This window comes from Coriobacteriaceae bacterium (assembly GCA_025992855.1).
Classification (GTDB): Bacteria; Actinomycetota; Coriobacteriia; order Coriobacteriales; family Coriobacteriaceae; genus Collinsella.
The window spans coordinates 749,728-807,398 of the sequence record DAJPGB010000001.1; the positions used below are offsets into that span (position 1 = coordinate 749,728).

46 protein-coding genes and 6 tRNA genes (2 of these 52 only partly in view) are annotated in these 57,671 nt (G+C 60.2%); 44 read left to right on the forward strand and 8 right to left on the reverse strand.

Going from position 1 to position 57,671, the window contains the following annotated elements:
• The 8 genes from OIL88_03105 to OIL88_03140 all read left to right on the forward strand — a co-directional run.
• Positions 1–189 carry the 3' portion of a ribbon-helix-helix domain-containing protein gene (locus tag OIL88_03105; protein HJI71363.1) on the forward strand. It extends 96 nt beyond the left edge of the window, so the window shows 189 of its 285 coding nt (coding positions 97–285); the start codon falls outside the window, past its left edge; the stop codon is at positions 187–189.
• Positions 190–312: 123 nt separating this feature from the next.
• A tRNA-Phe gene (locus OIL88_03110) sits at positions 313–385 on the forward strand.
• A 482-nt stretch (positions 386–867) separates the two neighbouring features.
• Positions 868–1,929, forward strand: a complete 1,062-nt coding sequence (locus OIL88_03115; protein ID HJI71364.1) for a cellulase family glycosylhydrolase — start codon at positions 868–870, stop codon at positions 1,927–1,929.
• A 6-nt stretch (positions 1,930–1,935) separates the two neighbouring features.
• Positions 1,936–2,814, forward strand: a complete 879-nt coding sequence (rsmI, locus tag OIL88_03120; GenBank protein HJI71365.1) for a 16S rRNA (cytidine(1402)-2'-O)-methyltransferase — start codon at positions 1,936–1,938, stop codon at positions 2,812–2,814.
• 69 nt (positions 2,815–2,883) lie between these two features.
• Complete coding sequence (gene metG / locus OIL88_03125) at positions 2,884–4,485, forward strand: methionine--tRNA ligase (GenBank protein HJI71366.1); 1,602 nt, start codon at positions 2,884–2,886, stop codon at positions 4,483–4,485.
• A 107-nt stretch (positions 4,486–4,592) separates the two neighbouring features.
• Positions 4,593–5,453, forward strand: coding sequence for a 16S rRNA (adenine(1518)-N(6)/adenine(1519)-N(6))-dimethyltransferase RsmA (gene rsmA / locus OIL88_03130; protein ID HJI71367.1), 861 nt, complete (start codon positions 4,593–4,595; stop codon positions 5,451–5,453).
• Positions 5,443–6,360 (forward strand): TatD family hydrolase, encoded by a 918-nt coding sequence (locus OIL88_03135; protein HJI71368.1) that lies wholly within the window; start codon positions 5,443–5,445, stop codon positions 6,358–6,360. The genes rsmA and OIL88_03135 overlap by 11 nt, the downstream gene beginning before the upstream one ends.
• Positions 6,361–6,403: 43 nt before the next feature.
• Positions 6,404–6,490, forward strand: a tRNA-Leu gene (locus OIL88_03140).
• 429 nt (positions 6,491–6,919) lie between these two features.
• On the opposite strand, the gene OIL88_03145 is transcribed toward OIL88_03140, so the two are convergent.
• On the reverse strand, positions 6,920–8,212 hold the full coding sequence (locus OIL88_03145) for an IS30 family transposase (GenBank protein HJI71369.1): 1,293 nt from the start codon (positions 8,210–8,212) through the stop codon (positions 6,920–6,922).
• Between the two features lie 216 nt (positions 8,213–8,428).
• On the opposite strand from OIL88_03145, the gene OIL88_03150 reads away from it, so the two are divergent.
• The 3 genes from OIL88_03150 (at position 8,429) to proC (ending at position 10,688) form a co-directional block, all read left to right on the forward strand.
• The gene (locus OIL88_03150; GenBank protein HJI71370.1) at positions 8,429–9,367 is read left to right on the forward strand and encodes an SPFH domain-containing protein; all 939 of its coding nucleotides are present in this window, start codon (positions 8,429–8,431) and stop codon (positions 9,365–9,367) included.
• A 6-nt stretch (positions 9,368–9,373) separates the two neighbouring features.
• Positions 9,374–9,844, forward strand: a complete 471-nt coding sequence (gene rlmH / locus OIL88_03155) for a 23S rRNA (pseudouridine(1915)-N(3))-methyltransferase RlmH (protein ID HJI71371.1) — start codon at positions 9,374–9,376, stop codon at positions 9,842–9,844.
• A gap of 73 nt (positions 9,845–9,917) precedes the next feature.
• Positions 9,918–10,688, forward strand: a complete 771-nt coding sequence (proC, locus tag OIL88_03160; protein ID HJI71372.1) for a pyrroline-5-carboxylate reductase — start codon at positions 9,918–9,920, stop codon at positions 10,686–10,688.
• Positions 10,689–10,846: 158 nt separating this feature from the next.
• On the opposite strand, the gene OIL88_03165 is transcribed toward proC, so the two are convergent.
• Positions 10,847–11,020, reverse strand: a complete 174-nt coding sequence (locus OIL88_03165) for a hypothetical protein (GenBank protein HJI71373.1) — start codon at positions 11,018–11,020, stop codon at positions 10,847–10,849.
• A gap of 111 nt (positions 11,021–11,131) precedes the next feature.
• On the opposite strand from OIL88_03165, the gene serS reads away from it, so the two are divergent.
• The 10 genes from serS (at position 11,132) to tnpA (OIL88_03215) (ending at position 19,435) form a co-directional block, all read left to right on the forward strand.
• Complete coding sequence (gene serS, locus OIL88_03170; GenBank protein HJI71374.1) at positions 11,132–12,415, forward strand: serine--tRNA ligase; 1,284 nt, start codon at positions 11,132–11,134, stop codon at positions 12,413–12,415.
• 174 nt (positions 12,416–12,589) lie between these two features.
• Positions 12,590–12,967, forward strand: a complete 378-nt coding sequence (locus OIL88_03175; protein ID HJI71375.1) for a hypothetical protein — start codon at positions 12,590–12,592, stop codon at positions 12,965–12,967.
• Positions 12,968–13,045: 78 nt separating this feature from the next.
• Positions 13,046–13,122 (forward strand) — tRNA-Arg (locus tag OIL88_03180).
• Between the two features lie 248 nt (positions 13,123–13,370).
• Positions 13,371–14,489, forward strand: coding sequence for an IS1249 family transposase (locus OIL88_03185; GenBank protein HJI71376.1), 1,119 nt, complete (start codon positions 13,371–13,373; stop codon positions 14,487–14,489).
• A 350-nt stretch (positions 14,490–14,839) separates the two neighbouring features.
• Positions 14,840–14,916 (forward strand) — tRNA-Arg (locus tag OIL88_03190).
• A gap of 189 nt (positions 14,917–15,105) precedes the next feature.
• A tRNA-Arg gene (locus OIL88_03195) sits at positions 15,106–15,182 on the forward strand.
• Between the two features lie 163 nt (positions 15,183–15,345).
• Positions 15,346–17,787, forward strand: a complete 2,442-nt coding sequence (locus tag OIL88_03200; protein HJI71377.1) for a hypothetical protein — start codon at positions 15,346–15,348, stop codon at positions 17,785–17,787.
• 92 nt (positions 17,788–17,879) lie between these two features.
• A tRNA-Ser gene (locus tag OIL88_03205) sits at positions 17,880–17,970 on the forward strand.
• 258 nt (positions 17,971–18,228) lie between these two features.
• Positions 18,229–18,687, forward strand: coding sequence for an IS200/IS605 family transposase (gene tnpA, locus OIL88_03210; GenBank protein ID HJI71378.1), 459 nt, complete (start codon positions 18,229–18,231; stop codon positions 18,685–18,687).
• 289 nt (positions 18,688–18,976) lie between these two features.
• Positions 18,977–19,435, forward strand: coding sequence for an IS200/IS605 family transposase (tnpA, locus tag OIL88_03215; protein ID HJI71379.1), 459 nt, complete (start codon positions 18,977–18,979; stop codon positions 19,433–19,435).
• 161 nt (positions 19,436–19,596) lie between these two features.
• Here the strand turns inward: tnpA (OIL88_03215) and OIL88_03220 are convergent, their stop codons facing one another.
• Positions 19,597–20,937 carry a D-alanyl-D-alanine carboxypeptidase gene (locus tag OIL88_03220; GenBank protein HJI71380.1) on the reverse strand — a complete coding sequence of 447 codons (1,341 nt, stop codon included), beginning with the start codon at positions 20,935–20,937 and terminating at the stop codon, positions 19,597–19,599.
• Between the two features lie 197 nt (positions 20,938–21,134).
• Here OIL88_03220 and OIL88_03225 point away from each other — a divergent pair, with 197 nt between their 5' ends.
• The 19 genes from OIL88_03225 (at position 21,135) to OIL88_03315 (ending at position 46,792) form a co-directional block, all read left to right on the forward strand.
• Positions 21,135–21,830, forward strand: coding sequence for a response regulator transcription factor (locus OIL88_03225; protein HJI71381.1), 696 nt, complete (start codon positions 21,135–21,137; stop codon positions 21,828–21,830).
• A 25-nt stretch (positions 21,831–21,855) separates the two neighbouring features.
• Positions 21,856–23,094 carry an ATP-binding protein gene (locus OIL88_03230; GenBank protein ID HJI71382.1) on the forward strand — a complete coding sequence of 413 codons (1,239 nt, stop codon included), beginning with the start codon at positions 21,856–21,858 and terminating at the stop codon, positions 23,092–23,094.
• A gap of 103 nt (positions 23,095–23,197) precedes the next feature.
• Positions 23,198–24,073 carry a phosphate ABC transporter ATP-binding protein PstB gene (pstB, locus tag OIL88_03235; protein ID HJI71383.1) on the forward strand — a complete coding sequence of 292 codons (876 nt, stop codon included), beginning with the start codon at positions 23,198–23,200 and terminating at the stop codon, positions 24,071–24,073.
• 64 nt (positions 24,074–24,137) lie between these two features.
• The gene (locus OIL88_03240; GenBank protein HJI71384.1) at positions 24,138–24,866 is read left to right on the forward strand and encodes a response regulator transcription factor; all 729 of its coding nucleotides are present in this window, start codon (positions 24,138–24,140) and stop codon (positions 24,864–24,866) included.
• A gap of 3 nt (positions 24,867–24,869) precedes the next feature.
• A complete protein-coding gene (locus OIL88_03245) occupies positions 24,870–26,294 on the forward strand; it encodes an ATP-binding protein (GenBank protein HJI71385.1) in 1,425 nt (474 codons plus the stop codon).
• Between the two features lie 195 nt (positions 26,295–26,489).
• A complete protein-coding gene (locus OIL88_03250; protein HJI71386.1) occupies positions 26,490–27,146 on the forward strand; it encodes a Wzz/FepE/Etk N-terminal domain-containing protein in 657 nt (218 codons plus the stop codon).
• 2 nt (positions 27,147–27,148) lie between these two features.
• Complete coding sequence (locus tag OIL88_03255) at positions 27,149–27,886, forward strand: CpsD/CapB family tyrosine-protein kinase (protein ID HJI71387.1); 738 nt, start codon at positions 27,149–27,151, stop codon at positions 27,884–27,886.
• A gap of 17 nt (positions 27,887–27,903) precedes the next feature.
• Positions 27,904–28,554, forward strand: a complete 651-nt coding sequence (locus tag OIL88_03260; protein ID HJI71388.1) for a phosphoesterase — start codon at positions 27,904–27,906, stop codon at positions 28,552–28,554.
• Positions 28,555–28,593: 39 nt separating this feature from the next.
• The gene (locus tag OIL88_03265; protein HJI71389.1) at positions 28,594–29,094 is read left to right on the forward strand and encodes a GNAT family N-acetyltransferase; all 501 of its coding nucleotides are present in this window, start codon (positions 28,594–28,596) and stop codon (positions 29,092–29,094) included.
• Between the two features lie 203 nt (positions 29,095–29,297).
• A complete protein-coding gene (htpG, locus tag OIL88_03270) occupies positions 29,298–31,322 on the forward strand; it encodes a molecular chaperone HtpG (protein ID HJI71390.1) in 2,025 nt (674 codons plus the stop codon).
• A 275-nt stretch (positions 31,323–31,597) separates the two neighbouring features.
• Entirely contained in the window at positions 31,598–34,414 is a 2,817-nt protein-coding gene (locus OIL88_03275; protein HJI71391.1) for a YhgE/Pip domain-containing protein, read from the forward strand.
• Positions 34,415–36,604, forward strand: a complete 2,190-nt coding sequence (locus tag OIL88_03280; protein HJI71392.1) for a YhgE/Pip domain-containing protein — start codon at positions 34,415–34,417, stop codon at positions 36,602–36,604. It begins immediately after the preceding gene.
• A gap of 333 nt (positions 36,605–36,937) precedes the next feature.
• Complete coding sequence (locus OIL88_03285; protein HJI71393.1) at positions 36,938–37,921, forward strand: DMT family transporter; 984 nt, start codon at positions 36,938–36,940, stop codon at positions 37,919–37,921.
• 116 nt (positions 37,922–38,037) lie between these two features.
• The gene (locus OIL88_03290) at positions 38,038–39,333 is read left to right on the forward strand and encodes a M20 family metallopeptidase (protein ID HJI71394.1); all 1,296 of its coding nucleotides are present in this window, start codon (positions 38,038–38,040) and stop codon (positions 39,331–39,333) included.
• A gap of 51 nt (positions 39,334–39,384) precedes the next feature.
• Positions 39,385–39,567: a hypothetical protein gene (locus OIL88_03295; protein HJI71395.1), complete on the forward strand. Its 183-nt coding sequence runs from the start codon at positions 39,385–39,387 to the stop codon at positions 39,565–39,567.
• A 303-nt stretch (positions 39,568–39,870) separates the two neighbouring features.
• Positions 39,871–41,184 (forward strand): histidine--tRNA ligase, encoded by a 1,314-nt coding sequence (hisS, locus tag OIL88_03300; protein HJI71396.1) that lies wholly within the window; start codon positions 39,871–39,873, stop codon positions 41,182–41,184.
• Positions 41,185–41,522: 338 nt separating this feature from the next.
• Positions 41,523–44,255, forward strand: coding sequence for a phosphoenolpyruvate carboxylase (locus OIL88_03305; GenBank protein ID HJI71397.1), 2,733 nt, complete (start codon positions 41,523–41,525; stop codon positions 44,253–44,255).
• A gap of 478 nt (positions 44,256–44,733) precedes the next feature.
• On the forward strand, positions 44,734–46,011 hold the full coding sequence (larA, locus tag OIL88_03310; GenBank protein ID HJI71398.1) for a nickel-dependent lactate racemase: 1,278 nt from the start codon (positions 44,734–44,736) through the stop codon (positions 46,009–46,011).
• 49 nt (positions 46,012–46,060) lie between these two features.
• Positions 46,061–46,792: an aquaporin family protein gene (locus OIL88_03315; GenBank protein HJI71399.1), complete on the forward strand. Its 732-nt coding sequence runs from the start codon at positions 46,061–46,063 to the stop codon at positions 46,790–46,792.
• A gap of 306 nt (positions 46,793–47,098) precedes the next feature.
• Here OIL88_03315 and OIL88_03320 read toward each other — a convergent pair whose 3' ends face one another.
• From OIL88_03320 to serB, 4 genes are all read right to left on the reverse strand, one after another.
• The gene (locus OIL88_03320; protein ID HJI71400.1) at positions 47,099–47,638 is read right to left on the reverse strand and encodes a TetR/AcrR family transcriptional regulator; all 540 of its coding nucleotides are present in this window, start codon (positions 47,636–47,638) and stop codon (positions 47,099–47,101) included.
• A gap of 2 nt (positions 47,639–47,640) precedes the next feature.
• Complete coding sequence (locus OIL88_03325) at positions 47,641–48,579, reverse strand: LarC family nickel insertion protein (GenBank protein ID HJI71401.1); 939 nt, start codon at positions 48,577–48,579, stop codon at positions 47,641–47,643.
• A 10-nt stretch (positions 48,580–48,589) separates the two neighbouring features.
• Positions 48,590–49,372, reverse strand: coding sequence for a nickel pincer cofactor biosynthesis protein LarB (gene larB, locus OIL88_03330; GenBank protein HJI71402.1), 783 nt, complete (start codon positions 49,370–49,372; stop codon positions 48,590–48,592).
• Between the two features lie 116 nt (positions 49,373–49,488).
• Positions 49,489–50,124: a phosphoserine phosphatase SerB gene (gene serB, locus OIL88_03335; protein HJI71403.1), complete on the reverse strand. Its 636-nt coding sequence runs from the start codon at positions 50,122–50,124 to the stop codon at positions 49,489–49,491.
• Positions 50,125–50,380: 256 nt separating this feature from the next.
• Here serB and aspS point away from each other — a divergent pair, with 256 nt between their 5' ends.
• Entirely contained in the window at positions 50,381–52,168 is a 1,788-nt protein-coding gene (gene aspS / locus OIL88_03340; GenBank protein ID HJI71404.1) for an aspartate--tRNA ligase, read from the forward strand.
• 304 nt (positions 52,169–52,472) lie between these two features.
• Here the strand turns inward: aspS and OIL88_03345 are convergent, their stop codons facing one another.
• Positions 52,473–53,489 (reverse strand): LacI family transcriptional regulator, encoded by a 1,017-nt coding sequence (locus OIL88_03345; protein HJI71405.1) that lies wholly within the window; start codon positions 53,487–53,489, stop codon positions 52,473–52,475.
• 376 nt (positions 53,490–53,865) lie between these two features.
• On the opposite strand from OIL88_03345, the gene OIL88_03350 reads away from it, so the two are divergent.
• The 3 genes from OIL88_03350 to OIL88_03360 form a co-directional block, all read left to right on the forward strand.
• Positions 53,866–56,874: a DUF4981 domain-containing protein gene (locus tag OIL88_03350; protein ID HJI71406.1), complete on the forward strand. Its 3,009-nt coding sequence runs from the start codon at positions 53,866–53,868 to the stop codon at positions 56,872–56,874.
• Between the two features lie 3 nt (positions 56,875–56,877).
• Positions 56,878–57,333 (forward strand): hypothetical protein, encoded by a 456-nt coding sequence (locus tag OIL88_03355; protein ID HJI71407.1) that lies wholly within the window; start codon positions 56,878–56,880, stop codon positions 57,331–57,333.
• A 153-nt stretch (positions 57,334–57,486) separates the two neighbouring features.
• Positions 57,487–57,671, forward strand: the beginning of a protein-coding gene (locus tag OIL88_03360) for an amino acid permease (protein HJI71408.1). It continues 1,279 nt past the right edge of the window; the window shows 185 of its 1,464 coding nt (coding positions 1–185); it begins with the start codon at positions 57,487–57,489; its stop codon lies beyond the right edge, outside the window.

Sequence of the window (57,671 nt, forward strand, 5' to 3'; positions counted from 1 at the left end):
GGCGAACATACCGTTGGTGGGATCGTGCATGGACGGCCCCCGCTCTCAGGTGAGGGGACGGCAACGTTGTCGGTCAAGATTCCTCTGGGAATGAAGGAGGCCATTCGTCGACGGGCGGCTGCCGAGGGGATGACGCCAAGTGAGTTTGCCCGTGCGGCTCTGAGCGAAAAACTTCTTGCTGCCGGCTGATGTCTCTGACGTGCCGATTTATAGAACCGAGGCTGTGCTCAAAAACTTTTTTAAAATTCTCGGTTGACCGGAACGCGTCCTTGGTTATACTAATCAAGCCTTGAAACAAGGCACACCTCAAATGGCTGGGTAGCTCAGTTGGTAGAGCAGAGGACTGAAAATCCTCGTGTCAGGGGTTCGATTCCCTTCCCCGCCACCTTGAATTGACTAGGACCTCTGCAAAGGGGTCCTTTTCTTTTATGCAGCCCCCACATGGAATCGAACCCCGTGAGGGCGCGGAGCTGAGTAAACGCGTAAGCGTTTGCCAGCGCAGCTCGCAAGGCGCGTAAGCGCCGCAGCGGTCCGTCCGCGCAGCGCGCGGACGCGATTCCCTTCCCCGCCACCTTGAATTGACTAGGACCTCTGCAAAGGGGTCCTTTTCTTTTATGTAGGGTTCTGCGGAAACTGCGTCCCAGAATAAGGGCTCAGAACGGGACACACTTTCCGGTGCCTGCCTCCGGCGCGCGTACACACCTCGTCGCACCATTCCGAGCCCGCCCGCCCCAGACATTCCTCCCACTTTCGCGTCACTTTGCAGACCGTTCGGTCGCCTGTCCGCACACGCGGGTATACTCAAAACGATACTTATCCTATGCAATACGATGCGGGTTCGACCTGCATGATCCGAAGGGGGCAGTGATGGAGAGGATACTCGGCGTTAATCTCTCTGGCTGGTTTATTCCCGAGCCTTGGGTGACCCCGTCGCTGTACGCGGCGACCGGCGCATCCAACGCAGCCGAGCTGCAGGAGGCCATGGGTACCGCCGCTTACAACGAGCGCATGCGTCGTCATTACGAGACGTTTGTGAGCGAGGACGATTTTCGCCGCATGGCGCAGATCGGTCTCAATGCCGTGCGTCTGCCGGTGCCCTGGTATGCCTTTGGCTCACAGGAGTCCGATGCCTCCTACATATCGGTTGTCGATTACATCGACCGCGCGATTGAGTGGGCTGCCAAGTACGATATCCGCGTGCTGCTCGATCTGGCAACCGTGCCCGGTGGCCAGGGCGATTCCAACGATTCGCCCACCACGCCGGAGGCTGTCGCCGAGTGGCATTCGTCCACCAACGGCCGTCATGTCGCACTCGACGTGCTCGAGCGCTTGGCCGATCGCTATGGCGAGGCCGAGAGCCTGCTGGGCATTGAGCTGCTGGACACGCCGCAGATGAGCGTTCGCAAGAGCCTCTTCACCATGACGGATGGCATTCCTGCTCACTACCTGCGCAATTTCTATCGCGATGCCTACGAGCTCGTCCGTTCGTATATGCCCGAGGATAAGATCGTCGTCTTCTCGTCGTCGGGGCATCCCAGCGAGTGGAAGCATTTTATGCGCGGCGCCAAGTACAAGAACGTCTACATGGACCTTCACCTGTACCATTACCGCGACGAGTATGCGCTCGACATCACGAGCCCCCGCGGGCTGACGACGGCGATTTCGCGTAACAAGCGCGAGCTTAAAGAGGCGATTTCGACTGGGTTCCCCGTGCTGGTGGGCGAATGGTCGGGCGCGGCGATCTTTGCCAACTCGTCGGTTACGCCCGAGGGCCGCAATGCCTACGAGCGCGTGTTTATCGCCAACCAGCTGGCTTCGTTTGCGCCGGCTGCCGGTTGGTTCTTCCAAACGTGGAAGACCGAGAAGCGCATTGCAGCATGGGACGCCCGCACGGCGCTCGGTACGCTCGAGCGCGGCATGATTGAATAGGTTGATATGACGCAAAACAGCGCCCATACGGGCAAACTCTATGTGGTCGGCACGCCCATCGGCAACCTAGGCGACCTGTCCCCGCGCGTTGGCGAGGCCTTTGCCGCCGCCGATGCCATTTGCTGCGAAGACACGCGTGTGACGTCAAAGCTGCTGATGCACCTGGGCATTTCCAAGCCGCTTGTCCGTTGCGACGAGAATGTGATCGCTAGCCGCGCTGCCGGCCTGGTCGACCGTCTGCTGGCGGGGGAGACCCTCGCCTTTGCCTCGGACGCCGGCATGCCGAGCGTGTCCGATCCCGGCCAGGCGCTGGTCGAGGCGGCGCGTGAGGCCGATGTACCCGTCGAAGTTATTCCCGGGCCCTCTGCTTGCGTCACGGCGCTTGTTTCGTCCGGCATTCCCTGCGAGCATTTTTTCTTCGAGGGCTTTTTGGGCCGAAAGCACGGCGACCGTGTGCGCCGTTTGCAGCGCCTTGCCGTGGTGCCCGGCGCACTCATCTTCTACGAGTCTCCACATCGCATCGTGGCGACGCTCGAGGCCGTGGCGGAGGTCTTTCCCCAGCGTGAGGTTGCCGTCTGCCGCGAACTCACCAAGCTGCACGAGGAGGTCTTGCGCGGGCTCGCTGCCCAGCTTGCCGAGGAACTGCGCGCTCGCGGCGAGGTAAAGGGCGAGATCGCGCTGGTCATCGCGCCGCCGAGCGAGGATGAGGAGGCCGGTATCGTGCCGGTCGGCGCCACGGCAGCGGATCCCGACGAGGCCCTGCGCGAGGATATCCGCGCCGCGCTCGAGGAGGGGGAGCCCGCGTCTGCGGTGGCCAAGCGCCTGTCTCAGAAGTATTCGCGCCGCAAGCGCGATGTCTATGCCATGGTGCTCGATATGCAATAGATGGAGGATATCCAGCCCTTGCGCTAGAATCATCCTCTGTATGCAACGTTTTTCTGGAGGACAAACCCCATGGATCAAAGCAAGCCTTCGTTCTTTATCACGACGCCCATCTACTACGTCAACGCCGATCCGCACCTGGGCACGGCTTATTCCACCATCATCGCCGACGTTCAGGCTCGCTATCGCCGTTCCGCCGGCTATAACGTCAAGTTCCTGACCGGCATGGACGAGCATGGCGAGAAGGTCGCCGAGGCCGCAGCCAAGCATGGCATGACGCCGCAGGAGTGGACCGATAGCCAGGCCCCGCACTTCAAGGAGCTTTGGAGCAAGCTCGAGATCTCCAACGACGACTTCATCCGCACCACCGAGCCGCGCCAGCATCATGCCGTGCAGTACCTGTGGGAGCGCATGAAGGAGTCCGGCTATCTGTATAAGGGCAGCTACGACGGTTGGTATTGCGTGCCTGACGAGACCTACTTCACTGATACGCAGGTCCAGAAGGGCGACGAGGAGTACGGCAGCGTCGGCCAGCACCTGTGCCCCGACTGCCACCGTCCGCTTGAGCGCGTGCAGGAGGAGTCCTACTTCTTTAAGCTTTCCGCCTTCCAGGACAAGCTTCTCAAGCTCTATGACGAGCACCCCGACTTTGTCGAGCCTGCGTTCCGTATGAACGAGGTACGCAGCTTTGTCGAGGGCGGCCTTAACGACCTTTCCGTGAGCCGTACGAGCTTTGACTGGGGCATTCAGGTCCCGTTTGACGAGGGTCACGTGACCTACGTGTGGTTCGATGCGTTGCTCAACTATATGACGGCCGTCGGCTACGGTGTCGACACCGACGAGGCCCGTGCCGAGCTGGCCTATCGCTGGCCCGCGCAGTTCCACATCGTGGGTAAGGACATCATCCGCTTCCACTGCGTCATTTGGCCCGCGATGCTCATGGCCATCGGCGAGGCCCTGCCCGAGCACGTCTTTGCCCACGGCTTCCTGACCGTGCGCAATGCCGAGACCGGTAAGGCCGAGAAGATGTCCAAGAGCCGCGGCAACGCCATCGCTCCGCAGGATGTTATCGACATGCTGGGCGTCGAGGGCTACCGCTATTACTTTATGACCGACGTGGTCCCCGGCACCGACGGCGCCATCAGCTTCGATCGTATGGAGCAGGTCTACAACGCCGACCTGGCCAACAGCTGGGGCAACCTTATCTCGCGTTCGCTCAACATGAGCGGCAAGTACTTTGACGGTTGCGCGCCCGCCAAGCCCGCATCGTTCGATGCGTTCGACAACCCGCTGGCAAAGATTGCCGATGGCCTGGTCGATCGCTACATGGCCAAGATGGACGTGCTCGATTACGGTGGAGCTAAGGACGAGGTCATGGAGCTCATCCACGCTGCCAACCACTACATCGAGGACTCCGAGCCTTGGGCGCTTGCCAAGGACGAGGCCAAGGCTGACGAGCTGGCATTTGTGATCTACAACCTGCTCGAGGCCATCCGCATTGCCGCTCACCTGCTGATGCCGCTCATGCCCCAGACTTCTGCCGAGGCCCTGCGTCGCCTGTCCTGCGAGGACGAGGCCGCGAGCGACGACCTCAAGGGCATTTGCGCTTGGGGCCTGCTTGCCGGTGGTCAGCCCGTCGAGAAGGGCGAGCCGCTGTTCCCGCGTCTGGGCTAAGCCGCTGCGCGCCATATCGGCAATTTGCTGTTTAGATGTAAGGGCATGGCCGCAACGGTCCATGCCCTTTTGCTTTACGATGCAGCCACCATGTTAAGGAGGCAACCATGACAACTTCGCCTTTGGCAAACCCCACGGCAACCAGGGAGCTGCTGGAGGAGTTTGGCCTTGCGACCAAGCATCGCCTGGGCCAAAACTTCCTGATCGACAACCATGTGATTGAGCGCATTTGCGAGCTCGCTGAGCTTGCGGGCGATGAGCGCGTGCTCGAGGTCGGCCCGGGTTGCGGCACGCTGACGTTGGCCCTGCTGCAAGAGGCGGCGTGCGTCACGTCGATCGAGGCCGACCCCGAGCTCGAGCCGGTGCTCGATGCCCACGCTGCCGACTATGCCAACTTCCGCTTTATCATGGGCGATGCGCTTAAGGTGACGCCGGAGCAGATTGAGCAGGCGGCCGGTGGCGAGCCCACGGTGTTTGTCGCAAATCTGCCCTATAACGTTGCGGCGACGATCATCCTGCAGTTCTTCCAGACGATGCCTGCGCTCAAGCGTGCCGTCGTTATGGTGCAAAAAGAAGTCGCCGACCGTATTGCCGCGACGCCTGGCAACAAGACCTATGGCGGCTACACGGCAAAGCTCGGGCTGTATGCGCAGGTGACGGGGCGCTTTGAGGTGCCGCCGCGCTGCTTTATGCCGGCGCCGCACGTGGACTCGGCTGTCGTGCGTATCGATCGCGTTGACGGCGTGGTGCCCGAGGGGTTCGATCGCGAGTTCGTAGCCCGCGTGATCGACGCCGCATTTGCCCAGCGTCGCAAAACCATCCGCAACTCCATGAGCGCCAATGGCTTTGCCAAGGACGTGCTCGATGCTGCCTTTGAGGCTTGCGGCATCGCGCCCACCACGCGCGCCGAGACGCTTGACGTTGCCGATTTTGTCCGCTTGGCTCAGGAGCTTTCCCATGACGCTTAGTGCCGAGCGCGTGACGTTTACCAAGAAAAAGAAAACGGTTGCTTGTCCGGTACCGCTGGCGCCGCTTGCCGATACGCATGCGCACCTGCTTTCATTTTGGGGCAAGGAAGTGCCCGAGACGCTCGTGCGTGCCAAGGCCGCAGGCATTGACCTGTTGGTGACGGTCTTCGATCCCATCGCCGACAAACGCAGCGTGACGGACTATAGCAACTGGCTGACGCATGAGATTTTGCCGATGCAAGATATCTCGCAGATCAAGTATCTTGCCGGCGTGCATCCGTATGGTGCTCCCGACTATACCGAGGACATCCATGCCCAGATTGTGGCCGCGCTCGATGACCCCTTATGCGTCGGTATCGGCGAGATCGGCCTGGACTACCACATGGACTATGACGATGATGTTGCGCCGGCGCCTCACGACGTGCAGATCGACTGCATGGCGCGCCAGCTCGAGCTTGCCGTGCGTCGCAATGTGCCGGTAGAGCTGCATCTGCGTCACGAGGACACGGACCATGAACGCACCTCGCATGTGGACGCGTACAACGTTTTGCGCGAGGTAGGCGTGCCTCAGGCGGGCTGTGTGCTGCATTGCTTTGGCGAGGACCGCGCCACGATGGAGCGCTTTGTGGATTTGGATTGCTACATCGCTTATGGTGGCGCGGCGACCTTTAAGCGCAACGACGACGTGCGCGAGGCATTCGCGGCAACCCCGCTCGATCGAATTTTGTTCGAGACGGATTGCCCGTACATGGCCCCAGAGCCAATTCGAGGTCTTGAGTGTGAGCCTGCGATGATTTCCATTACGGCAAACGCGCTGGTCAACGACCGTGTCGACCGCACCGGCGAGAATGCCGAAGCAATCGCGCAAGCCGCTTGGGAAAATGCCTGCAAACTTTTTCAAAAATAGTTCTTGCGTTCGCGGTGGCGCTCCGTTATTCTAATTTCTGCACGCGGGCGTGGCGGAATTGGCAGACGCGTACGGTTCAGGTCCGTATGGGGGCAACCCCATGAAGGTTCAAGTCCTTTCGCCCGCACCATTACATGAAAGAGCTCCCAGCAATGGGAGCTTTTTTGTTATGGGCCCATCGCAGGGACTTGAACCTGCGAAGGAGCGAGCGTAAAGAAAACGCGGAGCGTTTTTAGCGAGCTGGCGAGGACGCCGGCAGGCGGCCGAAGCCGGTGCGGATCCGCGAAGCGGATACACGGACGTCCTTTCGCCCGCACCATTAAATGAAAGAGCGGTTGATTTCCGATCTCAGCCGAACACATTGAGCGGATAGGCCGTTCCCGCAGCTAGCCGAACGCCCCCGAGGCCCCTCACGGGCCCCGGGGGCGCCGTTTTCCCAGTTGAAGGAACGGTGGAGATGTGTTTCGATGGGTCCGGTGGCCATGCTCCGCCCTCCGCCCGGCACCTCTTCCCAGACTCAGCCGGACGGTCGGTCCGTCTATTCCGTTTTGCCTTCAGACTAGGCCAGCGGGGCATCGCCCCTCTCGGCGCGCGCCCTCTCGATGAGGCCCGGCGTCAGGTCGAGTTCGCCGATGGGCACCTCCTCCACGCCGCAGGCGTCCAGCAGCGCCGCCGCGTCGCCGCCGAGCATCGCCCTGAAGGCGCGGGCGGGCGTCGAGAAGCCGAGCGCGCCGCGGGGCTCGGAGTTCACGTGCGACATGGCCAGCGCCAGGTCCGCCGGGGCGAGCCGGTCGAACCTGAGGCACGCGCCCTTGGGAAGCAGCTTCCTTATCTCGACGTGGTTTCGCTCGCAGGCGCCCTTCTGGTCGCTGCGCCTGGGGTCGCAGTAGAACAGCCTCGTCTCGCCCGGCCCCTCGCCGAGGAGCGCCGCGATCGCGCCCTCGTCGGAGAACTCCGCGCCGTTGTCGGTGAGCACGGCGCGGAACACGCGGCGCGTCCCGCCTGCGCCGAGGACCGCCCGGACGCCCTCCAGGGCGGCCGCGACGCACCCGGAGGTCTTCTCCCCGAGCAGGAGCGCCAGCTGGAGCCTGCTGGGGCGGTGGAGCAGCGTGAGCAGGCAGGCCGAGTCCTCCCTGGCGCCCTCGACGGTGTCCATCTCCCAGGCCGCGGCGCACGCGTCCTCCCCGAGGGCGAGGAACGCGGCGTGCGACCTGCGGGCGGAGTGGCGCGTGGCCGCCCGGCCGGCGGCGCGCCTCCTCGGCCTGTAGCCGACCTTGCGCCTGAGCTCCATGTTGGTCATGCCGTCGTAGCCCGCCGCGACCCAGCGGTAGATGGTCGACGGCGACAGGTCCACCGGCCCGCCGTTGCACGCCGCCATCTGCTCGGGGGACAGCCCCCGGCGCAGGCAGCCCCTTATGGCCTCCAGCCTGGCCGCCGCGGCCGGCTCGTCGGCATCGATCCCGCGCCTGGACGAGACGAGCACCGAGTCGGCGCACAGCTGCGCGGCGCGGGCCTCGTAGAAGACGTGCGGGCGGCGCTTGCAGCCCACCGCGCGGTAGCGGCCGCAGCCGTTGCAGCAGCGCGGCCACGCGGCCAGGCGCGGGCAGGCCGCCGACAGGTCGGCCGAGCCGTCCACGCGCTCGCCGCGCCTGGCCTTCGGCGCCGTCACGAACCTGTGCGACGCCACCTCGGCGCTCACCGTCGAGGGCGACCTGCCCAGCTCCCTCGCGATCTCCCTGCACGAGGCCCTGCGCTCCAGCATCCTCTGGACCGTGTCCCGCTCGTGCCTGGTGAGCCTGCCGTAGGCCCTCGGGGCCGCCTTCTCGGGACCCTTCTTCCTCTTTCCGGACATGCCGTCCTCCGATCTCCCGGGGCCGGCCGGTCCGGCCCTCAGGGTATCGGGTTCCCACATTCATCCGCACATGTACGGATGAATGTGGGAGGTGTTCGGATGAAGTTGATAATCAAGGTAAATGAAAGAGCTCCCAGCAATGGGAGCTTTTTTGTTTTGCGCGGTCACCTCGGACGGGTATCCTAGTGCCAATGTATGCCCAATAGAGGAGAAGCCATGCTGTTTTCCGGTATCATCGCCGCCCTTACCAGTCTTTTGATCCCCATCATCATCCTGTTGCTGCTGCTTCCCAACGCCTGCTATGTCGTCGAGCAGCAACATGCCGTGATTATCGAGCGCTTGGGCAAGTTCAACCGCATCGTCAACGCGGGTTTCCACCTGAAGGTGCCCGTAATCGACCGCAAGGCCGCCACGGTGAGCCTGCGCACTATGAAAAACGGTTTTGGCATCGACGTTAAGACCCAGGACAACGTGACCATCGGCCTCGAGGTTTCCGCGCAGTATCACGTGAGCTACGACATGGGTGCGGGTCCGGCGGATTCGGGCATTTACAAGAGTTATTACATGCTGCAGGAGCCCGTGGACCAGATGCGCGACTTCATCACCGATGCCCTGCGCTCCTCGATCCCCGTGTACACGCTCGACGAGGTCTTTGCCAAGAAGGATGATATTGCCAAGGACGTCAACGCAACCGTTTCCGAGCAGATGGCCGCCTACGGCTTCACCCTCGTGTCGACGCTCATCACCAAGATCGCGCTGCCGACCGAGGTCGAGAACTCCATGAACGACATCAACGCAGCCCAGCGCAAGCGCGCCGCGGCGCAGGAACTTGCCGAAGCCGACCGCATCAAGCGCGTCACCGAGGCGACTGCCGAGGCCGAGGCCATGGAAAAAGCCGGCGAGGGCATTGCAAACCAGCGCAAGGCCATTGCGCTGGGCATCAAGGATTCGCTCGAGATTATCCAGGAGACGGGCGTTGGCAACGACGAGGCCAACCAGCTGTTCATGTTTACGCAGTGGGCCGAGATGATGACGGAGTTCGCCCGTACGGGTAAAAACTCGACGGTCGTGCTGCCGAGCGACTTTTCTCAGTCGGCCTCGATGTTCGAGCAGATGCTGGCAGCGGGCAAGGTCCAGAACGAGTCGAAGGAGTAGGCGCGCGTGAAATACACCGTAGTTTGCGTCGGCAAGCTCAAAGAGCGCTTTTGGAAGGATGCTTGCGCCGAGTACACCAAGCGCCTGGGCGCCTATGCCAAGGTGGATATGCGCGAGGTGGCCGATATCGATCCGGCTAAGGCGGGTGGCGTGGATGCCGCGCGCGACAAGGAAGGGGCGGCGATTCTTGCAGCCTTGCCGCCGAGGGCACATGTGATTCTGCTTGCCATCGAGGGCAAGGAGCGCTCGAGCGAGGAGCTCTCGGCACGCCTCGACGATCTTATGCTGCGAGGAAATAGTGATATCGCCTTTGTGATCGGCGGCTCGGACGGCGTGAGCGATGACGTGCGCGCCCGTGCCGACGAGATGCTCAGCTTTGGACGCATTACCTTGCCGCACAACCTGGCGCGCGTGGTGCTGCTGGAGCAGATTTACCGCGCCTGCAAGATCAGCCGTGGCGAGCCGTATCACAAATAGGTCGGCAATACGAAACAATGGCATGGGACAATAGCTTCCGTTTTGAGGAACGTGTCTGAGAGGACTATGTGATATGAAGATCGGGTTTGTCGGTTTTGGCAATATGGCGAGCGCTATGGCCGATGGCTGGATTGCTACCGGCGTGTCTGCGAGCGACATGTGCGCCTGCGCAGGCCGCTATGACGCTCTGATTGAGCGTTGTGAGGCGCGCGGCATGACCGCCTGCCATGATGCGGCAGAGGTTGTCGCCGCATCTGATATCGTGGTCGCTGCGGTCAAGCCGTACATGATCGAGAAGGTCTTCGCGCCGCTCAAGGGTGCGCTTGCCGACAAGGTCGTCCTTTCGGTCGCCTGGACCTGGGATAGCGCCAAGTGGGAGCAGGTCCTGCCGGGCGTCGCGCATATCTCGACGGTGCCCAACACGCCGGTATCGGTGGGTGAGGGCGTCATTGCCTGCGAGAAGGCCTCTACGCTTAGTGATGAACAGCGCGACACGGTGCTCGGCCTGCTTGGCAAGCTCGGTACGGTGGTCGAGCTCGATTCGAGCCTGCTGTTTGTGGGCGGCACCGTGGGCGGCTGCGCCCCGGCATTTGTCGCCATGGCGATCGAGGCCCTGGGCGATGCGGCCGTCAAGCACGGTATTCCGCGCGCCGATGCCTATCGCATCGTGAGCCAGATGGTGCTGGGCACGGCAAAGCTGCAGCTTGCAACCGGTCAGCATCCCGCCGCAATGAAGGACGCCGTGTGCTCGCCTGGTGGCGCCACCATCAAGGGCGTCGTCGCGCTCGAGGATGCCGGCATGCGCAGCGCCCTGGTCAAGGCCATCGACGCCACCCTCCAGTAAAACCGACCAAAAAGGGACAGGTTTATTTTGGCGGGTTTTCCCTGCGGTTTTGTCGTTCTAGCAAAAAGCGCCCCGCAACTGGCTCAAACTCCAGTTGCGGGGCGCTTGCATTTGCCCAGTTAAAACCGACCAAAATAAACCTGTCCCTTTTTGGCAGGTTAGTCCCAGAAGCCGTCTTCTTCGTCCTCGGATTTGGGTCCGCGGTCGACGTACATCTTATGGGTGCGCTTCTCCATCACAAAGGCAAGAATCGCAAACAGCAGGATGCCGCCGGCGAAAAGGATGGCAAAACCAGTGCGGGTGCCAAACAAATAGGAAAAAACTGCGTCCATTGGGTGCCTTCTTGCATAGTTGAGTTGGGTCGTAAACGCTCATAAGTATATACTTGCCCATACATGTACAAGGTTGCAACCTAAACGGAATGTATATCGCCGGAGGATCTAATGCTTGATATCAAGTTTGTTCGCGAGAACCCCGATGCCATCGACGCCGCCATGGCCAATCGCCAGACGTCTTGGGACCGCGAGAAGTTCTTTGAGCTCGACGACGAGCGTCGTGCCGTCATCACCGAGGTCGAGGAGCTCCAGGCCACGCGCAACGCCGAGTCCAAGAAGATCGGTGCCCTGATGAAGGAGGGCAAGAAGGACGAGGCCGAGGCCGCCAAGGAGGCCGTGCGCGCCGTCAACGAGAAGATCGACGGTCTGGCCGAGCGCCGCACCGCCCTCGAGCAGGAGCAGTACGACTTTATGGCTCACCTGCCCAACATCCCGTGCGAGGCCACCCCGCTTGGCAAGGACGAGGACGAGAACATCGAGCGTCGCCGCTGGGGCACCCCGCGCGAGTTCGACTTCGACTTTAAGCCGCACTGGGACCTGGGCACCGACCTCGACATCCTCGATTTCGAGCGCGGCAACAAGCTCTCCGGTAGCCGCTTCACCGTTCTCGGTGGCGCCGGCGCCCGCCTGGAGCGCGCTCTCATCAACTTCTTCCTGGACACGCACACCAGCCGTGGCTTTAAGGAGTGGTGGCCGCCCATCGTCGTCAAGCGTCAGACCATGTTTGGTACGGGCCAGCTGCCCAAGTTCGAGGACGATGCCTATCACGTCTCGGGCGACAACTTCCTGATCCCCACCGCCGAGGTCGTGCTGACCAACCTGCACGCCGGTGAGGTTCTGGACGCCGATACCCTGCCGCGCCGCTACACCGCCTTCACCCCCTGCTTCCGCGAGGAGGCCGGCTCTGCTGGTCGCGACACCCGCGGCATCATCCGTCAGCACGAGTTCGACAAGGTCGAGATGGTCAAGTTCGCCAAGCCGGAGGAGTCCGACGAGGAGCTCGAGAGCATGACCGCCGAGGCCGAGTACCTGCTGCAGCAGCTGGGCCTGCCGTATCGCGTGATTAGCCTGTGCACCGGCGACCTGGGCTTCTCTGCCCGTCAGACCTATGACATCGAGGTTTGGCTGCCGAGCTACAACGCCTACAAGGAGATCAGCTCCTGCTCCAACTGCGGCGACTTCCAGGCTCGTCGCGCCAACATCAAGTATCGCGATCCCGAGAACTTCAAGGGTTCGCGCTATCTGCATACCCTCAACGGCTCCGGTCTGCCGGCTGGTCGCACCATGGCCGCCATTCTGGAGAACTACCAGAACGCCGACGGCACCATCACGATCCCCGAGGTTCTGCGTCCCTACATGGGCGGCCTCGAGAAGATCGAGCCGGTCGCGTAGGCAAGCTACATAAGCGATTTGATGGGGCGCTCCTGTCTGGGGCGCCCTATTTTGTGCGCAGGCCAATACCATGTCGTGCGGACAGCTCAATAGAAAATACACGAACAAACGTTCTGTATACAGCCATCTACCTGCTATGCTTTTGCTAGATAAGAGCGAGAGAAAGGGGATGCAATGGAGTTGTTCGATGAACGGGTAGTTATGTTCGAGAGCGATGAGGACGGCGAGTACCTGCTGGTAACGTGCGAGCCGTCTGGCATGGGTGGCTTGGTGGTTCGGCAGACGAGCGAGGGACCATTGACGCAATGGTGCTATGAGGAGTCGCCACATGTGATCGAGACGTTTGTGGCGCACGAGGGGCTTGTTGCCCTTGAGCATTTCTATGGGGTCCGGACATCTAACCAGGTTGCTCGAATGCTGAGCATCTCGTTTGCCGACTACGACTGCGCCCAACGGGTGCGGTCGCTCCTGGGGGAGCTTGGCGCAGGGTTCGATGTGATTGAAAAGCCAATCGATCGCACGGGGAGCGCTGATGTATGCGGAGCAGCATGATAAAAACTGCGTTTCATAAAAAAGTTTGAGATTGCGCTTGACTCCAATAAGCTAAAGTGGTTTTATATGTCTTGCGCTGCGGCGTTACCTCAGCTGGATAGAGGGTCTGACTACGAATCAGAACGTCATAGGTTCGAATCCTATACGCCGCACCAATTGAACTTGAAAGCCTCCGGCAACGGGGGCTTTTCTTTTATGGCAACACCGCATGGATTCGGGCTTATAGGACAAAATGTGTGTCCACGTTGGGGGCATCGGCGCAGGTCGATGCCCCTTTTTCAGCCGTTTAAATTCCGTGCCCGCTTTTAACCGCTCGGACAGAATGTGTGTCCGGTTGCCTGTCGTTCCCGCAGGTAGATAACCTTTTCCGGAACCGTTAAATACACTTTCGGAAGAGGTGCCCATGAAGGCCGTTTATTGCCCCTACTGCGGCGGTCGGACCAAGCGCAACGGCAGGACCTCATCGGGGTCCCAGCGGTGGAGGTGCACGGCCTGCGGCGCGTCGACGACGGTGAGGTACGACGACGCGGCGGCGAGGCTCGAGGAGTTCCTCGGGTGGCTCCTCTCGAAGGACTCGCAGGCCGCGATGCCGGGCGCCGGGCGGTCCTTCAGGCGCAGGACGGCCGAGTTCTGGGATGTCTGGCCCATGCCCGTCCCCGACGGCGAGCTCCATCGCGTGCTCCACGTCGACGGGATCTGGGTCGCGCGCGACCTCGTCGTGCTCATATGCTGCAGCGGCGAGAGGGTGGTCTCCTGGTACATGGCGAGGTCGGAGAACTCGAGGGCGTGGTCGGCCCTCATGGCGCCGATCCCGGCGCCCGAGGTGGTCGTCACCGACGGCGGGAGCGGGTTCGCCAAGGCCGTGCGCGAGACCTGGCCGCGCACCAGGGTCCAGAGGTGCACCTTCCACGCCTTCTCGCGGGTCAAGCGCTACACGACGACGCGGCCGAAGCTCCAGGCGGGGCGCGAGCTCTACCTCATCGCGCGCGACCTCATGGGCATCGAGACGCTGCACCAGGCGGAGCTCTGGGCCGAGCGCTACCTCGACTGGTGCGGGTTCTGGGCCGACTTCCTGGAGGACAGGACCGTGGTGGACGGCAGGAGGGCCTGCACCCACGAGAGGCTGAGGCGGGCGCGCTCGTCGCTGTCGTCGCTGGTGTCGGCGGGGACGCTGTTCACCTACCTCGACCCCGCCCTGGCCAAGGCCGGCCCGCTGCCGTCGACCAACAACATGATCGAGGGAGGGGTGAACTCGCAGCTGAGGGCCGTACTGCGCAACCACCGGGGGCTGACGTCGGTCAAGCGCGTTAAGGCGGTGTTCTGGTGGTGCCACGCGCACTCGGGGGACGCGAGGACGGCGCGCGAGAAGCTCGCCGCGATGCCGACCGACGCGGACATCGACTTCCTGTTCAGCGTCTACTCCGCCTCGCCGTCGCGCGAGGACGGAGGGCCGGAGTGGGGCGACAGGGCCGTGTGGGAGGACCTCCACCACAGGGACCCGTACCCGTTCTGGCTGGATTAATGGATGGAAACTGATGTTCTATCGGGACACACATTTTGTCCTATAAGCCTGGATTCGAACCTCGGTCGAGGCGCGGGCGTCAAGAAAACGCGGAGCGTTTTTAGCCCGCGGGCGAGCGCGCCGGCAGGCGGGCGAAGCCGGTGCGGATCCGCGAAGCGGATGCGCGGAATCCTATACGCCGCACCAATCGAACTTGAAGCCTCCGTGCAACGGGGGCTTTTCTTTTTTGGAAACCATGCATGGATTCGAACCTCGGTCGAGGCGCGAGCGTCTTAATCATCACTTCGTAAAATTTTTCCAAATTGTCGCTTGACCCATCGAGGGGTCACGTGCATAATAATCCGTGCGTTGCGGCGTTACCTCAGCTGGATAGAGGGTCTGACTACGAATCAGAACGTCATAGGTTCGAATCCTATACGCCGCACCAACTGAACTTTAAAGCCTCCGGTAACGGAGGCTTTTCTTATATGTCGACATACTTGAGGAGTTGCTTTCGCCGTGTTTGAAAGTATCGAGTCGATCGACTGCATCAAATGAGTAAAAATCAAATTCGATAACTTTTTTTGAAAAAATGCTTGACCATTATTCAGTCCCTGTGCATAATAATCAACAAGTCGCGGCGTTACCTCAGCTGGATAGAGGGTCTGACTACGAATCAGAACGTCATAGGTTCGAATCCTATACGCCGCACCATTTGAGATTAAAGCTCCCGGCAACGGGGGCTTTTCTTTTGCGCCAGCTTGAGTGCTTTCGTCCAAAGGGACGATTTCCTGTCGACTCGTGTAAGATTCCGAGTAGATGTCGCGACTTATTCGCGACCACTCCTTCTTCAAGCGACCGATCAGGGTGATATTCCGTGGCAGAGCGTCCGACATACAAGCTCAGGTTTCTCGATCCCAAGAAGCGCTTTCCGGCGATGCCCGAGCAGCCTGCGGGACGCTCATATGGCGTGGTCTGGAAACTCTTTGGCGAGGATCAGCATGAATCTTGTTATGTCGTCGAATTCGTTGGCAAAAGCCATGTGTCGCTTTTGGGCTACGTAAGCGTTTCGGGTGAGGTGTACAAGGTGGACCGCCCCGTCAGCGAGGCTCCGCTGCCCAACGATCCCGACATGGAACTGGTCCTTGACGAGTCGGACTCCGGTATTGGTGAGATTATGGTGAGGGGAGCAAACGGCACGATGCGCGCGTGCGCGCGAACCGTCGGCTCTCCCGAAGGTCCCATGCGCGAACAGTCCGATCACGAGACATGGAATTCGGCCCGCTCCCTTCCTTACGGTGAGTTCATGGCATCGATGTTCCTGCGCTACGTGATATTCGCTGACTCCGAAAATACCATTGCGAGCACAGCGGACGCCGACGGACTCGACGAGGGTATGCAAAACGTTGTCGACAAGATCAAGCTCGTAAAGTTGCCCGAGCCGGTCGAGGTGTTTTTGGGCTTTAACACGACACCGCTACCTGACGCTATCGAGACGCTGCTCTACCGCGTTGACCATGCCGAGAATCCGAGCGGTATCGAGCGCTATGCCGCCGCCCTTATGAGTGAAATTGACTTGCCCCGCTTGCGCACCATCGCCGCTAAGTCCGAGATGAGCCTGGCTCGCATCGATCGCTCAAAGCTTTTCTATCTCAATTTTGATCGTAGTCTGCTAGACCAGGACGAGATTGACACGCTGCTCGCCATCGAGTGCCGTCTCAACCGCCTCTCCGGCATCCTTGAGCGCATTGGGGCTGGATTGGCCCCCGCGGCCTCGTCGCCGAGCCTTGAGGGCTGTGCGCTCTTTGATTCGTGGCATATCGCTAAGACGACCAACGATGTTCCCCGACTGCTCGATACGGCCTCGAGCGATAACCCGTGGGCCAAACCGGGAACGGTTTCGTGCCAGCCGGGCGGTGAGTGGGATGTGCGTACCCGCTTCGCGCGTATTGTCGAGGCACTAAACGTGGTCACACGGCTCGACTATACCTATCGGGCAAACGTTGCCGAGGGGATTATGCTCGTTCGGTTTGGGCACTCTGTCGCGGATGCTATGCCTCAACGTGAATACGACGCCCAAGATGACGCCTGGCGCGAGCTGGACGAGGACACGCGCGCGACCTGGGCCGTGGAGCACGATGCGCGCGTGGCGCTCACGCTTGCGGCAGCGTGTTTTGCCGCGGGCACCTGCATCACGCGCTGCTATGTGCAGATTGCTGCTCCCGACAGTGGGCAGGGCGAGCGCGTTGTCGCAACATATTTCTTTGGGCGCGCGGCCTATCTGGCCGATTGCGTGTCTGTCGCCAAGGATCTTGAGAGCATGGACATGGACGATATGCCGTGCAAGCGTGTGCTTGAGGCGTATGAGTCAACCGCTCCGGAGACGATTGAACCGGCGGAGGTTCATGCTCGTCCGCGTGATGACCATCGCATGCTGCCGCCGGCGCTGCGCGATCTGCTGCTTGCCGATACGGCTGACGAGCTGGAGGTCATGGAAGAGGACGACGACCCATACGTGGCCCGTGTTGTTGAATTGCGCGAGCAGGCAAAAGTCGACCGTACAGGTGCTTTTGAAGGCTTTTCCCGTCTTGTTGAGGAGTTGGAGGCTAAGTGCGCCGTCGCCGAGCTTTTGGCGACAGGTCCGGTTCAAACGCAGTTTTGCGATAACCAGCTGGTGCGCATGGTGCTACCGGTGTTGGAAGAAGACCGCTCTGTGCGAATCCTTCGTGCGCCCGATGCGCTGTACTTTGCCCAGCACGAGATCTGCAGCTTTTACGCCGAGCAAGAGGACTTTGAACGAGCACTGCCCGAGGTGCGCCATCTTTACGATCTGGCGCGCTCGTCCATGCAGTCGCACTTTGCGCTCATCAACGTGCTTGCGCGTCTGGAGCGCTTTGACGAGATTATCGAGGTGGCGCGCCACGGCCTACGTATTGCCAGCGATCGTTCTGCAATCGGCTACCTGTTCTATCGCTTGGCGTTTGCCTATTGGAATTGCGATCAGCTCGACCTGGCGCTGGCTTGTTACCGTCTGGTGCCGCGCGGCGAGGAGTCGGGCAGCAGCGCGCTGGAAGAAATGCAGGGCCTTATGAACGAGATGGGCGTCAGCGGGCCTCCGACGTTCGAGGAAGCGGTCGAGACCATCCACAAGGCTGGACTAGAGCTGCCGCCAGTGTCCGCCGTGACGAATCAGCTGGCAGATGCCGCTGTGCAACTGGTCGACAACGGTTTCTTTTTCCTGGCGCGCGGTTGTATCTTCCAAATGTGGCGCACCATGGGCAACGACGAGCTCGGCTCCCTCAACCACTCGCTGGGGTAGGCGAAGCTTTCAAGAAGGAAAGGCTGCTAGGCAATTAGAAAATTTCCTCTTGCCCATCCTTGGCTGTTTGGTTACTATAGAACGGCTGTTACGGAGAGCTGACCGAGAGGCCGAAGGTGCTCGCCTGCTAAGCGAGTATGCCCCAAAAGGGCATCTGGGGTTCGAATCCCCAGCTCTCCGCCAGTACGAATTTGAAGAAGGGTCCCATTTGGGGCCCTTTTTATTATCAAGAATGGCGGCTGGGGATTCGAACCTCAAAAAAGGAGGCATCCTTTCGGACGCCTCCTTTCAGTTCAAGACTTTAGTCTGCTGGGCGCGCAGCGGCCAGCTTCAACCCACCCGCTATGCGGGTGGAGACAAACGGCTTTACAAAGCCACCCCTCCGACCGATATTGACGATTGTTCAGGCCGTCAAGAACTCGAGTCGAAGGGGTGGTCGCCATGGCCCAGAAGGCCTACAGCCTTTCCCACACGAGGTGGATGTGCAAGTACCACATCGTGTTCACGCCGAAGTATAGGCGCAAAGTGATCTACAACCAAATCAGGAGCGACATAGGGGAGATCCTCAGGAAGCTGTGCGAGTACAAGGGGATCGAGATAATCGAGGGGCACCTGATGCCCGACCACGTGCACGTGCTGCTGGCGATCCCGCCGAAGTACAGCGTCGCGAGCGTCATGGGCTACCTGAAGGGGAAGAGCTCGCTGATGATATTCGACAGGCACGCCAACCTCAAGTACAAGTTCGGCAACAGGAAGTTCTGGGCGGAGGGCCACTGCGTGTCCACCGTCGGCCTGAACGAGGCGACGATCGCCAAGTACATCAGGGAGCAGGAGTCCCACGACATCGCGCTGGACAAGCTGAGCGTGAAGGAGTACGAGGACCCCTTCAAGAGGAGGTGACCCCGCCGGTTCGACCGGCGCGCCACGGGTCAAGATGCACTAGGCCTGGACGAAGTCCGGGCCCGCGCCTTTAGACGCGAGCCCGGAGCCCGTGGGTTATACCCTAAGAGCAAACCACCCTTTTTAAGGGTGGTTCTGATTTCAAGACTTTAGTCTGCTGGGCGCGCAGCGGCCAGCTTTAAACCACCCGCTACGCGGGTGGAGACAAACGGCTTTACAAAGCCACCCCTCCGACCGATATTGACGATTGTTCAGGCCGTCAAGAATTCGAGTCGAAGGGGTGGTCGCCATGGCCCAGAAGGCCTACAGCCTTTCCCACACGAGGTGGATGTGCAAGTACCACATCGTGTTCACGCCGAAGTATAGGCGCAAAGTGATCTACAACCAAATCAGGAGCGACATAGGGGAGATCCTCAGGAAGCTGTGCGAGTACAAGGGGATCGAGATAATCGAGGGGCACCTGATGCCCGACCACGTGCACGTGCTGCTGGCGATCCCGCCGAAGTACAGCGTCGCGAGCGTCATGGGCTACCTGAAGGGGAAGAGCTCGCTGATGATATTCGACAGGCACGCCAACCTCAAGTACAAGTTCGGCAACAGGAAGTTCTGGGTGGAGGGCCACTGCGTGTCCACCGTCGGCCTGAACGAGGCGACGATCGCCAAGTACATCAGGGAGCAGGAGTCCCACGACATCGCGCTGGACAAGCTGAGCGTGAAGGAGTACGAGGACCCCTTCAAGAGGAGGTGACCCCGCCGGTTCGACCGGCGCGCCACGGGTCAAGATGCACTAGGCCTGGACGAAGTCCGGGCCCGCGCCTTTAGACGCGAGCCCGGAGCCCGTGGGTTATACCCTAAGAGCAAACCACCCTTTTTAAGGGTGGTTCTGATTGGACTTATTATTCTTGCGCCCTACACCTCGGGCGCCTTGGCGACGGTCTCGCTTTCTGCCGTGAGTGGGCGGTTGTCGATGCGACGGCCCAAGCGATCAAGCTTCACAAGGAGCCATTCAATGGGATTCGGCCCTGCGCCTTCCTCGTCGGCAACCAGGTCCATGACGGCGATCTTGGTGCCGTCCTGCTTGAGCGTGACGCTACCCACCTTGTCGCCCACATGCACCGTGCCCGAAAGATCGTCGTAGCTAACCTTTTCGGTCACCTCGCCGGCAAGGGAAAACACGGTCGCTTGCGCCGTGGGATCGGCGAGTGTGGCGTCGATCGTCTTATCCGTCCAGTCGGTTTGGCCAATGCGCGCCATAAGCGGGTTGCCGTTGGCGGTCTTTTCCTGTGTGTTGGCGATTGCGACCGTCACCTTGTGACCGTAGTACCAATTGGCAAGGGTTGCGGTATCGGTAAAGCGCTGGTCGGTGGTGGTGGAGTTCAAAACGACGGTGTAGATCTCGTCGCCGTCGCGGTTGTAGGCGCTCGTAAAGCAATAGCCCGCGTCGTCGGTGGTGCCGGTCTTGCCACCGATGTTGCCATCTTGGCCCAGCAAATAGTTATGCGTGTCCATGGAATGCGAATGGTCGGTGCCGTCGGCGCCCGTGACCTCGATCCAGGAATCCTCGCTCGCTACGACCTCGCGGATCGTGTCGTTTTTCATGGCCTCCTGCATCATCAGTGCCACGTCATGTGCGGTTGAGTGCATGTCGCCGGCCCATTCATCAAAGTCCAGACCGTGTGGGTTTTCAAAGACCGTGCCGGTGCAGCCGAGCTTTTTGGCGCGCTCGTTCATGGCCTTCACAAAGGTTGCCTCGGCGTCTTTGGTCTTAGGGTCGATCTTCTTGCCCACATATTCGGCGAGCACGACGGCGGCGTCGTTGCCCGAGGGAATCATCAGGCCGCGCAGTGCCTGCTCCACGGTAAGCTCGTCACCTTCGAGCAAGCCGGCGGTCGAATTACCCACGGTGGCTGCGGCGTTGCTCACCGTGACCTTCTCGTCCATCTTGCAATTCTCGACGGTTAGGATCGCGGTCATGACCTTGGTGATCGAGGCGATTTTAACCTGCTCATCGGCGCCGCGCCCATAGTAGACGGTGCCGTCTTTGCCCATGACGAGCGCATTGGTCGCATCGATATCGGGCAGATTTTCGGCCGTGATGCCGCGCGCGTCGGCGGTTTTGCCGCAAACATTGTCGGTCGTGAGTACTTGGGCGCCGGCGACGGTGGGCACGCCAGCGGCAAGGGCGATAGCGCAGACAAAGCCGGCGGCAAGCTGAGCTGAGCGCTTTGCAAAAGAGGTGAGGGACTTCACAGATTTCGCTTTCGACGGGATGGTCTCTTCTGGAACTAGAGTATATCGTTTGCCGGTGTCGGCGATCATCGCGTGCGTGCGTGGCCCACATCCGCGCCCGAACGGGCACAAGGGTGCTTAAGGCCGACTTAATCACCCACGCTTGTTGTGTGTGGCATGCGCCCCCTCGGGCATAATGGAGCGCGAGAGGAGCACGCATGAACGAGCGCATTTTGGTAGTTGATGACGAAAAGGCCATCGCCGACTTGGTTGGTATCTACCTTACAAAAGAAGGCTTTGACGTACAGGTCGCCTATAGCGGGGCCGATGCTGCCAAGGCAATCTTGGAGCAGGAGTTCGATCTTGCGCTGCTGGATGTCATGCTGCCCGATATCGATGGGCTTGAGTTGCTGCGTACGATCCGTTCCAGCCATACCTATCCCGTGATCATGCTGACGGCGCGCGATGCCCAGCAAGACAAGATCGAGGGCCTTTCGCTTGGCGCGGACGATTACGTGGTTAAGCCGTTCCGTCCGCTTGAGCTCATCGCGCGCGTGCATGCTCAGCTTCGCCGCTACACCAGCTACGGTAGCCGCGCGCAGGTGGCCGAGTCGCCGATCATCCAGCTCGACGGCCTGGAGATCAACCGCGATGCTCGTTCCGTAATGGTGGACGGTGCGCCGGTGCGCCTCACGCCCATCGAGTATTCCATCTTGCTGTATCTGGTCGAGCATCGCGGCAGTGTGGTGGCCGTGGAGGATCTGTTCCGCGCGGTGTGGAACGAGGATTTTATGCCCGGCTCCAACAATACGGTGATGGTGCACATTCGCCACCTGCGCGAAAAGATCGGTGACGACGCTCAAAAGCCGCGCTTTATCAAAAACGTCTGGGGCGTCGGCTACATAATCGAATAACGCCTTTGATGGTGGGGAAGCGGATATGACAAAAGACGATAGGCAGGCATTCGAGGTGCCCGATCGACTCTTTGAATACGTGAGGTCGGTCGTCGACAACCGCGCGCTTGCAACGGTGCTGCTCTTTTTGCTGAGCCTGCTGCTGATTGGCATCGATAACATCGCTGGAATCTTGGCGGTGCTGCTTGTCGGCTTTTTGCTGATCGATCGATTTGAAATCGTACGCCGCTGCGTGGTGATTGGCGGTGCCGCGTGGGCCATGACGTTGGCGATTGGCGCCATGGCACTCGGCGGCATCGAAGGGCCGGTGCTGTTCGATGCCGGCTTTGTATTCAACATGCTTGGCTTTGTGCTGGCGCTTGCCGTGTGCGTGCTGTTCTTTTGCGGCCGCGCCCTGTACTACCAGGGCTATGAGCAGGGCGAGCAGCATGCCGATTGTGTGCTGGCCGCTCGTATTCAAGATCGCCTGATCGATCACCCCGACACCTGGGACAACATCGACGGCGACTTCCTGGAGGTCGAGGGCGCACTCAACCGTGTGCGCGATCGCGAGCGCAAGGTGCAGCAGGCCTTGCGTGACGAGTCTCATCGCAAGGACGATCTGGTCACGTACTTGGCACATGACCTACGCACCCCGCTTGCCAGTGTGGTGGGCTATCTTTCGCTGCTGCAAGAGGCTCCTGAGCTGCCGGTTGAGCAACGTGCACACTTTACGGGCGTGGCGCTCGACAAGGCGCACCGGCTCGATGCGCTCATCGAAGAGTTCTTCGATATCACGCGCTTTGACTTCCACGATATCGTGCTCACGCGCGGCTATGTTGATCTGGGGTTGCTGCTGGCTCAGGTGGCTGACGAGTTCTATCCCATCCTCAACGAGCAACATAAGGAAGCCCAGGTTGATATTCGCGAGGACCTGACGGTGCTCGTGGATGGCGATAAGATGGCCCGCGTGTTTAACAACATCATGAAAAACGCCGTCGCCTATAGCTATGAGGGCTCGACTATCACGATTGAGGCCAGGCGCCAAGACGATGGCGGCGTGCGCGTGCGCTTTATCAATCAGGGCGATCCTATCCCTGCGGCTAAGCTCAAGGTGATCTTTGAGAAGTTCTATCGCCTGGATGCGGCGCGTGCGACCAATCGCGGTGGTGCCGGTTTGGGCCTTGCTATTGCCAAGGAGATCATCGCGGCACACGGCGGTACCGTTGCAAGTGAATCGACGCCCGAACACACGATATTCACCATCGAGCTGCCCGCCGCATAGCTAGCGTGCCCTTACAAACACTTGACAATGTGCTCACGTGCGTATGAGCCGCGATTCCTACTATTGATACTGCTGAATTGATATCGATATGGAGGTGTGCGGTATGACGGCTGCTGCGGCTGCGGAGCCCACGGAGCTTGAAGAACTCATGGAAGCGCAGGCCGAGGCCGCGCATGAGCGCGAGGTTGGGGATGCGACTCGCCCCACGGCAGAGGATCTTGCCGCCTCGCCGACGCGCATCGATGTCGAGGGCATCGACCTGTTCTATGGCGACCACCATGCGCTCAAGGACGTGAATATCAAGATCCGCGACAAGCAGATCACCTCGTTCATCGGGCCTTCGGGCTGCGGAAAGTCCACGTTGCTGCGCTGCTTTAACCGCATGAACGACGGCATCAAGGATTGCCGCATCGAGGGCAAGATTGCGTTCGATGGTCAAGATATCCTGGGCGATTGCGACATCTGCCGTTTGCGCCAGCGCGTGGGCATGGTGTTCCAACGCCCCAACCCATTTCCCATGAGCATCTACGACAACGTCGCCTACGGTCCTCTCGGTATGGGTGTGCGCGACCGCGCCGTGCTCGATGAGCTGGTCGAGGACTCCCTGCGTCGCGCTGCCCTGTGGGACGAGGTCAAGGACAAGCTCAAAGAGTCGGGCCTGGGTCTTTCGGGTGGACAGCAGCAGCGCCTGTGCATCGCTCGCGCACTTGCCGTGCAGCCCGACATTCTGCTGATGGACGAGCCGACCTCGGCACTCGACCCTGTGTCGACGTTGGTGGTGGAGCAGCTGGCCTGCGAGCTCAAGGAGACCTGCACGCTGGTGGTCGTGACGCACAACATGCAGCAGGCCGCGCGTATTTCCGATTCGGTTGCGTTCTTTTTGCTGGGTGAGCTGGTGGAGCACGCGCCCACCGCGCAACTCTTCAAGAATCCGTCCGATCCGCGCACCGCGGATTATTTGACGGGGCGTTTTGGCTGACGCTGTCTTTTACAGGTGCCTTTAGGGTTAAGATGCGGTCATATCGGCCGCAAAGGGGTTCAACATGATCTATTACGTCGAGGACGATGACAACATCAGGGATTTGACAGTCTACGCGCTGCGCAAGCAGGGAATCGAGGCCGAGGGCTTTTCGTGTGATGGCGAGTTTAAAGCTGCCGTGGCGCGACGGGTGCCCGATGCTGTGCTGCTCGATATCATGCTGCCCGACACCGATGGCTTGGCGATTATGCGTCGCCTGCGTGCCGATCGCCTGACGGCGACGGTGCCCATCATGATGCTTACCGCCAAGGACACCGAACTCGACAAGGTGATGGCGCTCGATGGCGGTGCCGACGATTACCTGACTAAGCCGTTTTCGCTCATGGAGCTTGCGAGCCGCTGCCGCGCACTGCTGCGTCGCGGCGGCATGGTCAAGCAGGCGAGCGATGTGCTCAGCGTGGGCGACATCGTGCTTTCGCCCAGCCATCGCGAGGTGACCGTTGCCGGCGAGCCGCTTAAGCTCACCCTGCGCGAGTTCGACCTGCTCGAGTACCTCATGCGCAAGCCCGGTGTGGTCTTTACCCGCGAGTCGTTGCTGCAGAGCGTGTGGGGCTGGGACTTCGACGGCGGTTCGCGCACCGTTGACGTGCACGTGCAGACGCTTCGCCAAAAACTGGGCGAGCATGCCAGCGCCATCGAGACCGTGCGCGGCGTGGGTTATCGCCTGGCCGAGCCTTCTGCCGGTGATGGTGCCGAAGGCGACGACACCGCGGCCACCGCATCGGAGGAGTAGCCCGTGGTCTTCGCCCCCCAGGGAAAACATACGCTGTCGCACCGCGTTTTTGTGACGATCTTTGTCTGCGCCATGGCGGTTATCGTGGCGTTTACGGTGCTGGGTGCGTTCTTTGTGCAAAACACTTTGGCGGATGCCACGAGTGCCAATCTGGCGCAGGAAACCGAGCTCATTGCTGCCGCCCTCGACGAGCAGCAGGAGCCCATTCCGTTCTTGCGAAGCCTCGATCGCGAGGATCTTCGTATCACGCTGATCAATAAGGACGGATCTGTTGCCTACGACAACGAGGCGTCGCCTTCCACACTGCCCAACCATGGCGATCGCCCCGAGGTCATCGAGGCCTTTGAGAGTGGTTCGGGTTCCGCGGAGCGCGCAAGCTCTACACTCGACGAGATTATGCTGTATCGCGCCGTCACCCTTGATAACGGCCAGGTCGTTCGCTTGGCGCAGGCCCAGCCTGGCGTTGCGGCGATTTTGCTGTCGATGCTGGCGCCGATGCTGCTTATCGCAGCAGCGGGTGCAGTACTCTCGTTTTTTATGGCGCGCCGTGAGTCCCGTGCCATCATCGCGCCGTTGCAAGAGGTGGATTTGGATCACCCACGCCGTAGCTATGAGCACGCCTATGCCGAGATGGTCCCCATGCTTGAGCGTATCGAGTCGCAGCGCCAGGAACTCAAGCGCCAAATGGCGGTGCTAGCGGACAACGACCGTATGCGCCGCGAGTTCACGGCGAATATCACCCATGAGCTCAAGACGCCGCTTACGGCGATTTCGGGCTATGCCGAGCTCATCGCAAATGGCATGGTCGAGGGCGAGGACGACCTGCGCAACTTTGGCGGTCGCATCTATCGTGAGGCGGGCCGCTTGGCAGCGCTTGTCAACGACATCCTTACGCTGTCTAACTTGGACGAGGCCGAACGTGCAACTGAAGGCGAGGCAGTGCCCATTGGGTCCACGGAGCCTATTGAGCTCTCGCGTGCGATCTACGCGGTTGAGCAGCGTCTTGAACAGGTTGCCCGTCAGGCGAATGTGACGATAAGTCATGAGACCAAGCCTGTGGTCATCGAAGGCGTGTCGCGCTTGGTCGACGAGCTCATCTATAATCTGGCAAGCAACGCCATCCGCTACAATCGGCCCGGCGGTACGGTTACGCTGCAGTGCGGCACCAACGACGAAGGCCATCCGTTCCTCGCTGTCGCCGACACGGGAATCGGTATCGCGCCTGAAGAACAGGGCAAGGTATTTGAGCGGTTCTATCGCGTGGACAAGAGTAGGTCCAAGGCACGCGGCGGAACCGGCCTGGGGCTTGCCATTGTCAAGCATGCGGCCCTGTATCATCACGCCACGCTCGATCTGTCGAGCGAGTTGGGCGTGGGAACCACCATTACGGTGACGTTTCCCATACAGCAGGACGAGCCATTCGCATAGCGATACAACATAGATATTGATGTAGACGCCGCATTTGACTTTCGGGTGCGGCGTTGTTGTGCAATTTTACGATTGCTTCCGACATTTTTACAGGAGAGCCTGTTTCTTATGTATAGAGTTTGGTCTCGGTAAAAAGATGCGATAACATACGGACAGTTTTGTCAATCCGAACTGGGGAAATGAAAGGCAAGCTGCATGACCCTTCTCGAACTGTTCCAGCTGCTGAAGAAGCACCTCAAGCTGGTCATCACCCTTCCGGTGGTCTGCGCGATCGCCATGGGCATCGTGTCCTTCATTGCGATGGACAACACCTATACCGCGACGACGAGCATGTACATTCTCGCCAAGACCGACGATAGCGGTCAGATGAGCTACAACGATCTCTCGGCGAGCCAGATGCTTTCCAACGATATCGCCACGCTGCTGGATAGCGATAGCGTTAAGAGCGGCGCCGCCAAAGAACTGGGCCTCACCGATCTGGATGACTACAAGGTGTCTGTTTCCTCCGAGACCACCACGCGTGTCATTACGCTTTCGGTTACCGGCACCGATGCCAAGGAGACGGCTGAGGTCGCAAAGGCCATTGCCAGCTCGGTGAGTACGGTCGCTCAGAACGTCGGCGCTGCCCAGAGCATCAACGTTATCGACGAGGCTAAGACCCCCGAAGCCCCCAGCGGCCCCAAGCGCACGCTGTATATTGCCGTCGCGTTCCTCGCCGGTATCTTTATCGCAGTTGCCTATGTCGTTTTGGCAGACATGCTCAATACCCGCATCCGCGGTGCCGAAGAGGCAGAAGAGCTCCTGGGTATTCCCGTTGTTGGCCGAATTCCGGCTATGAAAGGTGGTAAATAGGCATGGCTAAGGCAAAGAACACCGATAAGCTCGTTGTACAGAATGCCGCCAAGACCCTTCTGGCCAACATCCGCTTTGCGAGCGTGGATGACCCCATTCGCACCATCACCGTTACCTCCTCGATTCCCAACGAGGGCAAGTCTACGGTTTCCATTAACCTTGCTCAGGCAATCGCCACGAGCGGCAAGTCCGTGCTCCTGGTCGAGGCCGATATGCGCCGCAGGTCCCTTTCCGATATGCTCGGCGTTCGTTCGCGCGGCGGACTCTATGCGGTCCTTTCCGAGCAGATCTCCATTGACCAGGCGATTGTCGAGACGGGTCAGAAGAACTTCTACTTCCTCGATGCCGAGCCGCATATTCCCAATCCTGCCGACATCATCGTCTCTCACCGCTTTGCCAAGCTGGTAAAGGCACTGTCCGCCAAGTTCCAGTACGTCATCTTTGATGCTCCCCCGGTCGGCACCTTCATCGATGCTGCCGAGATCGCAAGTCTGACCGACGGTGCGCTTTTTGTCGTGCGTGAGGACTTCACCAAGCGCGAGGAGGCGCTCAACGCCATCGGTCAGCTTAAGAAGTCCGAGAAGGTCAAGCTCATCGGTACCGTTATGAACTACTGCGAGACCGAGACCAGCGAGTACTACTACTCCTACTACACCAAGGACGGTAAGAAGGTGAAGAAGGGCTCCGACGATCAGGGGACTTCCAAAAAGGGCATCTTCACCAACCGAGCAAACGTTTAGTTGATTAAGGCTGACCTATGCGTGACATTCATTGCCATATCTTGCCGGGTGTAGACGACGGCGCCGCCGATCTCGATGAGAGCTTGGCGATGCTCGAGGCTGCCAAGCGGGCCGGTGTAACCAGAATCGTTTGCACTCCTCACTGCCGTGATCCCTATTTTGATTACGACAAGATGTGGGATGCCTTTGAGCTGCTGCGTGATAACGCTGACGGTTTTCCGCTCCAGATGGGCTTCGAGGTCAACCATCGAAAGCTCGTTGAGCTTGGTATCGATGCCGCGGAGCACTTGCATTTCGATGGGACCAACGAGTTTCTGCTCGAACTTTCGACGCATGCCGATGCGTATGCGTTTAGAGAGTACGAGAACACGATTTACGATTTGCAGTGCCGTGGCTACCAGGTGATCATCGCTCATCCTGAGCGCTATCGTGCGGTTCAAAAGGATGTAAGCGTTGCGGAGCGTCTGGTCGATATGGGCTGCAAGCTGCAGGCTTCGGCGGACTTTATTGCCGGCGGTCGCTTTGGTCGCGAGAAAAAGCCGGCACAGCGCCTGTTCGATCAGAACCTGTACAGCTTCATCGCGAGCGATGCCCATAACGTGGGTCATTACGACTGCCTGGCGAAGGCTCGCGCGAAGTTTAGCGTGCGCGGAGCTCATTTTCGCTAATATCTGTCCCTAACGTTCGCATTGAATGAAAGGGCAGCCATGGATATTCAACTTAAGACGGGATGTTTTGATGACGCGGCGTTGGTGCGCCGCGTCGTTTTTATAGACGAGCAGGGCTACGAGAATGAGTTCGACGCTATCGACGAGGATCCAAACTGCATTCATGTGACGCTCTATGTAGACGGCGAGCTTGCCGGTTGCTCGCGCGTGTTTCCCGAAGAGCTTGAGCGCGTGGCTGACGCAGGGGCCCCGGTGTTGCCGGCATGCGACATGGACGAAGGCGTTGCGGCGGGGGAGACCTACATTATGGGGCGCGTCGCCGTGCTGCCGGCTATGCGTCGTCGCGGACTGGCGAGTGCGATCGTCGAGGCCAGTGCTTCGTGTGCACGCGATGCCGGCGCTAAGCTTATTAAGCTGCATGCGCAGGAATACGTGTTGCCGCTCTATGCAAAGGCGGGCTACACGCAAATTGCCCCGGTAGATTACGAAGACGAGGGCCAGCCCCATGTCTGGATGGCCAAACGCGTAGATGGCAGATAGGGACGTTCCTTTTCTGCCGGCAGTTGGGGACGCTCCTTGGCAATTGGCGCATCGGAGCGCTTAGACATACAGTTTTTCGATTCCGTATGTATATATGCGCGCTAATGGGTTATAAAATCTAAGTCTGAACATAGCAGGTCTGCGATTCGGCTCGGGCGACCGGGCCGTTTTTTGCGGACGGGGGTAGCGCGAAAGGACTGCACATGCGTCAATTTAAGACCGAGAGCAAAAAACTGCTCGACCTCATGATCAACTCCATCTACACCAATAAAGAAATCTTCCTGCGCGAGCTTATCTCTAACGCGAGCGACGCCGTCGACAAGCTCAACTTTAAGAGCCTGCAGGACCCGAGCGTCAAGATCGACCAGGGCGACCTGGCCATTCGCGTCTCCTTTGATAAAGACGCCCGCACCATTACCATCTCGGATAACGGCATTGGCATGACCGCCGAGGAGCTGGAGCGCAATCTGGGCACCATCGCCCATTCCGGCTCCGAGGAGTTTAAGACCGAGAACGCCGAGCAGCAGGGCTCCGATGTCGACATCATCGGTCAGTTTGGCGTGGGCTTCTACTCGGCTTTTATGGTCGCCAGCCATGTGAAGGTCGTCAGCCGCGCCTACGGCGAGGATGTCGCCCATGTGTGGGAATCCGACGGTCTTGAGGGCTACACCATCGAGGACGGCGAGCGCGCCGAGCACGGTACCGATGTCATCCTGACGCTGCGCGAGAACGAGAAGCTCGATGCCGACGGCGAGGCCGAGACCTACGATCGCTTCCTGACCGAGTGGGGTCTCAAGAGCCTGATTCAGCAGTACAGTAACTATGTGCGTTACCCGATCCAGATGATGGTGTCCAAGAGCCGCCAGAAACCCAAGCCCGAGGACGCCGGCGACGATTACAAGCCCGAGTACGAGGACTACCAGGAGCTCGAGACCGTCAATTCCATGACACCGATCTGGAAGAAGCACAGCTCCGATGTCGAGCAGAAGGACTACGACGAGTTCTACAAGTCCACGTTCCACGACTTTGACGATCCTGCGCGCACCATCAGCTTCCACGCCGAGGGCACGCTCGAGTATGACGCCCTGTTGTTTGTGCCGGGACGCGCGCCGTTCGATCTGTACAGCAAGGACTACGAGAAGGGTCTGGCGCTCTACAGCTCCAACGTCCTGATCATGGAGAAGTGCGACGACCTGCTGCCCGACTACTACAACTTTGTCCGCGGCGTCGTGGATTCCGCCGACGTGTCGCTCAACATCTCGCGCGAGACGCTGCAGCAGAACCGTCAGCTCAAGGCCATCGCCAAGCGTGTGGAAAAGAAGATTACCGCCGACCTTGAGGATATGCGTGACAACGACCGTGAGGTCTACGAGAAGTTCTTTGAGAACTTTGGCCGCGGTCTTAAGTACGGCATCTACTCGAGCTATGGCATGAAGGCCGATGAGCTCGCCGACCTGTTGCTGTTCTGGTCTGCCAAGGAACAGAAGATGATTACCCTGGCCGAGTATGCCAAGGGCATGCCTGAGGATCAGAAGGCCATCTACTACGCCGCCGGCGACTCGCGTGAGCGCTTGGCCAAGATGCCCGTGGTAAAGGGCGTGCTCGACCGCGGCTATGACGTGCTGCTGCTGACGCAGGATGTGGATGAGTTCACGTTCCAGGCTATGCGTGAGTACGTTGCCGCCGATATGCCCAAGATCTACGAGGACGATGCTGCCCGCGAGGCTGCCGAGAAGGCTGTGGCCGACGGTGCCGAGCCCGAGGTCGAGGATCGTCATCTAGAGCTCAAGAACGTTGCGACCGGTGATCTTGACCTGGCGACCGAGGACGAGAAGAAGGAGGCCGAGGACGCCACCAAGGAGAACGAGGACCTCTTTAGCGCTATGAAGGAGGCGCTCGGTGACAAGGTCGAGAAAGTCGCCGTCTCCGCGCGCCTGACCGATGCCCCCGCTTGTATCACCACCGAGGGCCCACTTTCGCTCGAGATGGAGAAGGTGCTCCAGAAGGGACCCGAGGGCGCGCCCGACGGCATGCCCAAGAGCCAACGCGTGCTCGAGCTCAACGCCAAGCACCCGGTCTTTGACAAGCTTGTCGCTGCCCAGAAGGCAGGCGACGCCGACAAGATCAAGCAGTACTCCGGTCTGCTCTATGACCAGGCTCTGCTGGTCGAGGGCATCCTCCCCGAGGACCCCGTAGCCTTCGCGGCGGCTGTTTGCAACTTGATGTAGTTCGGGGATACGGCACCGTAGCTAGATTAGAACGAGAGTGGATAATCTCCCACTTTTGGCTCGAATGCGGGCTTGAAGTGGGAGATTTTCCACTCTCGTTTCCTTTTGAATGATCCCTTCGTCCCCAAGGGATCATTTATTTGTGCGGGTTGTGGTTTTGTGACCTGCTGAAATTTAAGATACTGTACATCTGTACGCTAACTCATCTTCGTAGTATATTGCTACCCGCAAAACTCAGCACCATTGTGCTTTGAGACGTTAAAGCGCCTACTACAATGGTTGTCGATAGTACGATTCGATTCAACGACAGGATGGATGGTCCAAGCGTGAGTCTCGGCAGCAAACTATCCAACGCAAAGGTATCCTTTGCGATCTTTAAGCGTGACATCAAGCGATTGCTCGTGAACCCCGTCGCCTTGGTGGTTACCCTTGGCGTGTGTGTTATTCCCTCGCTGTATGCCTGGTACAACATCGTGGCCAACTGGGATCCGTACGGAAACACCCAGGGCATCAAGATTGCCATCGCCAACAACGATCGGGGCACCCAAAACGACCTGGTGGGTGAGCTCAACGCGGGCGATCAGGTCGTCGATCAGCTCAAGGAGAACGATCAACTGGGCTGGACCTTCGTCGATTCTGCGGCCGATGCCAAAGAGGGCGTCGAGAGCGGTGAGTACTATGCGGCCATCGTAGTCCCCAAGAACTTCTCGGATAACCTGGTTTCGATGCTCGACGGCAACTACCATCAGCCCAAGCTTACGTACTACGTCAATGAGAAGAAGAGCGCTATTGCGCCCAAGGTTACCGACACCGGTGCAAACACCATCGAGGAGCAGATCAACTCGGAATTTGTCTCCACGGTGGGCGAGACCGTTGCCAGTATTGCCAAGGATGCCGGAGTCGATTTAAAGGACAAGGCAACCCAGACTCAGGATTCGTTGGCCGGTTCGGTATCAGAGGCTTCCGATACGTTGGGCGAAGTGCGTGATTCGATTGGCGACATGAATGCCGCCATCGATAAGACGAGTGGTTCCATTGCCTCGGCAGATGCGGCACTTGCCGGTCTGCAGGGTCAGGCGCCGTCGCTGACGCAGGCGATCTCCCAGGGCAATGACCTGCTGGGCGAGGCTCGCGCCACGGCGGGCAACTCTGTCGCCTCGCTCTCCAAGGCGCTCTCGGAAGGCAGCCTTGCGCTCACCAAGACGTCAGCCTCCGCAAACGCTGCGATTGGCAAGCTGACGGGCACGGTCGCATCTACGACTACCCGTATCGACAACTCGCTTGAGTCTCTCCAAGCGACGATCGACCACAATAAGGCCGTTATCGGGCACTTGGAAATTCTCGTCAATGACACGTCGACAGGTTCCAAGGAAATTGACGCGCGCATTGTATCGATCATCGATTTGCTCCGCGAGCAGAATGAAAAGCTTCAGAGCATCAAGGACGGTCTGTCTGCGCAGTCGAGCGCCATGGCGAATGACGCCGCGGCTGTCTCGGGTGCCAGCGACGCTATCAATAACGCAATTCAGACCGGTGCGACCAACCTTGGCCAGGCCCAGACGGACCTGGGTCAAAACGCGCTGCCGAAGGCCTCGAGCGCGCTCGACTCTTTTGCTGCCGTTTCGGGCGACCTGACCGGTATCGTCTCGGGTATGACACCTACACTTGCAAATGCGCGCGGCACGTTGGCGCAGCTTAGCGCTACGCTCGGCCAGGCCAAGACCACGCTGTCCCAGACCGATTCCTCGCTTGCCAAGGTCCAGGACAAGCTTGCAACCGCCGCCAATGACATCGCGGCGCTGCAGATCTCCGAGTCCATGGGCGAGCTGGCCGATCTGATGGGCGTCGATGTCAATGACGTGGCAGATTTCATGGCGTCTCCGGTTGAGTTGACGTCCAAGTCAATCTATCCGGTCAAGAGCTTTGGCTCGGGCATCGCTCCCTTCTACACCAATCTGGCGCTTTGGGTGGGCGGCTATGTGCTCATCGCCATCTACAAGCTCGAGGTCGACCGCGAAGGCATCGGCAGCTTTACCGCGCGTCAGGGCTACTTTGGCCGCTGGTTGCTGCTGGTGATCCTGGGCGCGTTGCAGGCCATCATCGTTACGGTAGGCGATCTGGTGATCGGCGTGCAGTGCGTCAGCCCGCTGCTGTTCGTGCTGGGCGGCATCGCCATCTCGTTCACCTACGTCAATATCATCTATGCGCTGTCCACCACGTTTAAGCATATCGGCAAGGCTATCGGCGTCATTCTGGTTATCGTGCAGATCCCGGGTTCGTCGGGCATGTACCCCATCGAGATGATGCCAGGCTTCTTCCAGTGGTTGCACCCGCTGCTGCCCTTTACCTACGGCATCAATCTGCTGCGCGAGACGGTCGGCGGCATGTACTCGTTCAACTACCTGTTTAACCTGTGCATTCTGGGCGTGTTCTTGATCGTGGCGCTCTTTATCGGTCTGCAGCTGCGTCCGCTGCTGCTCAACCTTAACCTGCTCTTTGATAAACAGCTTTCCACGACCGGTATGATGATTTGCGAGTCCAACGACCTGCCGCGCCAGCGCTACTCGCTGCGCACGGCCATGCGTGTCATGCTCGATTCCGATTCGTACCGTCGCGAACTGCTCGATCATGCGGTCGCCTTTGAACATCGCTACCCGTACTACATCAAGGGCGGTTTTGCCGCCGTGGTGGGCGTTCAGGTCCTGCTCTTTGTCCTGTCGACGGTTCTCGATATCGACAATAACGGCAAGATCATCCTGCTTGTCATTTGGATCATCTCGGTTATTGCCATCTGCGGCTGGCTTATCAATATCGAATATATCCGCGCGAGCCTCAATACCCAGATGCGCATCTCGGCGCTTTCGGATGAGGACCTGCGTCGCGAGATGCGCGAGCACACGGCCGCCATTCCTGCCGCCCGCCACATGTTTGGCCTCAACGCCAGCGAGCGTGGTGCCAAGGGCGGCGATCAGTCCACGGGCCGCTTGCCGCATATCGGCTCGCACCATAAATCTCAGGGCAGCGACAGCACAGCCACAAATGATGGAGATACCACCGCGCTTGGCAAGCACTCCAAAGGAGGTGAGGCATAAATGAAGAACATCCTGCATCTGTTTAGGCGCGATGTCCAAAACGTGTCTCGCTCCGTGATCGGCTTGATTGTCGTGATGGGCCTCATTATCGTGCCGTGTCTGTACGCGTGGTTTAACATCGCCGGCAGCTGGGATCCGTACGGCAACACCGGCAATCTTAAGATCGCCGTGGTCAACACCGATGAGGGTTACGAGAGCGATCTGATTCCCGTCGAGGTTAACGTGGGCGAAAACGTGACCGCCACCCTACGCGGCAACGAGAGCTTCGATTGGGTTGTGCTTAACGATCGCGAAAAGGCTATCGAGGGCGTTAAGTCGGGCGCGTACTATGCTGCCGTCGTTATCCCCAAAACGTTTAGCGCTGACATGATGACGCTTTTCTCGACCGAGGTGAAGCACGCCGATATCGAGTTCTATGAGAACCAGAAGGCCAACGCCATCGCACAGATCGTGACTGAAAAGGGTTCGAGCGCCGTCCAGAGTCAGGTCAACGAGACCTTTACCAAGACCATCACGACCATCGGCCTTAAGACCGTGTCCAGCCTGCTCGACTATATGAGTACCGACCAGGTGAGCAACTTTATCGCCAATCTGTCCTCGACGCTGGGCGATTCGGTCGAGGACCTGCTGGACGTTCAGGCGAGTGCGACGTCGCTCGCGGGCATTTTGAGCTCCACGTCCGATTCACTGACATCGGCGGGCGGCATGCTCAAGCAGACGGGCACCGTTGATGAGTCGACGAAGCAGCTGATGGAGCACGCCAAGAGCGGCATCAATGATTCCAAGGAAGCGCTCAAGGCCGCCAACGATGCCGTTGACGCAGCGATTGACGGAAGCGCGGGCTCGTTCGACAACGTGTCCGCCGAGCTTGCGAAGGCATTCGATGCCGCGAATCAGCATGTTGACCTTACGGTGTCTCAGCTCAACGAAGCCGCAGCGGCGCTCAATACGCGTGCTGACGATATCGATGCGATGGCCGATCAGCTCCGCAACCTTGCCGACCAGGTGAGTGATGACAAGCTCAAAGACGGTCTCGAGTCCGCTGCGACGTCGCTGGGCAGAATTGCCGTGGAGTACCGCAACAATGCGAAGGACCTGACGGCGACCGCAAAGTCCCTTTCGGACGGCATGGCGGAGGTCAACAACTCGCGTGCCGAGGTCGACCAGGCCATCGCCGATGCCAAGGCGGGTATCTCGGGAGCCAAGTCCGACTACGATTCCACGTTCTCGGTTAAGGCCAAGGAGCTCAAGAAGACCATTTCGGGCGTTCTGGATTCCCTGAACGGTATCTCGGGTGACTTGGATAGCGCCGTGAGCGGTCTGACCGACGCCTCTGGTTCGCTCGCGAAGGGTCTCTCCAAGGCTGCAGGGCTCGTCAACAAGGCTTCTGACCAGCTGGGTGAGGCATCGGACAAGATCAGCGCGTTCAAGGACGAGCTCGACGGCGCCCTGATGTCGGGTGACCTGGCGACGATCAAGACGATGATCGGCAACGACCCCGAGGGTTTGGCCGTGTCGCTTTCCGGTCCCGTCGCGCTCGATCGTAAGCCGGTCTATCCAATCCGCAATTACGGTTCGGCCATGGCGCCGTTCTATACGATCCTGTCGCTGTGGGTGGGCTCGATCGTGCTGGCAGCCATGATGAAGGTCTCGGTTGACGACGAACTCATCAACGAGCTGATCCCCGTGCGCCTGCACGAGATCTACCTGGGCCGCTACCTGTTCTTTGGAGGTCTGGCCCTGCTGCAGGCGACACTCGTGTGCGCGGGCGACATCCTGTTCTTTGGCATCCAATGCGACAACCCGCTGCAGTTTGTACTTGCCGGCTGGGTCGCGAGTCTCGTGTTCTCCAATATCGTCTACACGCTCACCGTGTCGTTTGGTGATATCGGTAAGGCGCTCGCCGTCGTGCTGTTGGTTATGCAGGTCGGCGGTTCGGGCGGTACGTTCCCCATCGAGATGACCGGCCCTGTGTTCCAGGCGATCTATCCGTTCCTGCCGTTCACCCACGGCATCAACGCCATGCATGCCGCCATGGCTGGCGCCTACCATATGGAGTACTGGGTTGAACTTGGCATTCTGGCGAGCTATCTGATTCCGTCGCTGGCACTGGGCGTCGTCTTCCGCCGCCCGGTCATCAAAGCCAACGACTGGATTATCGAAAAGCTGGAGTCAACAAAGCTTATTTAGTTACGCGGTTTTACCAAACCGCGTAACGGCTCGACGCTGCAAACGTCCCTAAGCGGCAATCTGACGTTCAATTTCAAGGGCGCGACCAGAAGGTCAGCGCCCTTTCATTTCACGTCACCTTGCTCGCTTAGGGGCGTTTTCGCTGACGTTGCCGGAACATCGAGGTTTTCTGTACCGACGCTTTAGCGTAGTGAATTGCGTGGGTTGCTTGGTTGTTGCTACAGTAGCGGGGCGTGCCGGGGGTCCGGCGCGTCCCGTTTTTATTTGACCATGAGGCGGCATGCGGTCACGCGCGTGCGGACACCACGCCCAGATTGAGCACGAGGATGTTCCATGGCCCAATACGCTGCCAACGAAATCGAAAACTTGCCCGATAGCCCAGTAGCCCGTGAGGATTTGGGCGCGGGCGGTATTCCCCGGGGCGCCGGCGCGCGCTCTCCGCTGTTCTGGAAGGTTCTGCTCCTTTCGGTGGCGGTCATCTGGGGCTACTCCTTTACCACTATGAAGGACGCACTCGGCACCATTCCGGTGTTCGCGCTGCTCTATGTACGTTTTCTGCCCGCAGCGTTGGTCATGTTTGCCGTCTTCCACAAGCGCATCATCGCGCACCTCAACGCTCGCAACCTGATCGTTGGCCTGAGTATGGGCGTGCTCATGTGGGCGGCCTATGCGTTGCAGACGGTCGGTCTGGCACATACTACGGCGGGCAAGAATGCTTTTTTGACGGGCACGTATTGCATCCTTGTACCGTTCGCGAGCTATTTCCTGAGCGGCGAAAAGCTCACGCGCTACAACTTGGGTGCCGCGCTGCTGTGCCTAGCGGGCATTGGCCTCGTCGCACTCGATAGCGTTGAATTCAACATTGGTGACGTCATTACGTTGGCGGGTGCGGCCTTTTTCGCCATCCAGATGGCGGTGACTGCCGAGTACGGTCGCAAAATGGACATCAACGTCATCACGTTTTGGATGTTTGTGGGCAACGGCGTGCTGAGCCTGGCAACGTCGCTGCTATTCGAGACCCAAGCGCCTCTGTCCGTGTGGACGCCGAGCTTTATCGGTGCGATGGCGTTTCTCTCGGTGGGCTGCACATGCGCGGCTCTGCTCATCCAAAACGTCGGCCTGGCGCATGTCCCGGCCTCGACGGGCTCGCTGCTCCTTTCGATGGAGTCGCCTTCGGGTGTGCTGTTCTCGGTGCTGCTGATGGGGGAGGCGCTCACCTCGCGCCTGCTCGCCGGCTTCGTGCTTATCTTCCTGTCGATTATCTTGAGCGAGACTCACTTCGATTTTTTGCGTCGAAAGCCGCGCCCGCAATTGTAAACAACTTGTTGCGCCGCCCTCCCGGGGCGGCATTTTTTATGCCTCGCCCTTAAAGTAGTACCTTGCACTTTACGCTATCAAAGTGCTTGCTGCAAAAACGATACTGGAGGGCATCTATGGCACCAGCTTTGTCCGATCTTCAACCGCAATCAGCGCCCAAGGCCACCGCAGCGGCGCAGACCGCTATCGGTGACGGTCTTGTTGCAGAAGCTCAGGCTTTTGCAGACGAGCTCGCTGCGTGGCGACACGATCTCCACCAGATGCCCGAGCTGGGTAATAGCCTCCCACAGACCTCTGCGTATATCCAAGCGCGCCTGACCGAGATGGACATCCCATTTGCCACGCTCGTTGATGGTTCCTGCGTTGTGGGCCTTGTCGGCGCCGGTGCCGCCGCGGCCCAGGGCAATGGCGTCTGCACGGACGAACAGGCCGGTACGGTCATCATGCTGCGTGGCGACATGGATGCCTTGCCCGTTGCCGAGGAATCCGGCGAGCCCTTTGCATCCACCAACGGCTGCATGCACGCTTGCGGTCACGATATGCACGCGACGGCGCTGCTTGGTGCGGCTCGTATGCTCAAAGCGCGCGAGGCAGAGCTTGTTGATGCCAACGCCACGGTTAAGTTGCTGTTCCAGCCGGGCGAGGAAACCTTTGAGGGTGCCCGCGCCGCCATCGCCGACGGTCTGCTACAGAACCCGCGTCCTCAGGTCGCCTTTGCCATGCATGTCAATAGCCAGTCGCCGCTTGGCCTGGTGCTTTACGGCAGTCCGGCGCTCTCGGGCGTGTACGGTTTCCGCGTCACGCTGCAGGGCAAGGGCGGTCATGGCTCGAGCCCCGAGATCTGCATCGACCCCATTACGGCGGGTGTGCACGTGCATCTGGCACTTCAGGAGCTCATCTCCCGCGAGGTGCCGGCGGCCAAGGAGGTCGCGCTTACTGTGGGTAAGTTCGCCGGCGGCCAAGCGGCCAACGTCATTCCAGATACCTGCGTGCTCGAAGGTACGCTGCGCGGCTTCGACGTCGAGCTCATGGAGCACCTCAAGACCCGCATCGCGGAGGTCGTCAAAGGTGTTGCCACGACCTATCGCACGCCGGCGACTATCGAGACGCTCTCGGATGTTCCCCCGCTCGTACTCGATGACGACATGACCCAGGCGTCGCTTGGCTACGTGGGCGCGGTGCTGCCCAAGGCCGCCTTCCTGCCGCTGTTCCACGCCATGGCGAGCGAGGATTTCGCGCTGATCTCGAGCGAGATCCCGAGCGCGTACTTTACCGTGGGCGCTGCCGTGACTGATGCGGACGAGCATTTTGCTCAGCATCATCCCAAGGCACGTTTTAGCGATGCCGAGCTGCCACTTGGCGCCGCGGCTTACACGGCGGTCGCTTTGGGCTATATCGCCGACCACCGGTAGCACCCAATCTTGCCTTTCAAGCCTGCGGGCATGGCCATAAGGCCTATGCCCTTGTCTTTCAAGGCAATCTTGGGCACTACCGGCGCCATCGTCTCGGGTGTGCTGTTCGATGCCACGGGCTCCTTTGCGAGCGCCTGGATTGTGTGCCTGGCGTGCTCTGTGGTCATGCTCGTGTTTCTGCTGGCATCCGAGCCCATCGCCGCCAAGCTGCGCGCGAGCGTGGCGGGGGAGTAGACTCCGTCGCTCTTTTCTGTTCGCCCCGTTCTGTCCGTGGCTGCCTTGGAAGCCGAATGGATGCTCGTACCATCATTCGGTTTCCAAGTCGGCCACGGGCCTACGAAATGATCCGTTTTCCTCCGTCCCCAACAGATCACGTGATCCGAAGGGGACGGAGGAAAGCGCATCATAAACAGCGGCGGCGCGTCTGGCCGAACGAGCCCCCATACCCTCGTTCGGTCAGACGCGCCGCCGCGCTTTGTTTTTGTGCCGTATAATGACCACTACCTATGACGCGATACAAAAGAAAGGTGTTTGCCCATGCAGGCACAGAAGGCGGAGGGAACCCGCGACCTTATCGGCGCCGAGATGCGCGCCTGGCAAAAGATGCAGCAGATTGCGGCCGGCGTGTTCGAGCCGTTTGGCTTTAAGCCCATCGAGACGCCCGCCATCGAGCAGGTGGACGTGTTTGTCCACGGTATCGGCCAGTCGACCGACGTCGTGCGCAAGGAGATGTTCCGCGTGTTTAGCGGCGCCAACCTGGAGCGCGTCTTTACCGAGGGTACCGACACCAAGCTCAAGCCCAAGCAGCGCCTGGCCCTTCGTCCCGAGGGCACAGCCGGTGTGGTGCGCGCCGTCGTGGAGAACAACCTGGTGCCCCAGGGCTCCACGCCGTTTAAGGCCTATTACGCCGAGGCCATGTTCCGCGGCGAGCGTCCTCAGAAGGGTCGCCTGCGCCAGTTCCACCAGGTGGGCATCGAGTGGCTCGGCGCTCCCGATCCGGCTGCCGACGCCGAGTGCATCATCATGCTCATGGAGTTCTACAAGCGCCTGGGCTTCGATCTTTCCAAGCTCCGTCTGCTTATTAACTCGATGGGCGATGCGCAGTGCCGTCCGGCATATCGCGAGCAGGTCAAGCAGTTTATCCTCGATCACGCCGACGAGATGTGCGACGAGTGCCGCGAGCGCGCCGAGCTCAACCCGCTGCGCGCCTTCGACTGCAAGAACGACCATTGCCGCGAGATCATGTCCGACGCACCGCTGATGGGCGACAACCTGTGCGACGAGTGCCGCGAGCACTACGAGCGGGTCAAGCGCTATTTGGATGCGGCGGGTATCGAGTATGTCGAGGATCCCACCTTGGTGCGTGGCCTGGACTACTACACCCGTACTGTCTTTGAGGTCGAGGCTCCCGGCGCCGGTGTCGGCTCCATCGGTGGTGGCGGTCGCTATGACGGCTTGGTCGAGCTCGAGGGCGGCAAGCCCACGGCAGGCGTCGGCTTTGCCGTCGGCTTTGAGCGCGCCCTGCTGGCCCTGCAGGCCTTTGGCAGCGACCTGGGTGCCGAGGAGGTCCCGTGCGTCTACGTCGCCAACGCCGGCAAGGAGCTGCGTCAGAACGTCTTTACCATTACGCAGCAGCTTCGCGCCGCAGGGATTGTGACCGAGGCCGACTATCAGGGCCGTTCCCTTAAGGCCCAGTTTAAGCAGGCCGACAAGGTGGGCGCTAAGCTCATCCTAGTCCTGGGTGGCGACGAGCTTGCCGCCGGCAAGGTCAAGGTGCGCGACATGCAGAGCCACGACGAGGTACTGGTCGATTTGGCCAACGTTGTCGAGGCGGTTCGCGAGCGCCTGTAGCGTATCTTTTTGAGCTGCGGGCCTGCTAACGTGCCCTGCTCATGGAGAGCGATTGTTACGGGGGCGTTTCGCATTTATGCGGAATGCCCCCGTTTGCATATGCCGTCCACCGAGAAATACGACCATTTGGGGCAAAAAGCCTTGCAATGCAGAAAATACTTTTGTGTGGTAAAGCGCAATCAGCTTCGAAAGTTTTTGCCGAGTGCCTATAATAAATACCGCATGTTACGTGCATAGAAGGAGGAATGGGAGGAAACGTGGCTGAGAACCTAAGCAACCAGTCTGTACCCGAAGCCGCGGCGCGTGTCGCTGCCGTGGTCAACCGCCTCGTTAACCGAATCGGCTCGAATGCCGAATCCAAGGAGCGTCTCGCCGAGATCGAGATCCCCGAGGAGCTGCGCGACAATCTGGCGCTGTTCTTGCGCCTGGAGCGCCGTGTGCTTAGCGAGTATGATCCCGAGATCGCGGACCTGTTCGACAAGATTTTGACAGCCGAGATTGTGGCCAACGCCGGAAACCCCGGCACCCGCGCTGCCGACGAGTCCGTCGACGAGCAGGGCGTGCCCACTGCCGACGAGCCCACCGCCGTGGCGTTTCGTGAAGTCGTTGATCTGATCGACAGCCTGCCGCTCGATAAGCAGCAGGTCATTGTCCGCGCCTTTACGAGCTTCTTCCATCTGGCTAACCTGTCGGAGGAGAACTACCGTGTGGCGCAGCTGCGCGAGCGCGAGGCCGGTGCGTCGACCGATACCGAGGTCGATCCCGCCAACGAACTCACCGTCGCCTATCACCAGTTGGTAAACGAGATGGGTGTCGAGGGTGCCAACGAGCTGCTCGGCAAGCTTGAGTTCCACCCTGTCTTTACCGCACATCCCACCGAGGCCCGTCGCAAGGCCGTCGAGGGCAAGATTCGCCGTATCTCCAACCTGCTGGAGGAACGTCCGCGTCTGGGCGGCTCCGACCTGGTGGAGAACGAGCGCCATATGCTGCAGGAGATCGACGCCCTGGTACGCACGAGCCCCATCGCGTTGAAGAAGCCCACGCCGGTCGAGGAAGCCGATACCATCATCGACATCTTCGATAACACGCTGTTCGACGTTATCCCCGTCATCTATCGTCGTTTTGACGACTGGGTGCTGGGCGACAAGGCCGGTACCGTGCCGCCGCTGTGCCCGGCATTCTTCCATCCCGGCAGCTGGATCGGCTCCGACCGCGACGGTAACCCCAACGTCACCGCAAAGGTGAGCCGCGAAGTCGCCGCCAAGTATTTCACCCATATGGTGCTCAAGCTCGAGGACAAGTGCCGCCGCATCGGCCGCAACCTCACGCTCGAGGCCACCTACAGCAAGCCGTCTGCCGAGCTCATCAACCTGTGGAACCATCAGGTCGAGATGAGCACCCAGTACACCGCACGTGCCGAACTGATCTCCGAGCACGAGCCGCATCGCGCCGTCATGCTCGTCATGGCCGATCGTCTGAACGCCACCGTGCGTCGTATCACCGACACCATGTACCACAGCGCCGATGAGTTCCTGGATGACCTGCGCGTCGTCCAGCGCTCGCTGGCCGCCTGCGGTGCCGTCCGTGCCGCCTACGGCCCGGTCCAGACCATCATCTGGCAGGTCGAGTCCTTCGGCTTCCACATGGTCGAGATGGAGTTCCGTCAGCACTCCGTGGTGCACGCCCGCGCCCTTAAGGATATCCACGAGAACGGTATCCATGGCGACCTGCAGCCCATGACGCGCGAGGTCATCGATACCTTCCGCGCTATCGGCTCCATCCAAAAGCGCTACGGCAAGAAGATGGCGCACCGCTACATCATCTCGTTCACCAAGAGCGCCCAGCATGTGGCCGACGTCTTTGAGCTGGCACACCTGTCCTTTGCACACGAGGAGGATGTCCCCGAGCTCGACGTGATCCCGCTGTTCGAGCAGCTCGAGGACCTCGAGGGCTGCGTCGACGTGCTCGACCAGATGCTTACGCTGCCCGTGGTGCAAAAGCGCCTTGCCCAGACCAACCGCCGCATGGAGGTCATGCTGGGCTATTCCGACTCCTCCAAGGATGCCGGTCCTACCACGGCCATGCTTGCGCTGCACTCCGCGCAGGAGCGCATCGCCAAGTGGGCAGAGAAGAACGATATCGACCTGGTGCTCATGCACGGTCGCGGCGGTGCCGTGGGCCGTGGCGGCGGCCCGGCCAACAAGGCCGTGCTGGCGCAGCCCAAGGGTTCGGTCAATTGCTTCTTTAAGCTCACCGAGCAGGGCGAGGTCATCTTTGCCCGCTACGGCAACCGCACGCTGGCTCAGCGCCATGTTGAGTCCGTTGCCGCCGCAACGCTTTTGCAGTCGGCTCCGAGTGTCGAGAAGACCAACACCGAGACCACGCGGAAGTTCTGGGATATGGCCGAGAAGCTCAACGCCGCAAGCCACGAGCGCTATCTGGACCTGCTGAACACCGAGGACTTTACACCGTGGTTCTCGACCGTGACGCCGCTGACCGAGGTCGGTCTGCTGCCGATTGGCTCGCGTCCCGCCAAGCGCGGCTTGGGCGCCAAGTCGCTCGACGACCTGCGTACCATTCCGTGGATCTTCAGCTGGAGCCAGGCGCGCATTAACCTGGCCGCTTGGTACGGCCTGGGCACCGCTTGCGAGCAGCTGGGCGACCTTGACCAGCTTAAGGCTGCCTACCAGGAGTGGCCGTTCTTCCGCACCTTTATCGACAACATCGAGATGTCGATCGCCAAGACCGACCAGCGCATCGCCAAGATGTATCTGCACCTGGGCGATCGCCAGGATCTGTCCGAGAAGGTCTTCACCGAGATGCAGCTCACGCGTAAGTGGGTCCTTGCCATCGTCGGTGACGAGTGGCCGCTGCAGCGCCGCCGCGTGCTCGGCTGCGCCGTTCGCGTACGTAACCCCTACGTCGACGCCCTGTCCATCGCCCAGGTCCGCGCCCTTCGCGAGGTGCGTATGAACCAGGACGAGATGGCCGAGGAGAAGAAGGCCGAGTACATGAGCCTGATTCTTTCGACTGTGACCGGCGTCTCGGCAGGTCTACAAAACACGGGGTAATAGATAGCCCTGGAGTCGTCCGGGCCCGCCATAGGTTTACTTTTAGGCACGTCCTCGGACATGCAAGAAGCCCTCGCTGCGCACTTCGTGCGGCGAGGGCTTCTTGCGTCCTGCGGAGTGTGCCTAAAAGTAAACCTATGGCGGGCCCTACGATGTTCGGTCTTCTGCGGATTACGGGCTGAGGGAAGAATGGTGCGCTTCGCGCGTTTTGGATGGGGGTCTGTCCCGGCGGCGCGTGCGGCGCTTTGCGCCTAGCGCCTTTTCGACTGAGTTGGAGATGCATTGGCGTTTGTGGCGCTATCGCGCCTCGCGCCTTTGTTGGTGGTCGTGGTTCCTCTGGAATCGCGGCCGTTTTTATATCACTTAAATGTGAACGTTTTGTTAATGGGTTGGTGGGTGGTTGGTTGTTGTCGGTAAGCGGCGTATCCTTCCAACGGTTTATCTAGTGTGTTAGATGAAAGGAAGAGGGCGCTCGTCGTTGTTTGAATGTGAATTGCCGTTTGACCACAAGACGCTGCATCTGGAGCTTGAGGACAAGAACTTCGCAGGTGTGATGGAGGGTCATCAAAACGAGTTTAAGACCACGAAATCGCAGGAAGAGCTGGTAGAGGAGTCGCTTGCCAACCCTTATGGCTCGCCTTCACTCGAGGAACTTTGTACTGGCAAGAAGGATATCGTCATCATTAGCTCCGACCATACGCGCCCCGTTCCCTCGCGTGTGACGATGCCTATTCTGCTGCATCACATCCATTCCGCTGCGCCCGAGGCTCGCGTTCGCATTCTGGTTGCTACGGGTATGCATCGTCCGTCGACGCACGAGGAACTCGTCAACAAGTACGGTGAGGAAATCGTTGCCAACGAGGAAATCGTTATGCATGTCGCGACTGACGACAGCATGATGAAGAAGATCGGCACCCTGCCTTCTGGTGGCGAGTGCATCATCAACAAGATTGCCGCCGATTGCGATCTGCTGCTTGCCGAGGGCTTCATTGAGCCGCACTTCTTTGCCGGTTTTTCTGGTAGCCGCAAGTCCGTCCTGCCCGGCATCGCCAGCTACAAGACCATCATGTACAACCACAACGGTCAGTTTGTGAACGATTCTCATTCGCGCGCCGGCAACCTGTGCCACAACCACGTGAGCGAGGACATGTTTGCCGCTGCCGAGATGGCTCACCTTGCCTTTGTGCTGAACGTGGTTCTCAACGGCAAGCATGAGGTCATCGGCTCCTTCGCCGGTGACATCCACAAGGCACACGAGGCTGGCTGCGAGTTCGTGAAGAGCCTTGCCGGCGTTGAGCCCGTCGAGTGCGAGATTGCCATCACCACCAACGGCGGCTACCCGCTCGACCAGAACATCTACCAGGCCGTGAAGGGCATGTGCTCTGCCGAGGCCACGCTTCCCGAGGGCGGTGTGATTATCGACGTTGCCGGTTGTGCCGACGGTCACGGTGGCGAGGGCTTCTATCACAACATCGCCGACAACGATCCGGCGGAGTTTGAGCGTGCCTGTATCGATCGTCCCAAGGACGAGACCCTGCCCGATCAGTGGACGAGCCAGATTTTCGCCCGCATCCTGGCACATCACCCGGTGATTATGGTTACCGACCTGTGCGATCACCAGATGATTAAGGATATGCACATGACGCCGGTCAACACCCTCGATGAGGCGCTCAAGCTCGCCTTTGAGATGAAAGGTGCCGATGCCAAGGTGGCCGTCATTCCCGATGGCCTGGGCGTTGTCGTCGCGCAGCACTAGTGCGCGGCCTAAACGAATCGTTTATAACCGAAAAGAAAGATAAGGTTTTATGCTTACCAAACTCCTCTGCGAATTCGGCGCAACGGCCCTCATGATTATCTTTGGCGTGGGCGTGCACTGCGATACCGTGCTCAAGGGCACCAAGTATCAGGGCTCCGGCCATATGTTTGCCATCACCACTTGGTCTTTTGGCATCTCGGTCTGCCTGTTTGTCTTTGGCGGCGCCGTGTGCATGAACCCGGCTATGGTGCTTGCCCAGTGCATCGTAGGCCTGGTGCCGTGGAGCAGCTGCATCCCCTTCATGATTGCCGATATGCTCGGCGGTTTTGTGGGCGCCGTAATCGCTTGGCTTATGTATGCCGATGAGTTCAAGGCTTCCGAGGGCGTCGTCGACCCCATTGCCCAGCGCAACATCTTCTCGACCAACCCCACCACCGAGGGCACGAACTATGCCCGCAACTTCTTCTGCGAGGCTATCTGCACCTTTGTGTTTATTAGCGCTATCCTTGCTGCCGCTAGCCGCGCTGGCGAGAACGTTCTGATGCTCGCTATCTGCGTCGGTCTGATCGTTTGGGCTGTTGGCATGGGCATGGGCGGCATCACCGGCTTCGCCATGAACCAGGCTCGTGACCTTGGTCCTCGCATGGCCTATCAGGTGCTGCCGATCAAGAACAAGGCTGACAACAACTGGAAGTACGGCCTGCTCGTTCCTGGCATCGCTCCGTTTATCGGTGCCGCTCTGGCCGCGCTGTTTGTGCACGGTTTCTTGGGCATGTTCTAGTCCAAAACAATTGATATAACGCCCGGGTCCGGCATAGGTTAACTTTCCGCCGCGTCCTCGGACATGCAAGAAGCTCCCGCTGCGCACTTCGTGCGGCGGGAGCTTCTTGCGTCCTGCGGAGTGCGGCGGAAAGTTAACCTATGCCGGACCCTGCGGGAATCCAGTTGCGTTCGAACAAGCAACCAACATATATATCTGAATTTGGATGTGGTGGGCACTTTGTTGTTAGGCGCTTTGAGGTGCGAGTGACACTTTGGGATGCGTGGCGGCCTGGGTTGGGGCGATGCTTTGGGATGAGTTTCTTACTTAGTTGAAAAGGGGTTTTATGGCTGATAGGTAGTCTTTGGCTACGTCGGCCTTATCTGCTTGGAAGTTGTGCCAGGCCCACCATTGGACCATTCCTACGAAGCTTGAGGCTATGTGGTGTAGTAGGAAGCTTCGGTCCATGGTGGCGGCGGGGCCGTTTGGGTCGGTAGGGACGGTTTCGGCTGCTCGTGACATGATGGTCTTGCGGAGGCAGTCGGCGAAGACGCGTGAGCCGGCGCCGGCTACGAGGGCGCGTACACCCTGACGGCGTTCCCAGAGGTTGTTGAGGATGTGCTCGATCTGTACGAGCGGGTCGTCGAACGGCGTGCCATTGTCGTCGAGGGCGTGGGCGCAGATATCGCTTACAAGCTCGGAGAGTAGGTCGTCTTTGCTCTTAAAGAGGCCGTAGAACGTCGCGCGGCCCACGTTGGCGCGCACGATGATGTCGCCGACGGTGATCTTGCCGTAGTCTTCCTCGCGAAGGAGCTCGGAAAACGCCGTGACGATAGCGGCGCGGCTTTTGGTTTTGCGAGCATCCATTCTTATGCGTCCACGTGGACGAGCAGGCAGCGGAGCGTGCCCGAGCAGCCCTCGTAGGGACGCTTGCCCGCGCCGTAGCCTACGGCTTCGATGCGATAACGGGCCGGCAGGTGCTCGGACGTGAGCAGTGCGGCGACGATGGCGGCGCCCGTGGGCGTCACGAGCTCGCCGGCGACCGGTGCGGGCGTGAGGGCGATATTGCCTGCCTGGCACAGGTTGACGACGGCGGGCACCGGGATGGGCATAAGGCCGTGGGCGCAGCGGATGGTGCCGTGGCCCTCGGAGAGCGACTCGACCACAATATCCTCGATGCCCAGGTCGTCGAGGCAGATGGCGACTGAGCAGACGTCGACGATGGAATCGACGGCGCCTACCTCGTGGAACATGACGGTCTCGGGCGTTTTGCCGTGGGCCTTGGCCTCGGCGGCGGCGAGCGCGGTAAAGATGGCGAGCGCGCGACGCTTGGCGCCATCGCTCAGCTGCGAGTCGTCGATAATCTCGGTGACGTCGGCTAGGGAGCGGTGGTGATGGGCGTGGTGGTGACCGTTGTGGTCGTGGGCGTGCTCATGCGTGTGCTCGTGGCAGTGGACATGCTCGTCCTCGTGATGATGCTCGTGCTCGTCGTGTTCGTCGTGGTCGTGATGGTGGTGATGAGCGTGCTCGTGCGTGTGCTCGGCAGTAGCTTCATTGCCATAGAGCCAGGCCATGTCGTGGTCGTGATTCTCAAGTTCGCTGGCGAGCTGAACATCGAAGTCACAAGCATCGATGCCGTGCTTGCTCACGCGCGTCACGGCAATCTCAAAGCCGTCGACCGGGAGCGTGGCGAGCTGCTCGCGCAGGTGCTCCTCGCTGGCGCCCAGATCGAGTAGCGCCGCGACGGTCATGTCGCCGCTGATGCCCGAGGTGCCGTCGATGATAAGCGTGTGCTGATGGTTGGACATGGAATGCTCCTTAGCGGGCGCAGGGTGTACCGGCGCTCAGATGATTGATAAGACTTGCCTGGTAGGCGGCGCCAAATCCGTTGTCGATATTGACGACCGAAACGCCGCTGGCGCAGGAGTTGAGCATGGCGAGCAGCGCGGCCACGCCGCCAAAGCTCGCGCCATAGCCCACACTCGTGGGGACGGCGATGACCGGGCAGCTCACCAGGCCGCCGATGACGCTTGCCAGGGCGCCCTCCATGCCGGCGATGGCGATGACCACCTGGGCTTGGGCAAGTTCCTCGGCATGTGCGAGCAGGCGGTGCAGACCGGCGACGCCCACGTCGTAGAGACGATCGACTTCGTTGCCGTAGAACTCGGCCGTCAGTGCGGCCTCTTCGGCGACGGGCAGGTCGCTCGTGCCGGCGCAGGCCACGACGATGCGTCCGTTGCCGGTGGGGGAGGGCATGCCGCCCACGAGGGCGAGCTGGGCGTCCGGGACATAACCCAGGTCGATATTGTCATCAAGAAGCTCAGCGGTGCGCGCTGCCTTGTCGGCATCGAGACGCGTGACCAGGACGTGCTCCTGGCCTGCGTCGCGCAGCGCCACGATAATGGCGGCAATCTGCTCGGCGGTTTTACCGGCGCCGTAGACAACCTCGCCGGCTCCCTGGCGCACCCCGCGCGAAAGATCGAGCTGTGCAAAGCCCAGATCGGCGGTCGGTGCCGTCTGGATGCGCGTGAGGGCATCGGCCGGTGCAACGCTTCCGTCTGCCACGTCACTTAGCAATTGCTCAAGATCACGTTTGTCCATATAAGTTCCCTTCGACGCTTAAAAGTTTAGCATGCGAAGGGTTGTTTCCGAACATTATGGCAAAATTGTTCGGAAATCTAATATGTCAGATTTGATGAAGTTGTGAGGCAAACTGACTAGTCGCGCAGGATAATGTCCATAGCGAGCATGAGGTTGCGCTCGTCGATGGCAAACGGAGCGGCTTCGCGCGTCTTGGGCTTGGCGCAAAACGCGATGCCGGTGCCTGCGGCCTGAATCATGGGGATATCGTTGGCTCCGTCGCCAATCGCCACGGTGTGGGCCATATCGACACCGCACTCAACTGCCCAATCCAGCAGTTGGATGAGCTTGGACTCCTTGGTCACGATGTCGGCCGCCAGCTTGCCGGTGAGTTTACCGTCCACGACCTCCAGGCGGTTGGCAAGGCAAAAATCGATGCCTGCGGTAGCCACGATCTTGTCGGCGACCTCGTGGAAACCACCGCTCACCACGCCGACCTTCCAGCCCTTGCTATGCGCCGAGCGCACAAGCTCCAACGCACCGGGGGTAAACGTTACGCGCTCAAAGGTGCGCTCGAACACGCTCTCGTCCAAACCCGCAAGCAGCCCCACGCGCTCCTCAAGTGCCTGCTTAAAATCCAGCTCGCCGCGCATGGCACGCTCGGTGATCCGCGCCACCTCCTCGCCCACGCCGGCCTCCTCGCCCAGCAGGTCGATGACCTCCTGGTTGATGAGGGTGGAGTCGATATCCATAACGATGAGGCGTGCAGTCATGACGGGCCTTTCCGGGTGCTGTTTTATTGGGGCATATTGTCGCACGTGACGCGTACGGGCGGGTGCCGCAGTGCGGCAATTGTTTCGTCTCCGTCAAGTCTTTGGGCAGGAGCTACTTTTCCGCGGCACATCGACACAGGTGCGATAAGATAGAACGTCATGTCTGGCTGCGCGGTTTACGCAGGCTGGGCAAATCTGTACGACGCCGCCCGGAACGACACGGGGCGGCACAGATCCATAAAGGAGGATCACTGGTATGAGCCAGACCCGTCCCATCGACGAGCATTCCATGCACACCCGTACCTGCGGCGAGCTTCGCCGCGAGAACGTGGGCGAAGAGGTCACCCTCACCGGTTGGGTGAGTCGTCGCCGCGACCACGGCGGCCTTATCTTCTGCGACCTTCGTGACCGCGAGGGCATCACGCAGCTCACCTTCGACCCCGAGCACTCCGACGGCGACGCCTTTAAGATCGCCGAGACCATGCGTCCCGAGTGGCCCATCAAGATCCACGGCGTCGTGCGCGCCCGTGGCGAGGAGACCACCAACGCCAAGCTCGCGACCGGCGAGATCGAGGTCCTGACCGACCACGCCGAGGTGCTCAACACATCCGTCACCCCGCCGTTCCAGATCGAGGACGGCATCGAGACCAGCGAGGACACCCGCCTGCGCTATCGCTATCTGGACCTCCGCCGTCCCGAGATGATGGCCAACCTCAAGCTGCGTTCCGACTTCACCTTTGCCATTCGCGAGGCGCTGCACAACCGTGAGTTCATGGAGGTCGAGACGCCCTCCCTGTTCAAGTCTACGCCCGAGGGCGCCCGCGACTTCATCGTCCCCAGCCGTATTCAGCCGGGCAACTTCTACGCCCTGCCGCAGTCCCCGCAGCTTCTGAAGCAGCTGCTTATGGTCGGTGGCGTCGAGCGCTACTACCAGGTTGCCAAGTGCTTCCGCGACGAGGATCTGCGCGCCGACCGTCAGCCCGAGTTCACTCAGGTCGATATCGAGATGTCCTTCGTGGACCAGAACGATGTCATGAGCGCGCTCGAAGAAGTCCTGTCCGATGCCTTCGGCCGCATGGGTGTCGAGATGCCCACGCCGCTGCGTCGCATGAACTACTGGGAGGCCATGGACACCTATGGCTCCGACAAGCCCGATACCCGCTATGGCATGCACCTGGTCGACCTGACCGACATCTTTGCCAACTCCAAGTTCAAGGTCTTTGCGACTGCCGCAAACGAGGAGGGCTCCGTCGTCAAGGCCATCAACGCCAAGGGCGCCGGTGCCTGGGCACGTGCCAAGATCGATAAGCTCGCCGGCGTGGCCTCCACGTTTGGCGCCAAGGGCCTGGCCTGGATCGCCTTCCGCGAGGACGGCTCCATCAACAGCCCCATCGTCAAGTTCTTCTCGGACGAGGAGATGGCCGCTCTGCGTGAGCGCATGGACGTCGAGCCCGGCGACCTTGTGATGTTCGCCGCCGGTCCGCGCCTGCTCTCTGACGAGATCCTGGGCGGCATGCGCTCGCACATGGCCAACGCCCTCGAGATTAAGCGCGAGGGCCACGACTTCCTGTGGGTCGTCAACTTCCCGCTGTTCCACTGGGATGAGGACCGCAAGGCTTACGCTGCCGAGCACCAGCCCTTCACCCTGCCGACCGAGACCGACATCGCCAAGATCGAGGCCGATCCCCTGGCAGCCGGCTCGTGCACCTACGACTTTGTCATGGATGGCTTTGAGGCCGGCGGCGGCGGTATGCGTATCCACAACGCCGAGATGCAGATGTCCATGCTCAAGCTCCTGGGCTTTACCGAGGAGCGCGCCGAGTCTCAGTTTGGCTTCCTCATGGAGGCGCTCAAGTTTGGTGCGCCCCCGATGGGCGGTTTTGCTCTGGGCCTGGACCGCGTGTGCATGCTGCTCACCGGTTCCGACTCCATCCGCGACGTCATGGCGTTCCCCAAGACGGCCAGCGGCTCCGACCTTATGTCGGGTGCTCCGAGTGCCGTTTCCGGCGCCCAGCTCAAGGACGTCAGCCTGCGCCTGATGTAGGCGAGCGGCTATATATTGCTTGCAACGAGGGAAGGACGCGTGCCTTCCCTCGTTTTTTATACGCCGAGATCGTGAGGGCATGGGATGACCAGGCGTCGCGGAAAGCGCGTCCCGGAATCTGCGTCCGGAATGGGTCGCGCTTTCCCAAAGGGGTCCTCTGGGAAACTGCGACCCAGACTCCAGCCAAATAACGGGACGCACTTTCCGGTTGAGCTGTCTAACGGAAACTGTGACCCAGAATGAGCGCTCAAAACGGAACAGGCTTTCCGCAACAACTGTCAGGCGGAAAGTGCGTCCCAGTTTCTTATAGCGAGTCTCTCTGGATCAGCTGCATGTGCATCACGGAGGTGGTGGGCTCGGCACCCTTGATCATGTCGAGCGCAATGTTGGCGGCCATGTGGCCTTCTTCGCGCAGGGGCTGACGGACGGTCGTGAGCGCGGGGACACAGCGCGCCGCAATCTCGTGATCGTCGAAGCCGACGACAGAAACGTCCGCAGGAACGGATAGGCCTGCCTCGTTGAGCGCGGTGATGACGCCAGCCGCGATACGGTCCGATCCGCAGAGCACGCCATCGAAAGCAATCTCGCGCGCGAGGATCTGGTGCATGGCCTGATAGCCGTCTCCGTTGTTCCAGCCGGTATAGATAACGTTTGCGTCTGGGAGGTCTTCGCCCAAGACGGCACGGTAGCCGCGCAGGCGGTCGACAACAGCGGGGTTGTCTTGCGGTCCCAACACGGCGACGATATCTTTGCGCCCGCGTTCCTTCATGGCGAGTGCCGCAAAGTGTCCGCCCTCTTCGTCGTCAGAGTAGACTGTCGAGAACACATCGCGATAGGGGTGGCCCTCGAGCTGGCCGCACAACACGGTGGGTACGCCCAGCTCGCGCAGCACCTCGAGCAGCTCGCTGCCCTTGTAGGGGGAGACGTCGATCACGACGTCGAACGAGCGGCGCTCAAAGTGCTCGCGTGCGCGGTTGCGCTCATGCGTAGAAGACGCCTGCAAGATAACGGGCAGATAGGACGACTCCGACAGTTCCTCGGTAATGCCGCTCAAAAACTCGCTATAGGTGGGGTCGCTGAAGAGTTCACTTAGGGGCTCGGTCACGAGCACGGCGATGATTTCCGTGCGCCCGACAGCGAGCGCTCGGCCACGAGCGTTGGGGACAAAATTGACTTCCTTGGCCGCCGCGCGGACGCGCTTTTTGGTTTCCTCGCTAATGCGGGGCGAATCGTTGAGAGCGCGCGATGCCGTGGAGCGCGACACGCCGGCAGCTGCGGCAACCTCGGCAAGCGTAGGTGCGGTGCGAACTGGTTGGGTCATGGCGTCTCCTGGAGAATGCGGTCGATGTTGTCGCTGATACGGGTTGGTGCGGATACAGCTTACTATAGTGCGCCTGAACAGCGTTCATGGTATCCGGTGACCGGTGTCGTTTTGCAACCAAGCCACAATCGAATACGTCTCGTGTGGGTGAGATATCAGCGGGCGTGGTGGTTGCCTACGAGCTTAAGAACGATGTCTTGCGCTGAGTGTCGATACTCAGGGTGACATAAGTGTCCCGGTTGTACAACCGGTTGCACCGTTAACCCGACCAAATCGACCGTTCAGCGGACAACCGGTTGCACAGTTTTTTGCATCGACCGTAAGATAAGGACAACCGGTTGCACAAGAATCACTACGATGACGAAGGAGCATCACCATGGACGCCATTAACGATTGGGAAAACCAAGCGCTCACCCACAGGAACCGCCTGGCACCCCATGCGTACTTCATGGGTTACGAGACCGCCGATCTCGCCGCTACGTACAGCCGCGAGCTGTCGCGCGGGTTTGTCCAGCTGTCCGGCTCGTGGCAGTTCCGCCTCTTTGAGGGGCCTGCTGCCGTCTCTAACGAGGAGCTTTCCACGTACGAGCCCGAGTGGGATCACGTGGAGGTTCCGCACCTGTGGCAGGTGGATGGTTATGGCAACCTTGCCTACACCGACGAGGGTTTCCCGTTCCCGGTGGATCAGCCGTTCGTTCCCTCTGACGATCCCACGGGCGTGTACCAGCGCATCGTCAATCTTCCCGCCGTGCCTGCCGGCGCTCGCGAGATCATTCGCTTTGACGGCATCGAGAGCTATGGCGAGCTGTACGTCAACGGCAAGTTTATCGGCATGACCAAGGGCTCGCGCCTGTCTGCCGAGTTCGACGTGACCGACGCGCTTGTCGAGGGCGACAACCTGTTTGCGGTCAAGGTTCTGCAGTACAGCGATGGTAGCTATATCGAGGACCAAGACATGTGGTGGGCATCGGGCATCTTCCGCGATGTGTACCTTATGCAGCGTCCCGCCGCACACCTGGTCGACTTTAGGTTCCGCACGCACCGCGAGGGCGATGCCGCTCTGATTACGCTCGATACGGTGGCCGAGGGCGCTTCCCGCGTCGTGTTTACGCTCAGCGATGGCGAGAACGTGGTGGCTACGGGCGAGTGCGTCGACGGCCATGCCGAGTGCAGCGTGACCGATGCCCACTTCTGGAATCCCGAGGACCCCTTCCTCTATGACCTTACGTTTGAGGTCTACGACGGTGACCAGGTCAGCGAGTACGTCCCGCATCGCCAGGGTCTTGCCGAGGTGACGGTCGAGGGCAATCATATCTACCTCAACGGCACTTACTTTAAGATGCATGGCGTCAACCGCCACGATCACGACGATCACAAGGGCCGCGCCGTGGGCCTCGATCGCATGCGCCGCGACCTGGAGCTCATGAAGCAGCACAACATCAACGCGGTGCGCACGTCCCATTACGCCAACGACCCGCGCTTTTACGAGCTGTGCGACGAGTATGGCATCATGCTGGTCGCCGAGACCGATATGGAGAGCCACGGCTTCGAGAATATCGGCAATATCGCCCTGGTCACCGACGACCCGGCATGGGAGCCGGCCTACGTCGACCGCATCGAGCGCCTGGTGATGCAGGAGCGCAACCACGCCTGCATCATTATGTGGTCGATGGGCAACGAGAGCGGCTATGGCTGCAACATCCGCGCGATGTACGCCAAGGCTCACGAGCTCGATGGTCGCCCGGTCCATTACGAGGAGGACCGCAACGCCGATACCGTCGACGTCATTTCCACCATGTACTCCCGTGTGTCGCAGATGAACGACTTTGGTGAGCATCCGTTCCCCAAGCCGCGCATCAACTGCGAGTACGGTCACTCCATGGGCAATGGCCCCGGAGGCCTGTCCGAGTACCAGGAGGTCTTCGATCGCTGGGATTGCATCCAAGGCCAGTTTATCTGGGAATGGTGCGACCACGGTTTGGCTGCTGTGACCGAGGACGGCGTTGCCTACGATATGTATGGTGGCGACAACGGCGATTACCCCAACAACAGCAACTTCTGCATCGATGGCATGGTGTTCCCCTGGCAGCAGCCGAGTCCGGGCCTCACTGAGTATGGCCAGGTCATCTGCCCGGTTCGCATGGCTTATGACGCCGAGGCAGGCGAGCTGACCGTCACCAACAAGCGTTGGTTTACCACCCTCGAGGATGTCTGCCTGTCGGCCGAGACCCTGGTGGACGGCGACGTTGTGTGCCGCAAGACGCTCATGCCCGGTGCGGTTGCCCCCGGCGAGTCCGTCCAGCTGCCGCTGGTGATTCGCGAGGCCGCGGTAGGCGAGACCCTGCTGACCGTGCACGCCTACACCATGGCCGCTCACGTCTGGTGCGAGCCGATGTTCCAACTGGGTGCAAGCCAGTTTGCCGTCGCCAACCATCCGGCGCCAGCCATCGCGGCTCCCACTCGTCCTGAGCTTACGGTCGAGGAGACCGAGCAGGAAATCCGCATTCACTCCCTCAACGGTGAGCTGACCTTCAGCAAGGTCAACGGTACCGTGAGCGAGTGGAAGGCATCCGGCCGCGACGTCATGGCCTCTGGTCCCCAGGTTGGTTTTTGGCATCCGCTCGTCGATAACCATGCGCAGGAGTATGACTCACTGTGGAAGGACAACTTCATCGATGTGATGCAGACGTCTACCCGCAAGGTTTCTTGGAAGCAGGATGGCAATGCGGTCGTCGTGACCGTGAGCCAGCGTATCGCTCCTCCCGTCCGCGCGTTCGGCATGCGCGTCGAGCTCGTCTACACCGTGCTTCCGAGCGGTCGTGTCGACCTCAAGGTTTCCGGCGAGCCCTATGGCGATTACTCGGATATCATCCCGCGCATCGGCATCTCCTTCGAAGTCCCCGGTTGCGATCGTGCCGTCGAGTGGTATGGCCACGGCCCGGGCGAGAACTATCCGGACTCGCTGCGCGCCAACCCGGTCGGTCATTACCGCACCACAGTCGACGACATGTTTACGCCCTACGTTATGCCTCAGGACTGTGCCAACCGCGAGGGTACCCGCTGGGTTGCCCTGCGCTCTAGCCACGGTGACGGTCTGGTCGTGACACGTCCGAGCGACGCCGCTTCCAACCCGTTCTCGTTCTCGGCATGGCCCTATAGCTGCGAGGCCATCGATAACGCCAAGCACGTCTACGACCTTGTTCCGGGCGACACGGTCACGGTCAACATCAACGACCAGTTGCTCGGCCTTGGCTCGAACTCTTGGGGTTCCGAGGTGCTCGATTCCTATCGCACCCGTTTTGAGAGCTTCAGCTTTGAGGTGTCCCTGCGACCGCTGACGTCTGCCGATCTGGCTCAGGCGCTGGCACCCATTAAGGAGGCATAAGTCATGCATGTCTTTAACTCGCGTGCCGACTTCGATGCTCAGATGAAGTCCGTCAAGAAGTGGATGCGCACCGGTCAGGCGCTCGATGGTGTTGCCGACCTGCAGCACGACGTGGCGTACTCTATCGGCGACTCGCTGGTGTATTGGTGGGTGAACGCCCACGAGGCGGCTACTGCCGATCTGGTCGGTCACCGTCGCTACCATGCCGTGCTCGCTCCGCTCGACGGCGCCCTGACCGTCGAGGTTGCCCCCAAGGCAGGCCTCACCTGCGCCCGCGCTTACAGCGATATCGATGATCGCGAGCGCTTTGAGGGTGCGGGGGAGACCGTGACGATTCCCGCCGGCGGCGTTGCCGTCGTCGAAATTGACGAGGCCTACCGTGTCGTGGCCAATGCCGCGGATTCCCGCGTCGTGGTATTGCACGTGACGGTCGAAGGTTATTCCTTCCCCAACAAGTAGTATTCGTCCGTTTGGACGTTTGCTTCGCGCCGTTAAGGGGGATGGCTTTGTTGACTCCCTTTTCCCCATTCCCCTTAGCAGGTGCGCCGTCCGTGTTTGCACTTGCAGCTCGGACGGGTTTAGATGACATTTAATAGATGATTGGGAGGGCTTATGAGCTCTGAAAAACGAGGAACGATCGGTTCGTTCGCTCTGCTGGGCATGACGGTTGCCGCCGTGTTCGGTATCAAGAACATCATCAACAACAACGCGGCCATCGGCTTGGCAGCTGCGCCGTCGTTCTTCTTCGCCACGCTTTTGTACTTTGTCCCCTATACCCTGGTTACCGCCGAGTTCGT

Coding starts and splice junctions, on each gene's coding strand:
- OIL88_03115 (HJI71364.1), top strand. CDS start 868: ATGGAGAGGATACTCGGCGTTAATCTCTCTGGCTGGTTTATTCCCGAG.
- rsmI (HJI71365.1), top strand. CDS start 1,936: ATGACGCAAAACAGCGCCCATACGGGCAAACTCTATGTGGTCGGCACG.
- metG (HJI71366.1), top strand. CDS start 2,884: ATGGATCAAAGCAAGCCTTCGTTCTTTATCACGACGCCCATCTACTAC.
- rsmA (HJI71367.1), top strand. CDS start 4,593: ATGACAACTTCGCCTTTGGCAAACCCCACGGCAACCAGGGAGCTGCTG.
- OIL88_03135 (HJI71368.1), top strand. CDS start 5,443: ATGACGCTTAGTGCCGAGCGCGTGACGTTTACCAAGAAAAAGAAAACG.
- OIL88_03145 (HJI71369.1), bottom strand. CDS start 8,212: ATGTCCGGAAAGAGGAAGAAGGGTCCCGAGAAGGCGGCCCCGAGGGCC.
- OIL88_03150 (HJI71370.1), top strand. CDS start 8,429: ATGCTGTTTTCCGGTATCATCGCCGCCCTTACCAGTCTTTTGATCCCC.
- proC (HJI71372.1), top strand. CDS start 9,918: ATGAAGATCGGGTTTGTCGGTTTTGGCAATATGGCGAGCGCTATGGCC.
- OIL88_03165 (HJI71373.1), bottom strand. CDS start 11,020: ATGGACGCAGTTTTTTCCTATTTGTTTGGCACCCGCACTGGTTTTGCC.
- serS (HJI71374.1), top strand. CDS start 11,132: ATGCTTGATATCAAGTTTGTTCGCGAGAACCCCGATGCCATCGACGCC.
- OIL88_03175 (HJI71375.1), top strand. CDS start 12,590: ATGGAGTTGTTCGATGAACGGGTAGTTATGTTCGAGAGCGATGAGGAC.
- OIL88_03185 (HJI71376.1), top strand. CDS start 13,371: ATGAAGGCCGTTTATTGCCCCTACTGCGGCGGTCGGACCAAGCGCAAC.
- tnpA (HJI71378.1), top strand. CDS start 18,229: ATGGCCCAGAAGGCCTACAGCCTTTCCCACACGAGGTGGATGTGCAAG.
- tnpA (HJI71379.1), top strand. CDS start 18,977: ATGGCCCAGAAGGCCTACAGCCTTTCCCACACGAGGTGGATGTGCAAG.
- OIL88_03225 (HJI71381.1), top strand. CDS start 21,135: ATGAACGAGCGCATTTTGGTAGTTGATGACGAAAAGGCCATCGCCGAC.
- OIL88_03230 (HJI71382.1), top strand. CDS start 21,856: ATGACAAAAGACGATAGGCAGGCATTCGAGGTGCCCGATCGACTCTTT.
- pstB (HJI71383.1), top strand. CDS start 23,198: ATGACGGCTGCTGCGGCTGCGGAGCCCACGGAGCTTGAAGAACTCATG.
- OIL88_03240 (HJI71384.1), top strand. CDS start 24,138: ATGATCTATTACGTCGAGGACGATGACAACATCAGGGATTTGACAGTC.
- OIL88_03250 (HJI71386.1), top strand. CDS start 26,490: ATGACCCTTCTCGAACTGTTCCAGCTGCTGAAGAAGCACCTCAAGCTG.
- OIL88_03255 (HJI71387.1), top strand. CDS start 27,149: ATGGCTAAGGCAAAGAACACCGATAAGCTCGTTGTACAGAATGCCGCC.
- OIL88_03260 (HJI71388.1), top strand. CDS start 27,904: ATGCGTGACATTCATTGCCATATCTTGCCGGGTGTAGACGACGGCGCC.
- OIL88_03265 (HJI71389.1), top strand. CDS start 28,594: ATGGATATTCAACTTAAGACGGGATGTTTTGATGACGCGGCGTTGGTG.
- htpG (HJI71390.1), top strand. CDS start 29,298: ATGCGTCAATTTAAGACCGAGAGCAAAAAACTGCTCGACCTCATGATC.
- OIL88_03275 (HJI71391.1), top strand. CDS start 31,598: ATGGTTGTCGATAGTACGATTCGATTCAACGACAGGATGGATGGTCCA.
- OIL88_03280 (HJI71392.1), top strand. CDS start 34,415: ATGAAGAACATCCTGCATCTGTTTAGGCGCGATGTCCAAAACGTGTCT.
- OIL88_03285 (HJI71393.1), top strand. CDS start 36,938: ATGGCCCAATACGCTGCCAACGAAATCGAAAACTTGCCCGATAGCCCA.
- OIL88_03290 (HJI71394.1), top strand. CDS start 38,038: ATGGCACCAGCTTTGTCCGATCTTCAACCGCAATCAGCGCCCAAGGCC.
- hisS (HJI71396.1), top strand. CDS start 39,871: ATGCAGGCACAGAAGGCGGAGGGAACCCGCGACCTTATCGGCGCCGAG.
- OIL88_03315 (HJI71399.1), top strand. CDS start 46,061: ATGCTTACCAAACTCCTCTGCGAATTCGGCGCAACGGCCCTCATGATT.
- OIL88_03320 (HJI71400.1), bottom strand. CDS start 47,638: ATGGATGCTCGCAAAACCAAAAGCCGCGCCGCTATCGTCACGGCGTTT.
- OIL88_03325 (HJI71401.1), bottom strand. CDS start 48,579: ATGTCCAACCATCAGCACACGCTTATCATCGACGGCACCTCGGGCATC.
- larB (HJI71402.1), bottom strand. CDS start 49,372: ATGGACAAACGTGATCTTGAGCAATTGCTAAGTGACGTGGCAGACGGA.
- serB (HJI71403.1), bottom strand. CDS start 50,124: ATGACTGCACGCCTCATCGTTATGGATATCGACTCCACCCTCATCAAC.
- aspS (HJI71404.1), top strand. CDS start 50,381: ATGAGCCAGACCCGTCCCATCGACGAGCATTCCATGCACACCCGTACC.
- OIL88_03345 (HJI71405.1), bottom strand. CDS start 53,489: ATGACCCAACCAGTTCGCACCGCACCTACGCTTGCCGAGGTTGCCGCA.
- OIL88_03350 (HJI71406.1), top strand. CDS start 53,866: ATGGACGCCATTAACGATTGGGAAAACCAAGCGCTCACCCACAGGAAC.
- OIL88_03355 (HJI71407.1), top strand. CDS start 56,878: ATGCATGTCTTTAACTCGCGTGCCGACTTCGATGCTCAGATGAAGTCC.